Here is a 56423-nt window from a genome sequence, read left to right as displayed (position 1 = left end):
TGTTGGCGATCATCGCACCACGCCGGTTCATGTTGCTCGCTTTGGTGGTGGCCTGCCAATGCGGCCTGCCTCCGAAAAGCCGCCCCAAGAGGTCGCTGTCGCCGAGAGTCGCTATGTGACACAGTTGCTCGTCGCATACGGCGAGCACACAGGGACGAACGTGACCGAACCTTCGGCCTTGTCTGTGCCAAAGCTCAAGGAGCACTTCCGCCGGCAGCGCGAAGCATTCTATGAGGCAGAGTCGCTGCGCGTCTTTGCGCGTGACAGCGTGCCGCCTGGCACCTTCGAGTCTTTGCTGAACGACATTCACGATGGTGTTATCGACACTCACGACGCGACCCATGCCGACGGCTACGAAAAGGTTTGCGCTGTTACCAAAGCGGCTCGTGACATGCAAATCACAGCGAATGCCCTTATCACTTGTACGAAGCCCAAGGACCGCGATGGAATCTGCCACCAACTCGTGAACGAGGAGCGCATTCGGTGGACACGACAATGAGCCAAGAACGTAAGCCGATCACCTTCAATGGCCCACTAGAGGCCGGCATCCGTGCCGTCTCGATTCTCGGCGCCGCATATCCGAAAACCTACGATCTTCAGCGGCTTGTTGCCCTGGATTATCTTCTTGTCCATACAGGCGATATTGATGGCCCGGACAACTTGCACCCACCGACGCCGATGCATTCGACTGAAATGCTCGTGAGGCGCAAACTGGTGGAGAAATCTCTACTTTTGATGATGACCCGTGATCTCGTGCAGCGCGAAATCACGGCCGATGGCATCAAGTATGGCGCAGGCGAAAGTGCCGCCACATTCCTAACATCAGTTTCATCTAGCTACTTGCTGGCTTTGAAGGACCGAGCTGCCTGGCTTATCGAAACCCTTGGCGATCTCACGGACGAACAATTCAAAGGTGTTATGCGCCGGTTCTTCGATAAGTGGGTTGAAGAGTTTCAGCAAGTTGAGCGGAGCCTGGGGGGCGAGGTATGACGGTAGAAATTCCCGGATTCCGTTTGCGCTTCCTAGGCTTCTTCGGCCCTCAGAAGCAGCCCTCAAGCGTCACCTTCGGTCCCGGATTGAACGTTCTCTACGGTGCATCGAATACCGGGAAATCGTTCATTGTTGAAGCCATCGACTTCATGCTCGGAGGCAAGCCGCCTTTGCGCGACATCCCGGAGCGTGTCGGTTATGACCTCGTTCTTCTGGGTATTGAGACACTTGATGGAAGGGCTTTCACGCTTTGGCGCAGCATAGACGGCGGCGGTTTCCGTCTTTATGACGACACGCATGAGACGCCACCTGCAACTGATGTTCCGTACAAGCAGCTCGATGACAAGCATAGCGAGAGAAACGACACCAACCTATCTTCTTTCTTGCTAGGCCTATGCGGACTTGGTGGCAAGCGGGTCCGTAGGAATTCCCGGAACGAAACCAATAGTCTGAGCTTTCGCAACATCGCACGTCTAATGATCGTTAATGAGACGGAAATCACGCAACAAAGCTCCCCACTTTTTGATGGCAACCCCACCGCTAACACGCCTAACCTTGCAACATTCAAGTTACTTTTAACCGGGGCAGACGACTCAGCGTTGGTTGCCAGTGCAAAGGGTGAGCCGGAAGAACTTTCGCGTGAGGCGCAGCTGCATCTTCTTGATCAGCTTCTTGGCGACTACCGCGAGCGACTTAAGGAGCTGACCAAAAGTCCGAAGGAATTGGAGGAGCAGCTAGAGAAGATTGACGCATCGCTGCGCCAACAGACAGCCCAAGTAAATACTACCGAAGCAGAGTTCCAGGAAGCCGCTGGGAAACGGCGTGAACTGCGCAAGAAACTTGAGGAAGGCCGCGAGCGGCGCGCCGAGGTCGGATCGATGCTTGAGCGGTTTAGCCTTCTCGACAAGCACTACGCATCCGACATCGAACGGCTGCGTGCCATCGAAGAAGGTGGAACGCTATTCAATGTGCTTGGTTCCGGGCATTGTCCCCTCTGCGGTGCAGCTCCCGAATCTCATCGCGCCGATGCTGAATGCAATGGAGACATTGATGCTGTTGTTCAAGCGGCTCAGAAGGAAATCGCCAAGATCGGGGTTTTGCGCGCCGAACTCGCGGCGACCATTCAGAGCCTTGAGCATGAGGGTTCCCGTTTCGACCGTAGGATGCCTGCCGTTGTCCAGGAGCTGGGATCAATTTCCGAGGCAGTTGAAGAATTGATCGCGCCGAAGCTTTCGAGTCTTCGCAAGTCCTATTCCGATTTCGCTGACAAACGCGCCGAGGTACGCGAGGCGCTGGGACTCTACGCCACCGTGCAAGACATGGAGCGCCGCCGTGCTGATCTTGAGAAGGGTGCCGAGGACGACAAGGCCGGTGCGCTTGCCAACGCAGACATTCCCACCACCGTGACCCACAGCTTTGCCAAGACTGTTGAGGGAATCCTGGCCGGTTGGCATTTTCCCGAGGCTGGGGACGTGTACTTTGATTCCAAAACGCGCGACCTAGTTATTGCAGGAAAGTCGCGTAGTGCCTTTGGCAAGGGGCTACGTGCCATCACGCATGCTGCTTTCACTCTCGGACTGCTGGCTTTCTGTCGCTCGCGGCAGACGCCACACACTGGATTCGTCGTTCTCGATTCTCCCTTGCTAGCATATCGAGAACCCGATGGAACCGAAGACGACTTGACCGGAACCGACCTTCAGGAACAGTTCTACGCTTACCTGGAAGCGCTGCCCATCGACACACAAGCCATCGTGGTCGAGAACACTGACCCACCGGAGACAATCAGGAAGCGCGAACAATCACTCATGTTCGGCAAGAATCCACATCACGGTCGGTACGGCCTGTTTCCCTTTCTGACGGACACTGTGCAGTAATTGGACATGAGAACGTAAAGGCCACAACAGTCGAAGAATTCAAAGCTGCTTACAAGGACCAGATGGAACTCTACCTTCGCTGGCTTGACAGGCACGAAAGGAGGCCAGAAGAAGCCTCGCCGCTGAGAATCATTCTCTGCACAGGCAAAAAGTCGGACCAGGTTGAATTGCTGGAGTTAGACAAGTCCGGCATCCATGTCGCCGAGTACATCACGACTCTGCCGCCGCGTGTCTTGCTGAGGGAGGGATTGCAGTAGGCGACCCGGCGAGCACAGATTTAAAAAGAACTGGCAATTTAATGGCGAATAATGTTTACAGAAACCTCTATCCTGATAATCCCAGCACCATATGCTTAAACTGCGTTTTGAGGCAGGAATTTGTCAGTCAATGACGATAACTGGATGACCGCGATCACGTGGAGATCCAGGGAAGCTCGAATAACAAACCCTATTGCCGGGCACCGCTGGGCGCCGCGTTCCGTAAACACTTTCCATGCTAAAGAAGGTAGTTACTTCGTCATCACCATCAATAAATCCGCTATAGCCATTTTGTATAAGGTTGGAGACCGCCCCGACTTTTCGGTCAACGCCAATAAAACACAGATCAGAAATTTCCTCGACCAGTTCGTCCGCTGTGGGGCGATCAGCAATGTCGTACTGGAGGCATTTCTCGACAATAGATTGCAGTTGTTCCGCTAAATTCTTGTATTGAGGGTTGACCGTCATGAACGTTGGCCAAGGCTCTCTATTCCGATTTTGCACATTAACCGCGGCTTGCAGATAAACTCCGAAAGGAACCTTTCCAGTTAATATCTGAAACATCAATGCGCCAAGCGACCATATATCAACTGATTTTCCAGGATGCTCTCCTGCCTGTCTAAACATCATCTCGGGAGCCATATAAGGCAGCGCCCCACGAATAGTTCCGGAAGTTGATCTTGTGATATCTCCCTCGCGAGCTGCCTCCTCAAAAACCTCCTCTGTTAAGGTCGCAATTCCAAAATCTGTAATCTTTAATTCATGAAGATTAACGCCATGCTCAACAATGATATTGCTCGGTTTCAGATCACGATGCACAACGCCTGCGTGATGCGAGGCAGCAACTCCTTTTGAAATGTGCAAGAAAATTCTGGCAGCCAGATGTGGATCAATCGCGCCAAATGATCTTAATCTTGTATCAAGGTTTTCACCATCGACATACTCTTCTATGAGAAATAGATTGCCATCTAACTCAAGGTAGTCGAGCGTCTTTGCCACATTATAGTGATTGACTCTGGCAGATATTTTTGCGCTCTTGCTAAATCGCTTATCAGGCTGCCCCGGCTGGGGAGTCTTCAGTGCCACATGCCCTTCGAGTAGAAGGTCGTATGCTAAATACACATCTTGCATGCCGCCCCGGCCTACATGGCGCTCTATCCTATAGCGTCCAGAAATAATATCCCCTGTATTCATGGCATTACCTCTGGGTTCGATACATCAAAAGTCACAAATTTTCGGTTGCCGCCGTTTCCGAAAGTGAGAACACAGCACCCTGGAACTACTCTTCCTGAAGTGGCTGACGTATTGTTGATATATACATCACCCGAAACGCTTGTGACATTAAAGTCCAAGCCATCATATTCTATTGTGAGGCTCCCAACGTTTGCATTTAGTGCAATCTTTCGATTTTTTGAGTCCAAAGTATGGACGACGCCATTCAGGACAACTGTGGCACGATGTTTGTTCTTAAGTAGCTGCTTTGCCAGAAGATCCTGAATCTCTTGCATGGTAGGCCTGTCAGCGCTATTAGCAGAAAGGCAACTGTACAGTACCCCGGAAATTTCGCTTGGAATACCTGCAAAGAGGGCAGAGAACTCGCCCAACGAGGGTTGATTTGGGGGGCGATTGCGCAAGCTGGGAGGTGCGTTGGGCGTCAACAAGGCGAGACAAGTCACGCCAAATGCGTAAACGTCTATAGACGAGTCAAACGCTATTGTTTGATCCCCCCATAGTTCCGGAGCCATGAATATGGGAGTTCCAATGATGCTTCGAGTCTCTGCGTTAGCGTTATTTCTTGATAGACCAAAATCAAGAATTTTTACGACACCCTCACTGTCTATTTTAATGTTTCCTGGCTTAATATCTCGATGGATGATCCCTCCAGAATGTATGTCGGTTAGGCCGCAAGATATCTGCCAAATTACATTTAAATATTCATGGTTGGCCGAGAATCCTCCAGCCTCAAGGGTTTCTCCATCAATGAACTCAAGGACGATGGCTGGATATTGGACTCCATTGCCTTGAATGTTCACTATGTCATAGAGCTGAACTACATGTTTTGATCTTAGTTTCGCGAGGGATTTTTGCTCGTCCAGAAGTCTTCTTGCCTCAACTCCTGGTTGGAGATACTTCAGAACAACCTGGCGTTGCAAATGAAGATCCTCGCAAAACAAGACTTCCCCCATGCCCCCTCTGTCAGATGTGTTGAGAGACTTGTATCTATTTGCTATCAGCATCGACATCTCCTTGTTCGCCAGGATTTCCTATTTCGATGTCTAGCTCGATATTTTCAGGATATGCATCTTCTCGCTTTTTTTTCCTGGGCCTCTTTGTGGAAGACCTCTGTCTCTTGGGCTTCTCTTCTGTAGCTACGACGTTGCCGAGGGGCGCTTTGTCCGGCAGATCATTATTAATGTCACCAGAACTCTCGGGTTGTCGGCCTTGCCTATGATTAAATGCTTGATCTTCTTCGCGCAACCATAGCGTGGTTAAGTCTCCATCAGCATCCCAGAGTCGAATACCACTACCTTCATAAAAAGCTAGCGACTCTGTGACTTTGCTTATGTTAAATACTGCGGATGTGGAGTTATCGTGGCCGCCACACCATCTAGACAGGGCAATCAATCTATCTGACGCCTGCTTTATGTCCGATGAGTTTTCTAGAATTCTACTTAAAGTCTTTTCTTCAATGCTATGGATGCCGTCTGTAGTGATTGCACAAAACGTTTTATTGCTGGGAAGGTCTGCTATTTTGGGCTGCATGGACTCACCCATTCCAACAAACTGGAGAAGCTCTCGGCCGCTGCCACCAACAGCTTCTGCTAGAGAATCATCAGTGGTGTGCCGCTCTACCTTTTCATTAAAGCCGAACGTGTAAATTCTTGTATCGCCCAAATGTACGAAAAGTTGCTTCCCATAAGAATCTATCAAAACGGCGGTCAGTGTTGACCCTCCATTTCCACTATAGATTTCAAATACTTCCTCGTTGGCATGCCTTATTGCTTCCATCGCCCTGTCATGAATGCTCAGGTTGCGATAATGAACCAGGGCATAAAAAAAACTCGATAGGGACAAAGTGGAGCAGAGCCCTCCATCTCGCATACCTCCCATTCCATCTGCAACCGCTACTGCAAATAGAGGATTGATGGACTTTTTCCCAGTGTAGATAGCCGCTACCCGATCTTGATTTTCTTTGCGGACCAGTCCTATATCACTTGACAGCACAAGAGGGATGTCAAAGCATTGATTCTGCGCACGGTCAGGAAATTTCCTAGAGAACCATATCTGTAGATTTTCTTGGAATGGGTGCATGGAATTTTAGAGACTCCTGTTTGTGCAAGTGGAATGCATGTGCCCTTCTCTTAAGTTCACGCTATCCAGACTTAGGAGCACCAAGCGCTAATCAATTGTCGCTTTCTGTCGATTTTATCTGACATGATCTCGGGCGTCACGATTTCAGTCGTGGGCTTGCTGGCTGCGCCGGCTCCTCTGCCAATTGCGCCATCCGGTTTCGATCCTTGACCCTGCCAGCCCTGACGAGCCTGCACACAGCGTTGGCTTCCCTTGTCAAACTGGTAGAGCCGGCTGCGCCAGATCGGCCGGACAACACCGCGGTATGACGTCGATGGCCAGGGTACGGGGTTCAAGTTGCTTGGGCGAATGGGCGTCCCCGGCCAAGAAGCATAGCCGGTCGCGCTGTCGTGCTGCGCATCGAACCCCCTACGGGGTTTCGCCCCTGTCGGGCCTCCATCGTTCCCTCGCTCCGCTCGGCTGACGCCTACGGCCCGGCTTCCAGCTTCGGGCCTGCGCGCTTCGCTTGCGTGCGGTCGGCACAAAGGGATGGCCGTTGCCTTGTCCAGCCGTCTCCCCTGACTTCATCACCTTACCCGCGACCGTAGCCCGCTCCCGTGTGCCGTCAAGGCGCGCAGGGCCGTGTCCTCGGCTGCGCCTGCGGGCCGCACCAACCCTGCGCTTGTCTCCTTGACGGCCCCCGTCCGCGCGCTCCTTTGGCCGCGGGCGATGAACTCAGGAAAGACGGTGGCAACAGGGCCAACCGGGTTCCTCGTGCCGACCGCACCGAACAGCCGAAAGGCTGGGCTCCGAATCTAGGAATCCGGTGTGCGGTTTGAACAGCAAACCCTTTTCGTCAGGAGAAATGCCATGCAACTCGCATCCCGATTCGCTTCCCGTTCCCCCTCGCTGCGCAGCGATTACCCGCTGTCCGACGATCAAATCCGCAGCGTCGCGCCGTCCATCTTCGCGGACGCCCCGCACGAAAGCCGTTCCAAGCGGTACGCCTATATCCCCACCGCCGCCGTGCTGACCGAGCTTCGCAAGGAAGGATTCCAGCCCTTCATGGTGGCTCAGACCCGCGTGCGCAGCGAAGACCGCCGCGACTTCACCAAGCACATGATCCGGCTGCGCCATGCCAACCAGATCAATGATGCAGAAGCCAATGAAATCGTCCTGCTGAACTCGCACGACGGCACCAGCAGCTATCAATTATTGGCTGGCCTGCTGCGCTTTGTCTGCCAGAACGGATTGGTATTCGGCGACACCGTGGCCGATGTGCGCGTACCCCACAAGGGCGACGTGGCCGGGCACGTCATCGAAGGCGCTTACGAAGTGTTGAGCGGCTTCGACCGGGTGAAGGAATCCCGCGATTCCATGCGCGCCATCACCTTGAACGATGGCGAATCCGAAGTGTTCGCCCGCGCCGCGCTGGCCCTCAAGTACGACGACCCCGACAAGCCCGCACCCATCACCGAATCGCAAATCCTGATGCCGCGCCGCTTCGACGACCGCCGCCCGGACTTGTGGAGCGTGTTCAACCGCACGCAAGAGAACCTGACTCAAGGAGGCCTGCGCGGGCGCAGCGCCAACGGACGCCGCCAGCAAACCCGCCCGGTGCAGGGCATCGACCAAAACATCCGCCTCAACCGTGCGCTTTGGCTGCTGGCCGATGGCATGCGCCAGTTGAAAGCCTGAACCCCCCACGCGGCAGGGGCAGGCAGCAGCCCTTGCCGCTTCTCTCGCTGCTGCATCCCAACCGCTAGGAGTTATCACCATGAACGCCGTTACCCAAACCGAAACCCGCGCCATCGAAACCACCGCCGCGCCGCTGGAAGTGGCTGACCCGACCAAGAACCTGATTTTGGTTCCGCTCTCGCAGTTGCTGCCGCGCCGTTCCAAGCGCAACGCACGCAAGACCCCGCGCCTGTCCGTTCCCGAACTGGCTGCGAGCATCGCCCGCATCGGCCTGCTTCAAAACCTTGTCGTTATCCTCGCCGCCGATGGCGAACAATACGAAGTGGTGGCCGGCGACCGCCGCTTGACCGCATTGAAGCTGCTGGCGAAGAAGAAGCGCATCGCCGCCGACTTTGAGGTGCCTTGCCTGCTGGTGCCGGACGCTTCGGCCCGTACCGTCAGCCTCGCGGAAAACCTGCTGCGCGAGCAGATGCACCCGGCCGACCAGTTCGAGGCGTTCGCCGCACTGGTCAAGGAAGGCCGTCCCATCGAAGACATTGCCGCCGACTTCGGCGTGTCCCCGCTGGTAGTGCAGCGCCGCTTGAAGCTGGCCAACGTCTCGCCGCGCCTGCTGGCCGACTACCGGGCTGGAGCCGTCACGCTGGAACAGTTGATGGCCCTGACCATCACCGACGACCACGCCGCGCAGGAAGCCGCGTTCTACTGTGCGCCCGAATGGCAGCGTGGCGCATCCGTGCTGCGCGAACGCCTGACCGAACGCGAAATCGACGCCACGCATCCGCTGGTGCGCTTCGCCGGGCTGGACGCCTACACGGCGGCGGGCGGCGGCCTCCGCCGCGACCTGTTCGCGGAAGGCGATGCCGGAACCTACCTGACCGACGCCGTGCTGCTGGAAACGCTGGTGCGCGGCAAGCTGGATGCACTGGCCGGGGACGTGCGCGCCGAGGGTTGGGCGTGGGTCGAAGCCGTGCCGCACATGAGCTACGCCGAGCGGCAGGCGTTCCAGAACGCACCGCGCCAGCGCCGCGAACCGAGCGCCCGCGAAGCCCGCCGCATCGCATCGCTGCAAACCCGCCTCGATAAGATCGACGCCGAACTGGAAGAAGCCTATGACGCCGAGGACGAGGACAAGACCGAGGCGCTGGAACCGCGCCGCGAACAGGTCGCCGGGGAACTGCAAGCCGTGGAGCAAGCCTTGCAGGGCTATGCCCCGGACGTGCGCGCCGTGGCCGGTGCCATCGTCACCCTTGACCGCAGCGGCGAAGCCGTGATTCATCGCGGGCTGCTGCGCGAAGCCGAAGCCAAGGCGCTGCGCACGCTGGAACGCTTGCGGCAGGGGTTCGGCAGCGCGGAAGGCGAAGCCGGGAACGACGACGAAGGCGAGGACGCCGAGCAGCCCAAAGCCGCGAGCCTGTCCGACCGGCTGGCGCAGCGCCTGAGCGCGCACCGTACCGCCGCGCTGCAAATCGAAGTCGCCCGGCATCCGCAAGTCGCGCTGGCCGCGCTAGTGCATGGCATGGTGCAGTCCGTCTTGCAGGACAGCCACTACGGCCGCGACCTGCCGCTGGGCGTGCGCCTGACCGTGCAAGACCGGCTGGAAGGCATGGCCCCCGACTGGCCCGATTCGCCTGCCGCCGTGGCCCTGCGCGAGTTGCAGCAGGTTGCGGGCGAAGCGCTGCCGCAGGACAGCGCCGAACTGTTCGGCGTGCTGCTGGCGATGGAGCAAGGCGAACTGGTGCGGTTGCTGGCGGTATGCGTGGCGGCGACCGTGGACGTGGTGACGTCCCGCGCCACGGCGCACCAGCCGGGCGCGGAACTGGCGCAGGCCGTGGGACTGGACATGGCGGCATGGTGGCAGCCCACCGCCGAAGGCTACTTCAAGCACGTTTCCAAGGCGGTGATTCTGGAAGCCGTGGGCGAGTTTGCGCCGTCGCACGCTACCCGGTTGGCGAAGTTGAAGAAGGCCGACATTGCCAGCGAGGCGGAACGGCTGGCCGATGGCACGGGCTGGATGCCCGCAGTGTTCAAGAGCGGACACGACACGGAGCCGCAGGAAGATGCGCAGGACGTGGATGCGTCGGAAGATGCCGCCGACGAAGTGGAGGCCCACGCACTCGCCGCGTGAGGGTGCAGCATGGCCCCGGCGTGATGCGCCGGGGCTTCACCAAAACCGGGCGCGGTAGGTCTGCCGCGCCCGGTTTCAACGTCCACAGCAAAATCGCGCCGTGGGCCCCCCGCCCGCCCGGGGGCGGGGGGCCGCGGCGGCGGGGGTGTGGGGGGGGGGGGGGGGGGGGGGGGGGGGGGCGGGGGGGCCCGGGGGGCGCGGGGGGCGCGCGCAAGTGTATTGCGCGCGGTACGGCGATCGGTGCCCGCTGGCGCGGGCAAGGTTTCGATGGCTCCCCGCCGCAATGGGCGGAGCTTGTGGGGCTACGCCCCGGCTTGCTGCGGCAGGTTGTGCCAAGGCGTGCCGTCCTCGACGCTGGCGGTTCGCGCCTCTACGTCACGAAGGGCGGTTCACCGACACGCCGCCCGGCCTTGCCTATGGAACTTCCACGCCACGCCTCAAGTACGTCGCCGCAAGCGGCGGCGGGGGCGTTCTCGCCTGTCGTTGGGAGATTGACCTTGCCCGCGTCAGAGCACAAGCCAGTGCAGCCGTCACGCGGGGATGCCGAGTTGGCGACGTCTCCATTCGGGAGCGGGCGGCCGGTGCGTCCTTGGCTTGTCGTGAATCCTGGCGAGGGAACGGCTGCGCCTTGGGCTTCATGGCCGCAACCTTCCAGCGAAAACAATTTCCCCTGCGCTGCGCGCATTCCTCGCGGCAAAAATTGTTTTCGCTTCCAGGTTCTCCACGGTGTTGCGACCGCTGCGCGGTGCGGCCAGCCCATCCCCCGCCGGCCGGATCACAACAAGGACGCACTGGCGCGACCTTGTTCAACCCGAAAGGAGAAACATCATGGCTAACATCGGCACCTTCACCGCAGAGAAAGACGGCTTCACCGGCACGCTTCGCACCCTGACGCTCAACGTCAAGGTCAAGCTGGTTCCCAACGACAAGGGCGACACCGAGAACGCCCCCGACTTCCACCTTCAGGCGGCCGGCCACGAGATCGGCGCGGCGTGGAAGAAGACCAGCCAGGCCGATCGTCCGTACCTGTCGGTTTCGCTCGATGACCCTTCGTTCCCGGCGACGGTCTATGCCCGCCTGATCGAGAACGAGGACGGCACGCACGACCTGATCTGGTCGCGCAGCAAGCCCAAGGCGGCCTGACGGCCGCCCACCGCGCCCCGCCCATTGCGGCGGGGCGCAACGCTATGCACGCATGACCTTATTCCAGTCGATGCTATGACCGGCAGCTTCAAGCTCACGCGCAAGTGCCTGTTTCCAGCCCCCGCCGCTATCCATCGTCTCCCAAACGACACCGGCGAAATCGCTTGGAATTTCCACCGCCCCGCGTTTGAGAGCACATACCTTGTCTCTGCCCAGGCGACCAATGAAGTACCCCAACTCCAAAAGCACATTCTGACGGGCTCTGGGCTCAGGCGTTCCTCCTTTTACGCAGCCCTCATCGTCTGGCGTAAGCAGAACTACTGCGAAACCAACGTCACTGTGAGCAACCACTTTTTCGATAATCGTTCGTCCTTGGTTAGCCTGTTCGTGCAAGATGATGGCTTCAAGCCCGATTCGCTCAAGAAATCGTGCCACTGTTTCACGAGCACCATCATCGTGACCATGAACAATAAAGACCTTACGCGAAAATTGAGCTTTTAACATGGCATCCGTGCTCCCCTTGGCCTGGATATAACTCTTGTAATCTCGCACAAAGGGAATGATTAGCTGACCAGTAAGTGCGTGGATTCCAGCAATGACCTTTTTTCCGGAATAGAAAAAATGGTGTCCGAAGTTGGTAGCGTAGCCGGGATCTGCCGCCAGCTTTTCGATTAAAAGCAACGTCAACCCCAGCGCCTGTTTGGGCTCATCTGGCCAAGCAAGCTGGGCGCTTCCAACCATGCTGCCCCCGGTCTTTTCACTTTCAGCGATGAACGCCTCAACGTCGAGACCTTCCGTGAGCTCGGCGTTGTATGGCTCAAGGTCGGGATGTCGTAGCAGTTGAGCCAATTTTTTGAGAGGTCTTTCGTACGTTTGAAGCTGTGAGGACTGCAAGTCTAGAACTGCATTGTTTATTTCCGAGAATAAGTCTTTAGCCATCACTCATCCCCGTCCGACTTCAATCTAGCTTCGGCCGCTTTTTCAAGAATACTCTCCCGATACTTTTCCTTCATTTGTTCTGCGAGAGGGCCAACGATAGGGTTCGAAGAATATTCCCCTAAGCGCTCGTCGATCATTCGATTGACCGATTGAATTGCGCCCTCAATGCTGGCGGGATCATTTGGATCAAAGTTTACGACTCCCAGTTCGCCGTCCAACTCGCTCAAGGCGCGCTGCGCATCTTTCAGGTTTTTCTGAAGCTTATCCAGTCCGGTAATTTTGAACACGACTCACCTCCTTTTATTTATTCTGAGGATCGGGAAATGATGAGACTTCCCGAGCAATGTGATCCATTAGTTCGTGGACGCTTTTTGGATCACTACCTGCATACGCAAGGACCAGAAGCGTGAGTGGGTGAACATCCAGCACGGCACAAACATCTTCAATTTTATTCAATGTTGGGCTTTTCAGCCCTCGCTCCAGAGAGCTGAGGTAAGTCCGGCTGGACACATCCGAGAACGCCTCCTGGCTCAGACCACGCGCCTTTCTGATCCGCCGCAGTGCATCGGGCAACGATGGCTTGAACGCTGTCATTCTGAACTTTCCCCAAAATCCAGAATGACAACCTGTTGCGCCCTATAGGGCTACAATCTATAGTGTGCATTTTTATGTCTTTGCTGAAATCCGCAACTGCGGATTTCGCCGGAATCGGGAGTCGCGTCCGTGCCTTTCCTGACCGCCACAATTCCGCTTCTGCGTTTCCGTGCATATACGGATTCGATGGCTTGTGCCTTCGTGCTTTCTCGCCAAAGCACGCATCCGCTTCAGCGGTTCCGCGCTTCGGTGGAAAATCGTATCCGTGCATGCTCGGGTGCGTGGGGATTCGAGTCATGACACAGCCGCTCGTCACCGCTGAACAGCGGGCGCAACTGCTCGCCGTCGGCGAGGCACGCACCGCTGGTCGGAGCATCGACCCGATGCCGACGGTACGGCTGTTCACTCCTGACGCGCACGCCACCTGGCTGCTGGCCGCGCTCGATCCGGTCGATGGCGATACGGCATGGGGGCTGATCGACTTGGGAATAGGCATGCCCTGCCTGGGCCATGTGAAGCTGTCCGATCTGGCGTCCATCGTCGGGCCGCACAAGCAACCTGTGATGCGCGATCGCTACTTCCAGCCGGCGCGGCTGCTGTCGGAGTACCTGCGGCTGGCCGAGGAAAACGGCTCGATCACCGACTGACCAACCCCAGCCAACGACAGCGCATTCTGACTATTTCAGTCTTACCCAAGACCCGGAAGGTCTAAATCCACACTCTTGCACCGAAGCGGTGCGCTTCTGCTGGAAACAGTCATGATCTTTGGCGCGGGCTGCTGCACGGTGCTCCATGCTGCGCACCATTTTCGTGGCGGCGCAGCCGTCGCATTCAGACGATTTCCGCAATGCCCTGGAGCGAATCAGTCTTGACACCAGCAGTTACAGCTTACCCCGATCTCGATGACGACTTGATGGCGACTCGATAGCTCCCGCATGGCGGAATCCGTGGCGACGTTCCTGCTGAATGACAGGAGGTTGCGTCATGGCTGACCCGAGCGCCGAACACTGGTATCCAACCGCCGCGTATCTCTACACGCTGCACCTCGACGGCCCCGCGCTGGCGTGGGAATACCTGCGCCGCCACCCCGACTACCGCCGCGACTGGCTGCGCCGTCGCCGACAGCCAGAGGCCGCCGGACGCTGGGGACTGCGCCTGCTGGAAGATCCTGCCCTGGATGCGCGCGACGCGCACCCGACCTGGTTCCCTGACCATGATGCCGTCGTGCAGCTCTACCCGGACGCCGACCCGCCGCCGGATGCGGCGGCCTTCGCGTTCTGGCGCATTCCCGGCCAGAAGCATCTGATCCACGATGGCAAGCGCTTGGTGGTGCTGGCACGCTGGCCGGGCTGCTGCCTGCGGCTGGTGATCGCTCCCGGCCTGGCCGATGGCATGGCCTACGCCTATGCCATCCGAGCCTGCACCACACCTTGCGTCCGCTATCAGGCGCTGGCGGCCGAGCTGGACAAGCTGGCCACCGCTGGCGACGCCTTACCCGCGGGAATGGCACGGCCACGACCGACACTCGCCACATTGCTGGAGTTGAACACGCTCCAGGCGCTCGACGGCACCCTGGCGGGCGCGTCCTTGCGCGACGTGGCCGAAGGGCTGTTCGGCGCCGATGCGGTCGCGGACGACTGGCACGCGGACAGCGCCTTGCGTGCCCGCGTTCGCCGGCTGGTGCGCCGGGGCGATGCGCTGATGCGCGGCGGCTATCGCCGCCTGGCACAGCTTCCGTCTGTTGCACAGGGACGCGCCGCATCCCCTGCAAAACGTCCCTGAACAGGAAGCCTAGCTTTCTTGAAAGTGCCTCTATCCGGCCGCGTGGTGTGGCTGGGCTTGATGGAGGTACATCCCATGCGACCTGCTCCCTTGCGGTCTGCCGCAGCTGCTGTCGCTGCGCCAGCGCAGCCCCAACGCTACCTGACCAACGACGAGGCCGCCGATTACCTGCGCCTTAGTCCTCGCACGCTGGAGAAGCAGCGCGTGATCGGTGGCGGCCCCAAGTTCCGCAAGTTCGGCCGCCGCGTCATGTACGCGGTGGCCGACCTCGATGCCTGGGCCGACCAGCGCAGCTACGAGGCCACGTCCGACCCGGAATATGCCGAGCGTCACGCGGGCGACTACCGTGATGGCCGCTGATCGTCGGCTCGCCGGTGGCCATCGTCATGTCCAGCCCATCGCTGCCGTCGGGGCAGCGATTGCAGCAGCGCGAACAGCTCGACCTGTTCCGCGCACTGCCCGGCGACATGGCGCCGCGCGACAGTCAAGACCTCATGGCCTTTCCGTTCTTCTCGCTGGCGAAGTCGCGGCGCACAGCGCCGATCGACTTCCGCAGCGGGAACATCACCATCCGCGTGGAAGGCACGGCCGAGCACGGCATCGCCACGATATGGGATGCCGACGTGTTGATATGGGCCGCCTCGCAGATCGTGGAGGCGCGCGACGCGAGCATTCGCCCGTCGCGCTGGATACGCGCCACGCCCTACGAGATCCTGCGCTTCATTGGACGAGGAACATCCCTCAACGACTACCTGCGCCTGAAAGCTGCGCTGGATCGCCTGCAATCGACCAGCGTTGCCACGTCCATCCGCGAAACCACCGGCCGGCGCTTGCACCGCTTTTCCTGGGTGAACGAATGGCGCGAGCTGGCCGACACCAGCGGCGTGCCGCTGGGCATCGAATTAATCCTGCCAGATTGGTTCTACGCGGGCGTGCTCGACGCCGCCCTGGTGTTGACCATCGACCCGGCCTATTTCCGCTTGAAGGGCGGCATCGAGCGGTGGCTGTACCGCCTCGTGCGCAAGCACGGCGGGCGGCAGGAACACGGCTGGCAGTTCGACTTCCGGCACCTGCACCGCAAGTCCGGCAGCGCGGCGCGCTTCTCGGACTTCGCATACGACCTGCGCGTCCTGGTGGCGCGGCAGTCGCTGCCCGGCTACGTCCTCGGCATCGAGGCGATGCCGGAAGAAGGATTGGAACTGCTGACCTTCCGGCCCGTGCTGCATACGGCACGGGGATAACTGCGGTAAAGCCTGTGGACGGCCTCGTGCTATCAGGAGTACCGGGTATCGTGCTATCGGGAGTACGCCTATCGTGCTATCAGGAGTACGAAAACGCCGCAAAGCCAGTAACGGCGCGGGTTTGCGGCCCCTCTAACTTACCTAACTATAAATCTCTAACTTTTAGTAGAAGCGCGCCGTTGCGGTGGACAACCACGAAACGGCACAGCGAACAGCGTTTTGCACGGCAGGCGAAGTCCGGCTTTCCAACATGGGAGGCCGCGTCATGATCGTTGCCTTGCTCAATCAGAAAGGCGGCGTCGGTAAGACCACGCTCGCCACGCACATCGCCGGCGAACTCGCGCTGCGCGGCCAGCATGTCGTCCTGCTGGACGCCGACCCGCAGGGTTCCTCGCTGGACTGGACGCAGCGTAGAAGCCAGCAGGGCTTGCCCCGGTTGTTCAGCGCCGTGGGCCTCGCCCGCGAGACACTGCACCAAGAGGCACCAGAACTCGCCAGGCGGGCCGATCACGTCATCATCGACGGCCCGCCGCGCATCGCCGCTCTGGCGCGCTCCGCGCTACTGGCGGCAGAGCGTGTGCTGATTCCCGTGCAGCCCAGCCCGTATGACCTTTGGGCCAGCGCCGAGATGGTGGCGCTGATCCGCGAGGCACAAGTCTTCCGGCCTGCGCTGCGCGCGGCCTTCGTCATCAACCGGCGCGTCAGCACCACCATCATCGGCCGCGAAGCGCGGCAATCGCTGGCGGAACAGCCGCTGCCAGCGCTGCGCGCCGAGGTTCGGCAAAGGATCGTCTTTGCCGACAGCGTGGCCGCTGGCCGGCTCGCCCGCGAAACCGCGCCAGACAGCGCCGCCGCACGCGAGATCGCTGCGCTGGTCGATGAACTGCTGCGGTGGCCGGCATGAGCAGCGACAGCACCACCCGCAACGGTTCGCGTGCCAGCAAGCGCGTCGGCATCGGTGCGCGTCCACCCGCGAATCCGCACGCCGAGGTGTGGATTCGCCAGGGGGATGCCGATGCGCTCAACAAAGGCGACCTTTACACGGCCCGCCTGACGCTCGACGTGACGCCCGCGCTGCGCGCACGCATCAAGATCGCCGCCTTCGGCCAGGGCGTGACCGTAGCCGAACTGCTGCGCGGCCTGCTGGAGCGGGAGTTTCCCCCGGAGAACACGCCATGAACGCATCCGCTTTGCCTGCGGCGAACGCCCCCACGGCTGCGCTGCTGCACGCGCCTTCGGCACCCGCCGGCTTGGCCGGCAACGTGCCGTTAACGCGCGTTTCGCTGGCCTACATCGAACCGCGCTTCAAGCTCTACCTGCGCTTCGGCGAACCGGCGCGCACGCTCCAGCTTGACCGCTGGCGGCGCTGCGCGGTGTTCTTGCCGAACGCGGTTCTGTGCCGCATCCGCTGGCAGGCCAACGACTACGGCACGATCCGCTGGCAGCTCATGGTTATGCAAGCCGCCACGCCGCTCGATGCCGTACAGCGCATCCCTGGCGTGCAGCCAGGCGCACGCCTGCTGCTTCACGCCGAGGGCGAGAACGCCGTGCGCGCCGTGCTGGAACGCATCGACGGCATCGAGGCGCTGGGCATCGCCCCGTCTGCCGTCTCGCCCGCGTACTGGCGCACGCTGGGCAACCGGCTCGCGGCGCGCTTGCGGCTGCCCGAATACACCGCCGAGCGGCACGCCGCCTGGCTCGCCGGAAAGGTGCTGCCATGACGACCGTTTCCGCTTCGTCCGCCCCGCCGCGTCCTCGCTCGCACCTGCGCGCTCGTATCGTGCTCGCGGGTCTGACCGCCTGCGGCCTCGCTGCGCTGGCCTGGGCGGCTTTCGTGTCGCCGCTTCCGCGCCTGACGTACAACCCATCCGACAGCGTGGCGGTCGGCTGGTATCGCATCGAACCGTTCGACCCGCGCACCGCCTCGCTGCTACGTCCGTTGTCCGTGGACAGCATCGTGCTGGTGCCGCTGCCAGCCGAGGCTGCCGCACTGGCTGCGCAGCGCGGCTACCTGCCGACGCGCATTCCGTTGCTCAAACGTGTGGGCGCAGTCGCGCCGCAACACGTCTGCATCATCGCCGGTCAGGTACGCATCGACGGCGTGCCTACGGCCGCCGCGCTGCCTGCTGACCGGCTGGGCCGGCCGCTGCCATCCTTGCAGCTTTGCCGCCGCCTCGAACCGGGCGAGTTGTTCCTGTTGAGCGTGACGAATCCGGCGTCGTTCGACAGCCGCTATTTCGGGCCGGTCAGCGCATCCGCCGTGATCGGCGCCGCGCATCCGCTCTGGCTAGAGGCACGCCCATGATGGCCGCCGAATCGCTGCACGTTGCCGTGCATCTCATCGTGCCATCGGGCGTGTCGTTCCGGCTGCTGTTGCGGTGTCGTCGCGCGTGCAGTGCGAGCGCATCCGCGCCGCACTTCGCGCAACATCCGGCGCAGTCGTCCAACGTGCAGGCGTCTTGCCTCGAACGCGCCCGGCCTGCGGCCATTGGCGCGTTCGTCGGCGTGCTGGCTGCAAGCAGCACAGCGCCGCCGGGCCGCCGACGCCCGGAGCGACAGCGAAGGGCAAAGGCGGAAGGCAAGACAAAAGGACGCGGCACTAGGCCGCGTCGAAAGCCTGTCTGCACATGGGGGTGGCGCGGCACGGAGCGGCTTCGCCGCCGTGCCGCGTGGGGCGCGAAGGTCGCGCCAATGCAGGCATGTCCGCGTGCTTCGCACGACAGGACACGCCAGAGCTTGCAGGATGCGCGGCCATGAGCGACCGCCGCGACGACGATTTCCGGGTACGCCCCAGCGCCCCGAAGAACCGGGGCAAGGGTCAGGGCCAGAGCTTCGTTTCCAAGGTGCTCAAGCAGGCAGGCAAGGCCAGCAGCGGCAAGTCCTCGATGCGCCATTCCGCAGCCGGCGGCAGCGGCGCACGCGCCGGTCAGCGCCCCGGTTCACGGCTTGGGCGCGGCCACACGGCGGCGCGCTTCGCCGGGGCGAAGCTGACGCCCATGTCGCGGCGCGTGACCATCAAGACCCTGCTGGTCAACCAGCGCAACGCCAGCCCGCAGTCGCTCGCCAGGCACCTGCGCTACATTGAGCGCGACGGCGCCGGCCGCGATGGCGAACCGGGCCGGGCCTACGGGCCGCAGACCGACGAAGCCGACCTCGATGCCTTCAAGGAGCGGGCCGCCGACGACCGGCACCATTTCCGCTTCATCGTCTCCCCGGAGGACGGCGCCGAGCTGGACGACCTGCGCACCTACACCCGGCATCTGGTGAACCGGATGGAAGCCGACCTTGGCACGCGGCTGGATTGGGTGGCGGTGGATCACTGGAACACCGACAACCCGCACGCACACCTGATCGTGCGCGGACGCGACGACACCGGCAAAGACCTCATCATCGCCGGCGACTACATCGCCCACGGCTTCCGCCATCGGGCCGCCGAACTGGCGACCGAATGGCTGGGGCAGCGCACCGAACTGGAGATCCAGCAGACCTTGGGACGCGAGGTGAAACAGGAGCGGTGGACGAGCCTCGACCGCACATTGCAGCGTGAGGCCGGCGTGGATGGCCGGGTGCAGATCGAACGCTTCAATGAACCCCGGCTGCAACGCCAGCGGCTGCTGCTGATCGGCCGACTCCAACGCTTGCAGCGCCTGGGCCTGGCCGACGAGGTGCAGCCCGGCACCTGGGCCGTCCATGCGGACGCGGAGAAGACCTTGCGTGCCCTGGGCGAGCGTGGCGACATCATCCGCACCATGCAGCGCGCCATGAGCGGCCAGCCGCGCGAACTGGCGGTGTTCGAGCCGGGCGACGACGGCCGCACCATCGTCGGCCGCGTGGCCGGCAAGGGGCTGGCCGACGAGCTGCACGACCGCGGCTATCTGGTCATCGACGGGGTGGACGGCAAGGCCCACTACGTCGCGTTGAACGCCGGCGACGAGCTGGCGAACTATCCAACCGGATCGGTGGTGGAGGTGCGTGGTTCCGCGGAGGTACGGGCGGCCGACAAGAACATCGCCGCGCTGGCGAGCGATGGCCTGTACCGCACCGATCATCACCTGGCGATCGAGCAGGGCCGGGCCAAGCCCGACCGCGACCCGCAGCAAGTCGTCGCGGCCCACGTCCGCCGGCTGGAAGCCCTGCGCCGGGCCGGCATCGTGGAGCGCGTGGCCGAGGGGTTATGGAAGGTGCCGGACGACCTGACCGAGCGTGGCCGCCAGTACGACGCGCAACGGCTGGGCGGCGTCGCCGTGGAGCTGAAATCGCACCTGTCCATCGAGCTGCAGGCGCGCGTGATCGGAGCCACCTGGCTCGACCAGCAGTTGATCGGCGGCGGCAAGGGGCTGGGCGACTTGGGCTTTGGTGGCGAGGTCAAGAACACCCTGCAACAGCGCGCCGACTTCCTTGAAGAACAGGGGCTGGCGGAGCGGCGCGGGCAGCGAGTGATCCTGGCGCGCAACCTGCTGGGCACGCTGCGCAATCGGGAACTGGCGCAGGCCGCCAAGGACATTGCCGCCGAAACCGGCCTGGCGCATCGGCCCGCCACGGACGGGCAGCGCGTTGCAGGCATCTACCGGCGCTCCGTCATGCTTGCCAGCGGGCGCTATGCGATGCTCGATGATGGCATGGGGTTCAGCCTGGTGCCGTGGCGGCCTGTGATCGAACAGCGGCGGGGGCAGCAACTCGCAGCGACGATGCACGGTATCGGGGCATCGTGGGAAGTCGGTCGGCCAAAGGGGCCATCGTTGGGCTAGTTCCAGGTACTAGTCCTTTAAAATCTCCGTCGTCATGAAGTCTATGAGTGCTCATAGTTTCGGCGCCATATGCTTGCTGGATGACCAGAGCATGTGGAAGGTGTCCTGACGCTCGGTGCTCTCGTGCTCATGCATACGAACGCAGTGGTCTCAGTGTCGACTATCTGGATATCCAACTCACCAATTCCTTCCAATCGCTCAATCAAGTCGTATCGATCCACGTAAACGTGCGTTGAGCTGATCAACCAGCCACAAGAGACTACCGCGAATGATCCCGTGCAGGCGTGCCTGGTGGCTACGATAGAGCAGCACATGGCTGGCCTGCGCCAGCCTTCCGCGTAGCGTTGTCCCCTTGAGCAGGCCGAACTTGCCCAGCGACGCAAATGCGTCGTACTCGCCTAGTGACACCAGGGATCCAAGGTCGCGGTGCACGAAGTCAGGGGGCGTCAAGCCTCGCTCGATCACGCGCGGAAGTTGGCGGATGAGGTATTGCGCCTGCTGATGTGCAACCTGTGCTGTCGGCGGCAAGGAGCGCTGGTTGCCCGACAAAGTAAGGCTCGCGCAATCGCCCACGGCGTAGATCCGCGGGTCCTGCGTCGTCTGCAGCGAGGGCCGTACCAGTAACTGGTTGATAGCATTCGCTTCCAGCCCCGCTAGATTCGACAGCAAGTTCGCAGCCTTGACCCCGGCCGCCCAGATCTTTAGGGATGCCTCCCGCCGAGTGCCGTCGCTAAACAGGAAGGCATCGGCATCCACTGCGCTGACCCGTGTGTCGGTGTACACACGGACACCCAATTGCTCCAAACGCGCTCGGGTAGCTTCAGAGATGTCTTTGGGAAAGGCGGCCAGTAATCGCGGTCCGCTCTCGATTAAAGCAACTGACATGCGCGACATCAGGTCGTGGGCGCCATACGCCGCCGCTGATTCGGCCAGTTGCACCAATTCGGCAGCCAACTCCACGCCTGTGGCGCCGCCGCCAACTATCCCGATTGAGAGTTGGGCATCCTGCGCCACGCACTGCAGGACACGAAGTCGAATCTCCCGGTTGAATGCATCGGCCTGCTCGCGCGAGTCGATCCGGTAACAGTGGTTTGCGGCACCACGCGTCCTGAAGTCGTTCGCTTGACTGCCGATGGCAATAATCAGAGTGTCATATCCAACTATGCGGCCGGGAATCAGAAGTCGCCCGTCGTCAGCGTAGACTGCGGCGATCTGCAGTTCTCGCCGTTCCCGATTCAGGCCGCACAGCTCGCCAGGCTGGTAGACGAATCCGGTATCGCGCGCCTGCGCCAAGTAGGGTGTTTGCTGCTGCGAAACATCGCGCGTACCTGCCGCGATCATGTGCAGCATAGGCTTCCAGACGTGGGCCGAATCCCGATCGACCAGTGTGACTGTGGGCGTTCCCGGACGTCGCCATCGGCGGGCCAATGCGCTGGCAATCTCCAGCCCCGCCACGCCCCCTCCAACGATCACTAGGCGATGTCTTTGCCGCTGATCAGTCATGATAGAACCCCAAGCAGAAAGGCTGCAGGCGGAACCTGGCAGGCTTGTGAATGTGACGGCGGCAAGGCGCTGACCCACGGCATCGCCTTGGCGGCCGTCACCTTACCGGCGAAGGTATCGACGCGCACTCCCGCACCAACCTCGTTGATGCCGGAGACCTGGCTGCGCACGTGGATGCGGATACCGGCGCGCAGTGCCAGCTGTTTCAGTGAGACGATGAACTTGGCCGGATCAACGATCCACTGCAGGATCCGGGCCGCGCCGAAAGTCTGGGCGCTCGTCACCGCGACCTGCTCTGGCGACACCAAGGCGCAGTCGTAGCCGAGCTCCTGCAGTTCGGCGATTGGGTAACGGCGATGGGCTCGGGTGACCAGTAGCTGTGGACGGACTTGGGCATGGCAGCTTACCTAGTCGAGTGCGACGACTCGGCCGCAGCGGGGGATGGCAGGTCGGCGTGGCGCGCGCGCGCGTCCGAACCGGTGGCGGATGCCGTGGGCTGCTCCAGGACCCAGTCGACGACTTGGGCAGCCAACGCATCCGACGCGGCGCCGAACGCAGCTATCACGTCGGTCTCGCGTTTGCTCGCGGCGGCATGCACCACCTCAAAGCGCCGGCTGACGCCGGCGCCCGCACGGTCGCGCTCGGCCAGTTGCGCGTCGAGCCGGATCGCCACCACCGGCGCGGTGCCGCGCTGTTCGACCTGAAACGCCCGCAGCGCGCCGAGCAGGTCCAGTTCGGCGGCGGGCGCCGCACTGTCCACGTGCACGGTCAGTCGTCCATCCTGGATGAAGGCTTCGGCCAGGCGGTCGCGCAGCAGGACCGGTGCGGTATCGGCCCAGCGCAGTCCCTGCCAGGCCGCAAGGCGTCCATCGGGCTGGGCAATGATGACCCGGTCCGAATCGAGCACCCGATTGCTCGCCGGGGAATGGATGACCAGTATGGGGCCATCGGCGCGCGGCCCATGTACGCCGCTGCGCGCCTGTGCCGGGTGCTGCAACGGCAGTTGGTAGGTGGCGGCTGGCGCCTGCTTGGGCAGGATGCTGCAGGCCGGCAGCGTGGCGGCGAGCAGGAGCGCCGCGAAGGTCGCGGGCAGCTTGCGGGAAGCATGGGTCATGGGGTGGTTTCCTCGATGTTCTCGCTGCCGAGCAGGTAGCCGGCGGGGTTGCGATCCAGACGGCGCAGCACGGTGTTGAGGCTGGCCAGTGACTGCCTCAGTTCGTTCATCGCCGGGCCGGTAGCGGCCATGCCCTGATCCAGCGAGGCCGCATTGCGCTGCAATAGGGCTTCCATCCGCGCCGAACTACGCTCCAGCGAGGCCATGGCCTCACGCGTGCTGGCCAGTGCGGGGCGTCCCTCCTCGTTGAGGATCGCTTGGGCATCGTCGATCACGGCATTGGCCTGGCGCAGTGCCGCGGTTGATTCCCGGCTCGCTTCGGTCAGGTTCTTGACCAGCCCGGCCAGCTCGGTGCGCTGTCCGGCGAGCGTGCCGGTGGTGTCCTCGAGGTTCACCAAGGTCTTATGCACCAGTGCCACGTTCTCTTCGGAGAACAGTTCATGCGTGCGCAGCAAGATGCCGTTGATCGTGGTCATGGTGTTGCCGTCGCCGGAGACCAGCGAAGCCAGAGCCGAGCGCGGCGCCAGGATCAGCGGTTCCTCGCCCTCTTTCCTGGGTAGCAGCGGCACGTCAGGACCACCGTCGCTCAGCTCGATCACCGCAGCGCCGGTGATGCCGGTGATCACCAGTTCGGCCCGGGTGTCCTGGCGAATCGGAATCGAGGTCTCGATGCGCACACGGGCGATGGCCCGGCGCGGGTCCTCGGGCAGCAGTGACAAAGCAGCGACCTCACCGACGGTGATGCCGCTGTACTGGACCGGGCTGCCGATCGAGAGCCCGGTCACCGGCTCGTCGAACATGACGCGGTAGTAGTGGAAGTCACGGTCGGAACGGGCGTCGCCAAGCCACAGCGCGACGCCGAAGCCGAGCGCGGCCAGGAAAAGGACGAAGACGCCGATGGCGACGTGGCGGGCACGGGGCTCCATGATTCAGTGCACCTCTCTGATAGGCATGCGGCTGTTCGGCGCAGGCGCGCGCGACCGCGGTCGGGGGAAGGAGGCGGACCCGCGCATCACGGCGGCGCCGCGCTCGTGGATCCGGCGCGCGCCTGCGCCGCCGCGCGGCCGCGCGGTCCGTGGAAATAGGCCTGGATCCAGGGGTGGTCGAAGCGCTCCACCACCTCGATGCTGTCATTGACAAGCACCTGCCGATTGGCAAGCACCGCCACGCGATCGCAGATCGTGTAGAGCGAGTCCAGGTCATGGGTCACCAGGAACACGGTCAGCCCCAGCGCATTGCGCAAGGTCAGAATCAGCTGGTCGAACGCGGCTGCGCCGATCGGGTCCAGTCCTGCCGTCGGCTCGTCCAAGAATAGGATGCCCGCGTCCAAGGCTAGCGCCCGCGCCAAGGCCGCACGCTTGACCATGCCACCCGACAGGGATGCCGGCGACTTGTCGCCGGCATCCGGTGGCAGGCCAGCCAGCGCCAGCTTGCTGCGCGCCAGGTGCTCGGCCTGGGCACGCGGCAGGCCGGCGTGCTCGATCAGCGGCAGGGCGACGTTCTCGGTCACGCTCAGCGACGAGTACAGGGCACCCTTCTGAAACAGGATGCCGAAGCGCCGTTCCAGATGCGTGCGCGCTGCGCCGTGGAGCTGCAGCAGATCCAGGCCTTCGATGCGGACCACGCCGGCATGCGGGCGCTGAAGACCAACGATGCTACGCAGCAGGACCGATTTGCCGGTGCCCGAACCGCCGACGACACCCAGGATTTCGCCACGCCGAACGTCCAAGTCCAGGTTCTGGTGCACCTGCTGCTCGCCGAAGCGGTTGTCCAGCGCGCGCACCTCGATGGCATGAGTTGCCGTTCCGTTCGAAAGGCCGCTCACCAGCCCATCTCCATGAAGAACAGCGCCGCCAGCGCGTCGAGCAGGATCACGACGAAGATCGACTGCACCACGCTCGAGGTGGTGTGGTCGCCCACCGACTGCGCGCTTCCGGAGACCTTGAAACCCTCGTGGCAGCCGATCGCGGCGATCATGACGGCGAAGAACGGTGCCTTGCTCAGCCCGACCAGAAAATGCCGCACCTCGATCTTGTCCTGCACTATGGCCAGGAACTGCGCCAGCGAGATGTCGAGACTCAGCACGCAGACCGCGGCACCGCCAGCGATGCCCGCCAGAACGCCCACCAAGGTCAGCAGGGGCAGCGAGACCAGCAGTGCCAGCACCCGCGGCAACACCAGCAGCTCGATTGGGTTCAACCCTCCCGAGCGCAGCGCGTCGATCTCCTCGTTCGCTTTCATCGAGCCGATCTGTGCGGTGTAGGCGCTGGCGGTGCGCCCGGCGATCAGGATCGCCGGTAGCAGCACGCCGAACTCGCGCATGAACGAGAACGCGACCAGGTGCACGGCGAAGATGCTGGCGCCGAAGTTGGCCAGCACGGTTGCGCCGAGGAAGGCGACCACGGTACCGACCATGAAACTCAGCAGGGCGACGATGGGCACAGCATCGACAGCGACACGCTGGATCTGCGCGACCACCGCAGTCAGCCGCCAGCGCCGCGGGTACGGCGCAATGCGCAGCCAAGTCTCCAGGATCTGGCCGACGAAGCCGGCCAGATCCAGTAACGAATGCAGCCCCCGCTCGGCCGTTGCGCCGATGCCCGCGATGCCGCGCAGCCATGCAGGCGCGGAATCGAGCGCAGGGTGCCCCGCGACCTGTTGGGCCTCCGCAGCGTCCACCAGCACCTCCAGCAGGGCTCGGCGTTCCGGCTCCAGCCGTGGATCGGCGCGCAGGTGCTCGCGCGCCAGCACTGGGCCGAGCATCTCGACCAGCAGCGCCGCGCCCGCGGTGTCGAGCTGGCGGACCTGCGTCCAGTCTAGGAACGGCACCGCGCGCTGCGCACCGGGGTTTGCGCGCGCGTCGGATACCAACGTGGCCAATCGGCCGTAGTGCTCGATCGTCCAGTCGCCGCCGGCAATCCAGGCCGCGTGTCCGTCAGCGTTGGCCTCGCGGCGTAGCCATGCCTGCGTCATCGCAAAGCCTCCTGGTCGTGGCGCAACGCGGACCGGAGTCGGCGTGCATGCATGGCGGAGGGGAAACTCATGCGGTCGCTTCCCCATTCGTGGACTTGCCGCCGCTGCGCACGCGCAGCGAGAACAGCAGGTCGTACAGGATCGGAATCAGGCCCAGCGTCACCAGTGTTCCCAGCGCTAGGCCGCCGATCATCGTGATCGCCATGCTGGTCCACAGGGGACCGCCGAACAGCATCAGTGGGATCAGGCCGACGATGCAGGTCAGCTTGGTCATCACGATCGGGCGCAGCCGCATCACAGCCGCCGAGATCACCGCCTCGCGCCGCGCCAGGCCCGAGGCCAGTTCAGCCTCGATGCGCTCGAGCAGGAGTACAGCGTTGTTGACGATGATGCCGGCCAGCGCCAGCAGGCCGAAGGTGGCGATGAAGCCGAACGGGTAGCCGGTCAGCAGCAGCGCCAGGGCCGCGCCGATCAGCACGAACGGGATGCTCGCCACCACGATGAACAGCTTGCGGAAAGAATTGAATTGCCACACGAACAACAGCAGGATCATGATCAGCGCATGCGGCATGAACTGCAGCAGCGACTGGTTGGCTTCAGCCGAATCCTCTATCTCGCCGCCAAGTTCGATGCGGTAGCCCGGCGGCAGCTCGATCGCATCGATCTGCGGCGCGATCTCGGCGACGATTCCATTGGCGGTCATGCTGGGATGGCGGCCGGTGACCGTCAGCGTGCGCACCAGGTTGCGGCGCATGATCGTTGAGGGCTCGCTCGCCGTGGAGACCAACGCGATCGCCGATAACGGTAGCGGCGCGCCGCCCGCGCCGGGATAGACCAACGTATCGGCCGGGCTGCCCGCGGCATCGCGCTCGCGCGCATCGCCGCGCAACACGATCGGCGCAGCCACGCCGTTGTCGCGGATCAGCGAGGCCTGCAGGCCGCTGTAGCGCAGTTGCAGTGCTTGGGCCACGTCTTCGCTGCTGATGCCGGCGCGGCGCGCCTTGAGCTGGTCGACCTCGACCACGTAGCGCGGCACGCGCGGCAACCAATCGTCGTAGACGTCCTGAATACCAGGCAACCCGCGCAGCGCCGCGGCGATGCGCTCGCCCGTCTCGCGCAGCACCGCCTCGTCCGGGCCGACCACGCGGTAGATGGCCACGCCGGCCTCGGTCGCACCCAGCGGGAAGCGTTTGGGCTCGGCGCGAGCCTGCGGAAACGCCTCGCGCATGTACCGATGGGTGCGGTCGATCACCTGCTCGATGTCGGTGCCCTGCGCGACGCTGACGGTGAAGTAGGCGATGTTGCTGCCCGGCAGCGGGGGATTCAGGCCCAGCACGATGCGCGGACCGCCGTCGGCGACGTAGCCGATGCTATCGGTCACCTCTGGATTGACCTTGTCGTCGGCGAACCAGCGGCTCATCGCCTCCACCGTGCGCAGGGTTTCGCGCGAGTCGCTACCAGGTTGCAGGGTCACCGGCATCTGGAACTGCAGTCGGTCGGACTTGGGCAGGAAGTCGTAGGGGATCGACGCCAGCACAACGCCGGCGCCGGTCAGTAGCACCAGCATGGTGCCGATGAACAGCGCCTTGTGGTCCAGCACCCGGGTGATGATCCGGCGGTAGCCGCGGTAGAAGCGCGAATCGTACTGGCCAGCACCCTCGCCGTGGGACGGATGCACCTTGGCGAAGTACAGGCACAGCAGCGGCGTCACCGTGATGCTCAGCAGCCAGGAGCCGAGCAGGGTCAGGCCGAGTACGATCGGCAGCGAACGCAGGTATTCGTTGGTGGCGGTCTGGCCGATGAAGAACGGCGAGAACGCCATCACGATCACCAGCGAGGAGGTCAGCAGCGGCACCGCCAGCGTGCGGCCGGCCTCGATACATGCATGGCGGCGCTCTTCGCCGGCGGCCAACCGTCGTTCGATGTCCTCGGCGATGACGATCCCGTTGTCCACCAGCAGGCCGAGAGCCATGATGATGGCCGCGATCGATACCGTCTGCAGTTCCACGCCCAGCGCGCGCATGGCGATCAGTGCGCCGAGGATGGTCAGCGGCACGATCGCGCCGACGATCAGACCGGTGCGCCAACCCAGAAACAGCATCACGACGACCATGACGATCAGGATTGTCTCGCCCATGACCTGGTGCATGCGGCCCATCTCGCGCGCGACCACGTCGGCCTGGAAGGTGACCACGTGCTGCTCGAAGCCGGCCGGCAACTGCCGTGCGGTCTCTTCCAGCTTAGTACGCAGCTGCGCACCGAAGTCGCCGATGTTGTAGCCGGTGGCCATCGACACCGCGACCACCACCGCCGGCATGCCCTCGTAGACCGCGGCGCTCTCGGGCGGATCGGCCGGCATCACCTCGATCCGGGCAAGATGTCCCAGCGGCACCTCGCGCGTACCGCCCGCACCGGATGTGTCCGACACCGAGACCAGAAAGTGGCGCAACTCCTCGGTGCTGCGCAACTCGCCGGAAGTGGCCACCGTCATCGCCAGCCCCGAAGCCGACACCAGCCCACCGGGCGCGACCACGTTCTGCGCCTGCAACTGCTGCATCACCGAGGCCGGGCTCAGCCCGGCCTCGACCAGGCGCCCGCGATCGAACGCCACGTAGACCCGGTCTTCCTGCAGGCCATAGAATGTCACCCGCTCGACGCCAGGCAAGGTATGCAACTGCGCGCGCAGGTCGCGTAGCGGCTCGCGCATCTCGCTCATGCCGAAGCCCGGCGCGGTGACAGCGATCGAGGCCACCGCCACCCGTCCGAAGTCGTCGTCGACGAACGGCCCGAAACTGCCGGCTGGCAGGGCCTGGCCGGCCTCAGCCGACTTGGCGCGGACGCGCTGCCACAGCGCCGGCAGGTCCTTGACGTGGTCGTAGGCGGTGAGCTGGATAGTCGCGGTGCCGGGCCGCACCGTGGTGACGATCCTCTTGAGGCTGCCGATCTCGCGCAGGCGCTCCTCGACCGGCTTGGCCAGCAGGGCCTCGACCTGTTCGCTGGGCATGCCGGGATGCGAAATCGTCACCAATGCATCGCGAATCGTGACCGTAGGTTCTTCCTGTGAAGGAAATCCGAGAAAGGTGACGATGCCGCCGACCAGTACCATCAGCGCGGCGAACAGGGTCAGGCGGCTGGCACCGAGGGCCGAATGGGTCAGCTTCATGGGCGCCCCGCTTCATTCAGGCGCGAAGCGGAGCGGAACGGCAGCACCGCTTGGCCGTCGCTGAGGAAGGCGCCGCCAGCGGTGACCACCTGGTCGCCTGGCTGCAGGCCGGCGGTCACGCGCACGCGCTCGCCTTCGACCGAGCCGAGTTCGACGCGGCGGCGGGTCACGGTGCCCACCTTGGTATCGTAGACGTACACCGCATCCTCGCCCTGTTGTCCGACTACCGCCTGCAGTGGCACCGACAGGTCGACTGCGGACTCATTCGAAAGCGCGAGCAGCAGGCTGTCGCCGCTGCGCAGCGGTACCGAGGCCTCGGTCACGTCGAAGATTGCCTGGACGCTGGCACCGCCTTCCAGCCGTGAGGAGACGCTTCGCAAGCGCAGCTCGAACGTCGCCTGCGGCGCGTCCGAGCGCATCGCCCGCACCAGCGCGCCTGGCGCCAGGCCCTGCGCGACCGAGCTCGGCAGCGTCGCCAGCGCCTGCGGCTGGCCCTGGCCCTCGACCTGCAGCACGGTCTGCCCGACCAAGGTATCGGCCTGGGGCTGCAATTGGCGGGCCACCACGCTGCCGTCGAACGGCGCACGCAGCTCGCTCTGGCGCAGCGCGCGTGCAGCCAACGCGCGGTCGGATTCGGCCACGCGCAATTGCGCCCGTGCCGAGTCGTCGGCGACCTGGGCGCTGGTCAGCGTCGCTTGCGAAATCGCTCCGTCCTCGAACATCGCTTGCTGTTGTTGCAATTGGATCTGCCGTTCCCTGGCCTGCACGGTGGCCGCGCGCAGGTTCGCCTCGGCCTGTGCCAGCCGCAGCCGCGCCGGCTCGGCGTCCAGACGCGCAAGCACCTGGCCCTTGCGCACGCGGTCACCCACGTCCACGGCGATCTCGGCGATGCGCCCACCGTTCTCGAACGCCAATTCCGCGCGCTGCTCCTGGCGCAGGGTGGCGACGAAGCGCGAGGCGGCGGCGGCCGAACCGGCCCCGACGGCCTCCAGCTTGACCGTGCGCAGCGGTTCGGGCGCGGGCGTGTCGGGACTGCAGGCCGACAGCAGTAGTGTCGCGACCAGCAGGCCGGCGGGGACAATGGAGCGCGCAATGGGCATAAGGCTACCTCCGGTCGCCTGCGCGCCGGTCTGAAGGGGGGAAGGGATAGTCGGCGCCGCTGTCCAGGTGGAGCAATCCGGCACGGGCGAAAAGCGAAGCGTCATTGGTCGGGGTCCTCTCTCAAAGCCGGGCGGGCAGTTCGACGCCGTAGAAGGCCCTGAACAGTGCGATGCGGCTTAGCGCCAGATCGCGCTGAGCGTGCAGGTGGTCGAGCGTGGTGCGGGTCGCCTCGATACGGTCGGCCAGCAGGTCCTGGCGATCCGCCAGCCCGCGCGAGACGCGGCGCTCGGCGCGTTCGAGACGCAGCGCCGCGAGCCGATCCTGCTCGCGCAACTGGGCTTCGGACACGGCGAAGGTGGCGCGGGCGTCGAGCGCGTCGGCGACTTCGCGGAATGCGGCCTCGATGCTGCGCTCGTACTCGATCACGCCGGCGTGCCTGCGGGTCCAGGCCAGGTCGAGGTTGGCGCGGTTGCGGCCGAAGTCGAAGATCGGCAGCACCAACTGCGGCATGAACGACCAGCTGCGGCTGCCCGAGCTGAACAGATCGTCCAGCGAGTTGCTGGCGCTACCCAGCGAGGTGCTCAGGCGGATCGAGGGAAAGAAGGCTGCGCGGGCTGCGCCAATGTTCGCATTGGCCGCGCGCAGCTCGGCCTCGGCCTGGCGGATGTCGGGACGCTGCAGCAGCACCTTCGAATCCAGATCGCGCAGTGCCGCCATTGCGTCGGGCGCCTCGGCGAGCGGTGCCAGCGGGCCGGGTGCCACCTCCGCATCGAATCCGGTCAGCAGCTGCAACGCCCGCCGCGCTGCTGCGGCATCGTCGCCGGCGCGCAGTGCGGCCACCTGCGCCTGCTCGGTGGCGGCACGCCGGCGGTCCAGCGCGTCGCGTGCGATCAGCCCGATGTCGTACTGCCCTTGCGCGATCTCCAGCAGCGCCGCGTTGTCCGCATGCACGGCCTGCAGGCGCTGGTGCGCCTGCGTCGCCGCGCAGACCAGCGCATAGGCCCTTAGTACCTCGGCGACCAACGCGCCGCGCGCTGCCTCCTGCCCAGCCTCGCTGGCTAGATAATGTTCGCGAGCGGCATCGGATAGCGACTTCAGTCGTCCGAATACGTCCAGTTCGTAGTCGCTGATGGCGATGCCGGCACGCGACAGATCCTGCTGGTAGCGCTCGCGTAGCGCGGGATCGTCGAAGCTCTGTCGGGTCTGCTGCGCATCGATACCGGCCGTGGGCAGGCGCGCAGAGCGCTCGACGCGGTATTGCGCGCGCGCCTGCTCGACCCGAAGCGCCGCAAGTCGATAGTCGGCGTTGTGCGCCAGAGCGCGCACTACCAGCGGCGCCAGGGCGCCGTCGGGCGTCAGGGCGCCCAGGAACTCACGCTCCTGATCCGTCAGCGCCGCGGGCGCGGCCTGCTCTGCGGCGGTGGCGGCCGCTGCAGCGCGAAGCTGCCCGAACGTCGCCGGTACTGCCTGCGGCGGCCGCTCATAATGCGGTGCCATCGAGCATCCAGCGAGCCACGGCGCGGCCAGCACGGAGGCCATCAACCAGGCCGGGACATCGCCAGACAATTTTGGGAACATGCGAATTCTCCAGCGTGTTACAAGAATCGGTGTAGGTTGCCTTCGGGACTTGAAGGGATGTTTCGGGTTTTTTTTAGATTTGATTAAGAAGCGCCGCTTCGCGCCCAGCGCGATCACGTGGCGCATGCACGAGCGAGTGGAGTCAGCATGTCTCAACAGAAAATACTGGTCGTCGAGGACGATCTGGACAGCGCCAGCATCCTGGAGGCCTACCTGCACAAGGACGGCTTCCAGGTCAGCAAGGCACACGACGGCGCGCAGGCCCTGCAGTTGCACGCACAGTGGCGCCCCGACCTGGTCCTACTGGACGTCATGCTGCCCAAGGTCAGTGGTACCGACGTGCTCTCCGCTATTCGCCGTGTTGGCGACACGCCGGTGATCATGGTCACCGCCATCGGCGACGAGCCGGAGAAACTCGGCGCACTGCGCTACGGCGCCGACGACTACATCGTCAAGCCCTACAGCCCAAAGGAAGTGGTGGTTCGCGTGCACGCAGTGCTGCGCCGCGCACGCCCCTCGCCGCGGCCCGATGGTCTACTGCGCCACGGCAACGTCGTAGTCGATACCGGTGCGGTTTTGGCCAGCGTGGAGGATGCATCGGGACAGCCAATTCCGCTGTCCCTGACGCCTGCCGAGTTCAACCTACTGGCCAAGCTGTTGAAGACGCCGTTCAAGGCCTTCACCCGTCATGAACTGCTCGACGCCTGCTTGCCCGAAAGCGATGCACTGGAGCGGTCCGTCGACGTGCACATGCACAACCTCCGCCGCAAGCTAGAACAGCGTGGTGTGAGCGGCGTACTGATGACAGTACGTGGCGTCGGATACCGTTTCCAATGAAGCTGCGTACGCTGCTGTGGCCGCGCCGGCGTCCGGGCTCGCTATGGTGGTGGTTCGGTCTGCGCATGAGCGCGCTGGCCGTAGGAACCGTGTTGGCGGTGGCGATCGGCATGTGGGCGTACTTCGACATCGCCGATACGCTAACACTGCGCCAGGCACCGCCGGAGACGCGCCAGGAGATCGAGCGGCTGCGTGAGGATCCTCGCGGCAATGAGCCTCGGCTGTGGGAGCTGATGGAGCGCTACCACAACATCGAGCGATTCGGCCCCGGCCTGACCAATCCTGACTGGCTGATGTTGGCCGTCATGGTCGTCGTCGCAATCCCTGTCGTCATCCTGGTCGGGCTGTGGTTGTCGCGACCACTTTCGCGTCAGTTCGTACTGATCGCAGAAGCAGCCCGCAGAGTCAGTGAAGGCCATTTCGGTAATCGCGTCGATGCGGTGACTACCGCACCCGACGAATTGGCGGGCCTTGTGCGCAACTTTAACGACATGACCACGCGGCTACAGCAGTACGAGCGCGAGGTGCGTGACTCCAGTGCGATGCTGGCGCACGAATTGCGCACGCCGCTCAACGCGGCCATAGGCCGTGTCCAAGGCATGATGGATGAGGTCTTCCCGCTGGAGCAGGATCAGCTTGGTGCGATTCTTCGCCAGCTCGAGCAGATCAACCGGCTGGTGGGCGATCTACACCTGGTTTCTCTGGCGCGTGCCGGGCAGCTCCCGCTCGAAATGGACAGCTTCCCGCTGCAGGAACTGATTGCGGAGCGGCTGGAATGGGCCGCAGCTGACCTGGATCGAGCAGGCATTAAGCCGGTTGTGTCGGCTGCGACCCATATCCAACTGTATGCCGACCGAGATCGCATAGGGCAGGTACTGACGATTCTCGTCGAGAATGTCCTGCGTTACGCGGCGCGCGGCAAGACACTGGAGATCGACGCAAATAGTACGCCGTTGGGCACAACGATTACCGTCTCGGACCACGGGCCTGGCGTCGCACCAGAACATCTTCCCGCGATGCTCGACCGCTTCTGGCGCGCCGAAACCTCGCGAGCGCGTCATTCCGGTGGAAGCGGACTTGGCCTGGCGATAGCTGCGGCCGTCTGCCGGGCACACGGGGGCGAGCTGGAATGCGGCAATCGTAGCGCTGGCGGCTTGATCGTAAGCGTGCGCCTGCCGACGCGGACTTTTGTCTCGACCGGTTGACCTGAGACCTGAAGTAAGCGGACGAAAGTCGTGGCGAATACTGAGCTACGAATTGGCGAGCTGGCTATTAGGGAATGCGCCGGCCCAGTCAAGTGCTTCTGGCAACTGCCAGTCTCGTCGAGAGACTTATCCAGCATTGGACAACGGCAGCAAGCGGATCTGAATTCATCTCTCAACTGATCGGCCTTTTTACCGGTGTGCGAAGCCGCGCAGTTCGTCACCAAAGGTGTGCTGGTAGCCAGTCACAACATCGATTGCGGATAGGGCTGCATGTGCTGCGCGTACTGTTTGATGGTGTCCTGACGCAATCCATGCCTAACGAAAGGTCAACCATATCCAAAGAAAATCTTTAAATTCCACGCGCATGCTCGCCACGCTCCGAAAGCAAGCTGCCGTGCAATGCTCATCCCGTCCCTGCTTCTGCCGCCCCGGCAGGCAATCCAGCCCGCACTTCTGGAGCGAGCCGGCAGTTTCCATCGCGCCACCGCGCCCGCTCGGGGGTTGTTCTTACTCTCCGTGCTGTGCTGGGTCTCGACGGCACTGGCCAGCGAGCCATGCCAAGCTCCCGCCACCCCCAGAAGTGCGAGCACGCTCAACCTGCGCATGGACAACGACCTGCTCGGCGGCACCGGCCAGGATCAGGGATATTCCAACGGCATATTGGCGACGCTGGTCTCCCCTAACCTAGCAGATCAAGCGAATTCGACCTGCCTGCCGGGCGTGGCGCGCTGGCTCAGCCAGCAGTTTGCCGAACGACAATCATCGACCATCGATGAATGGCATCTCACTGCCGGATTCGGCCACCTGATGTTCACGCCCACGGAGCGAAAGCGGCGGGGCCTGATTGCCAGCGACCGCCCCTACGCCGGGGCGCTGATGTTCAGCTTGGGATACAGCGCGCGCACGGGTGATGTCCTGCGGACGTCCCAGTTGCGCGTCGGCGTGGTAGGCCCCTCGGCCAAGGCTGGCGAAGTACAGAACGCGCTGCACCGCGTCATCGGTGCTGACAGCTCTCTTGGCTGGGACAATCAATTGCATGACGAGCCCGTGATCCAACTGATTCACGAGCGGCGAGAGCGTCTGCGCAGCAGCTCCTCGTCCCAGGCTTGGCAGTGGGACGCCATCGGGGCGGTGGGTGGCAGCATTGGCAACTTCGCGACTGCCGCCCATGCAGGGATGGAACTGCGCCTGGGCACTGAGTTGTCGGACGACTTCGGCATGGCGCCGCTGCGTCCGGCCGGTGAGAACACCACAGCCTTTCAAACTCTCGCGGATGGCATGTGGCGTAGCCACCTGTTCCTGTCCCTCGATGCCCGCTGGGTGATGCGCGACATCACACTCGATGGCAATACCTTCCGCAACAGCCACAGCGTCGATAAGCGCCCCTTCGTCGCCGACATCGGCTACGGCATCGCGGCCGACCGCGGGCGCTGGCGGATCGCCTTTGCACGTTATCACCGCACCCGCGAGTTCGCAGGGCAGCGACAACGACCGGTCTTTGGTAGCGTCACCTTCACCCGAGGCTTCTAAGGAACAGTTCGAGACATCCAGAGGTTATCGTCCCAGCGCCGCATTCGCGCCGTGCAATGGCAAGCGACTTAACAAAATCCAAAAGAATCCCAAAAGAATTCTTCAAGCAAGCCCGGCAGGCTGCTACGGCGGACAGATGCACAAACGCACAACGTGAGGCGGAAGAAGCTTGGGCACGACCTGGTCGTTTCGTCCGCCGACAAGCGTTTGTCATGGTTGCCGCAAAGCCGACCATAAAGTCGCATCCGATTTGCAGACTCCGGACATACTACCAAGGCGGACACATGAACAAATTTGTAGCCATCATTTTTCCAGATGAAGCGCGGGCCTACGAAGGGGTCCTGGCGCTTCGCGAGCTGCATCGAGAGGGCAGTATCCTCCTTTACGGCGAAACGGTAGTCGTCAAGGACGAAGCCGGCAAGCTCTCGATCAGGGAAGCCAAGTCGGCGGGCGGGCTTGCAACCACGATTGGCGCAGTTACTGGTGGTCTTCTCGGCTTGCTGGCAGGTCCGTTCGGCACAATCGCAGGACTGACCGGCGGCGCGCTTCTCGGCGGGCTTAAAGATATATTCGATGCTGGAATTTCTGGGGATTTTATCAAGGTCATCTCCGAAGAACTTACGCCTGGCAGGAGCGTGGTCATTGCCGAAATCGATGAGGGCTGGACTTCGCCCCTTGATATTCGCATCGCCCCTCTAGGCGGCGTGGTGGTGCGTACGTTCCGTCACGAAGTCGAGGAAGCCCAGATCCGACGCGAGATCAATGACATCACGAACGAATTGACGTACCTACGCGAGCAACTGCTCCAAGAGGGTAAGCATGCTGGCACAGAACTAAAGGTGCGCATCGAACTGTTGGACAAATCCTTGGCCGAAGCCAGCAAGCGAATTCAAGGGAAGGCCAAAGCTCTTCGCGAAGAAACGGAGGCTGTAATCGTCTCATTACAAGCGCAGGCCGAGGGGGCTGTCGAATCGGCTGGAAAGCGGATTGAACAACGCATTGCCGATATCCAGGAAGACTACGATAAGCGCGCTGCCAAACTCGAACAGGCTTGGGAACAAACCAAGGCCGCGCTGAGATAGCGGCAAAGAAAGCGATCGTCTAAATCGTTGCCCATTGCGCTCTAACGACCCGCGCGGTCGTCGTGGTGGAAGTGCTCGCAATTCTCCTTCTCCAGTTGGATGAGGTCGCTGGCAAGCTGGTTTCAATCCCTCCCGATCCGAGGGAAAGGAGGTCGAGCCAGATGTATGGATGAAATGTGTTAATGAAAAAATACGCAATGGACATCAGGTCGATATGCAATTAGTGAACCTAAAGGATCGGTCGTTCATTCTCGCGCTGATCGTAATTACGCTGCTCTTCGGCCTACTGCTATGGCCGTTCTACGCAGCAATCTTTTGGGCGACGGCGCTAGCAGTGCTGTTCTGGCCGCTCTACGAGCGCATCTTGTCATCGATGCCTCGATCCCCGGCACTGGCATCTCTTTTGACCATAGTAGCGTGCGTGCTGCTCGTAGTGGTTCCGCTTGCACTGGTCGCTATATCTGCTGCGCAGGAAGTAGTGCAACTCTACGATCACCTACTGGCTGATGGCGGCAGCGGCATCGAAGCCCGTATACATCAGGCCGTAAAGACGGCTCCTCCTTGGTTGCGGGCGTGGCTGGAACGGATGGGCCTCAACCAGTTGGATGGCATCCGCGGCAACACAGTACAGATCCTCGAACAAGCGCTGCAATTCATCGCCTCGCACGCCGTCGCAGTTGGTCAAGATACGCTGCGGCTTGCAGTGAGCTTCACGTTGATGCTCTACCTTCTTTTCTTTGCTTTCCGTGATGGAACGAAGGTGGTCGAGAATTTACGTGACGCATTACCAATCGAGCGCAGCTACTTGGGTGAGTTGGGGCTTCGGTTCGAGAACATGGTGAAAGCGACGATTAAGGGAAGCCTGATGGTCGCGGGCATCCAGGGTGCGCTTGGAGGCGTGCTGTTCTGGTTGCTCGGAATCCAAGGAGCAGTTTTGTGGGGTGTCGTAATGGCAGTGCTGTCACTAATCCCCGTGCTGGGGGCGTGGTTGGTCTGGGGGCCGGTGGCACTTTATCTTCTAGCAACGGGTGAAGTGGCAAAAGCGGCTCTTATGGCCGCGTTCGGCGCCGGTGTAATCGGATTAATCGACAACATCCTGCGACCGATCCTCGTTGGTAAGGAAGCTCGCATGCCGGATTATATCGTCCTGCTATCCACTCTCGGTGGAATCTCGCTTTTTGGATTGACCGGTCTCGTCGCTGGACCGGTTATCGCGGCCTTTTTTATGGCGGCCTGGTCATTGTTTGTCGCAGGAAACACAAGTGGCGAATCCAGCACTCCGCATGCTTCAGCCGAGCCCGAGAATTCGGGGTAGAGATTAACTCCCGGGTATGGCGAGACCATGACAATGGAACTACGACACCTTCGCTATTTCCTTGCCGTAGCCGAAGAATTGCACTTCGCCCGTGCGGCTGAGCGGCTGCATATTGAGCAATCGCCGCTGTCGCGCGCCATCAAGGAGCTTGAAGAAGAACTGGGCGTGATTCTGCTTGCCCGCACCACTCGCAGCACACGACTTACTCGTGCCGGAAAGTTATTTATGGATCATGTGCCGCGCGTCTTCGCAGCATTGCAGCAGGCTCGCGATAGCGTGCAAGCAGCTGCGAACGGCTTCCACGGGCAGTTGCGCGTGGCTCTTTCCGATGGCATCACCCCGTCGCGTTTGCCGGGGCTCTTGGCGCTGTGCCGCCAAGAAGAGCCAGAGGTTGAGCTTCGGTTCTTCGAGGTGCCTCTATCGCAGCAGATCAAGGGACTGCATGATGACCTCTATGACGTGGGTTTCGCGCAGTCCGACGAAGTGGGCGACAGAGTTGTCGCCATGCCGGCCTGGAGCGATACGCTTATGGTGGCGGTGCCTGCGCGGCACCCTCTGTTGGTCCACAAGCGCATCCCTTTGGATGCGCTGTTGCGTTACCCGCTAGTGCTATGCGATCCACAGGTGTGCGAGGGTCATGCCAAGCACGTCGAACGTGTGCTGCGTCGGACAGGCATGGAGCCGTTGATAGCCGAGCGTGTGGCCTCCTGCGATCTGATGATGGCGCTGGTATCCGCAGGCTTCGCGTTGGGTCTGACGGGCGAGGCGCACATTTCCACCAGTCGCGAAGCGGGCGTTGTGGCACGGCCGCTTGCATCGCGTGTGCCGCCGCTGACGACCTACTTGCTGCGCCTTGAGGGCGATCCATCCGATGAGATCTCGCGCTTCATCGAGCGAGTGAAGGCCATCCAGTCGCCAGAGTCTCCCAAGCATCGACCTGATTCCCCGGGAGCGCTTGCGCCATGAAAAGGATCATCCCGCTTTTGCTGGTGACCGCGATGACTGCCTGCGGCCAGTCCGAAGCGCCTCAGAAGATCAACGCTTCCGAAGCGAATATTCCAACAGTGGAAGAGCTTGCGGCCAATCCTGAACGGCTCAAGGAACTGCGCCAGCACTGCAAGACTGACCGCCCAAAGTTGGGTGGCGTGCTGTGCAACCGGGTGGCCGAAGCTACGCGCAAGCGGTTCTATGGCGACGGCGAAACGCCATACACGCCTCCGAAGGAACCGCCCAAGTTCTGATCGTTGTCGGTTCGACGCATCATCTTCATTCTCCTGTTCGACACGCCGCAATGCGTCTTCGCTTGCGGCGCTTTTCTTTGACTCGCCACTGCACTCATTCTTTCTTTTTTCTTGACTTTTCTGCTCAACACGGTCTTTGACCAGCACTGACTTGACACCGAACCTGACGCCTGCGGCACGCCCCTGTGCCGCGATCTCCATGAGGAATCAGCGCAGGAGAAATCGGAGGCCAGGTCATGCAAGGGACGAACGTGCTGTTTGGTCAGATCGCCGTGGTGCTCGGCATCGTGATCGCCGGAGTGTGGGCCGCCACACAATGGACGGCAGCGGCCCTTGGCTATCAAGTACGCCTTGGCTCGCCCTGGTTCGACTTTCTTGGCACGTCGATCTACCACCCGTGGAAACTGTTTGAGTGGTGGTTCTTCTTCGGCGCCTATGCACCGGAGGTCTTCGACACCGGCGGCGCGATTGCCGGCGCCAGCGGCATGGCCGCCGTGGGCGTCGCCATCGCCATGTCGGTCTGGCGCTCGCGTCAAGCACGCATGGTCACAACCTACGGCTCTGCGCGCTGGGCGAACGCACAGGACATTCGCAAGGCTGGCCTCACACAGCCTGCCGGCGTGTTCCTGGGCCAGCATGATCGCCAATACCTGCGTCATGAAGGCCCGGAACACGTCCTGACCTTCGCACCCACGCGCTCGGGCAAGGGCGTTGGCCTCGTGGTGCCGACGCTGCTGTCATGGCCGGCCTCCGCCGTCATCCACGACATCAAGGGCGAGAACTGGCAGATCACCGCCGGCTGGCGCTCGCGCTTCTCGCACTGCCTGCTGTTCAACCCGACCGATGTGCAGTCGGCGGCCTACAACCCGCTGCTGGAGGTTCGACGCGGCGCGCATGAAGTTCGCGACGTGCAGAACATCGCGGACATTCTCGTTGACCCCGAAGGCGCGCTGGAGAAGCGCAACCATTGGGAGAAAACCAGTCACGCGCTGCTGGTCGGGGCCATCCTGCATGTGCTCTATGCGGGCGAAGACAAGACGCTGCGCGGCGTCGCCAACTTCCTGTCCGACCCGGCCAGCCCGTTCGAGCTGACTTTGCATCGGATGATGACCACGCCCCATCTGGGCAATGGGCCGCATCCTGTCGTCGCTTCGGCGGCGCGCGAAGTACTCAACAAGTCGGACAACGAGCGTTCCGGCGTGTTGAGCACCGCCATGTCGTTTCTCGGCCTGTACCGTGATCCGACCGTGGCCGCAGTCACGTCGCGCTGCGACTGGCGCATCGCTGACCTGATCGCTGCCGAGCATCCGGTGTCGCTGTATCTGGTGGTGCCGCCTTCGGACATTTCTCGGACGAAGCCGCTCATTCGCCTGATCCTCAACCAGATCGGTCGGCGCCTCACCGAATCGCTCGATGGCTCCGACGGCATCGAGCGTCGCCACAAGCTGCTGCTGATGCTTGATGAGTTCCCGGCGCTGGGACGCCTGGACTTCTTTGAGACGGCGCTGGCCTTCATGGCCGGCTACGGCATCCGCAGCTTCCTCATCGCGCAGTCGCTCAACCAGATTGACAAGGCGTATGGGCAAAACCACTCCATCCTCGACAACTGCCATGTGCGCGTGACGTTCGCCACGAACGACGAGCGCACCGCCAAACGGATCTCCGAGACGCTGGGCACGGCCACCGAGCTGCGCGCCCAGCGCAACTACGCGGGCCACCGACTCGCGCCGTGGCTCGGGCATCTGATGGTGTCGCGCCAAGAAACAGCGCGCCCGCTGCTGACGCCGGGCGAGGTGATGCAGCTTCCGCCTGACGAGGCGGTGGTGATGGTGTCCAGCGTCGCGCCGATCAAGGCCAAGAAGCTGCGCTACTACGCGGACAGCAATTTCAAGCGCCGTGTGCTGCTGCCTCCCGCGCTCGCGGACGGGCAGTACGCGGACGTGCCGCCGTTGCGTCTGGACGACTGGAGCGGCCTGGCGATTCCCGCCGTGCCCGTTGCGCCGGCGTCCGATACCGCCGAGGGCTTCGCTGCCTCTGCCGACGACGGCGGCCCGCGCCGTCAGCCCGAACTCTCCGAAACCGTCGCCTACGCCCCTGAGCTGGCCGCGCCTGCGGCCGACCTCGCGCTGCTCGATGACGACGACGACCTGCCGCTTCCCCTTCCTCGCCAGCTTGACCCATCCATGCAGCGCACGGCGCGGCTGGCTTCCCTCGACCCCAACGACGGAATCGAGCTATGAGCCACTACCGCCTCAATCTGTTCATCCAGCCTGAGCACGCCAAGCGGCTCGATGAACTGGCTGCCAAGAAGGGCGTGTCCAAGTCGTCCATCGTCGCGGCGGCGCTCGCATCGTGGCTGTCGCCCGATGCCGGCGACCAGCGCGAAGCGGCCATTTCCAAACGGCTTGATCGCCTCTCGCGCCAGGCCGAGCGCATGGAGCGCGACCAGAACATCGCCATCGAAACGCTGGCGCTGTTCATTCGCTACTACCTGACCGTGAGCACGCCGGTTCCCGAGGCGCATCAAGACGCGGCACGCGCGCAGGGCAAAGTGCGCTTCGAGCAGTTCACCGAGCAGCTTGGCCGCCACCTGCTGCGGGGCCGCAGCCTGGTTCGTGACGTGGTGGAGGAACTGCATCCCGATCCGATGCGGATGGAGGACGCGGCGGCAGCCGCGCAAGCGCAGGAGCGTGCTTCATGAGCGCCGCTCCGCAGTCCATGAGCGCCACGTCGCTCGACCGGCGCATCCAGATGCTGCGCACGGCGATGGGGCCGCTGATCGCCGCCGCGCTGGAAGACCCGGACGTGGTGGAAATCATGCTCAACCCCGATCGCACCCTTTGGGTGGATCGCCTGTCGTCGGGTCGTGCGCCGATCGGTGTGGAGATGCCCGAGGCCGATGGCGAGCGGATCATCCGCCTCGTCGCGGCCCATGTGGGCGCGGAAGTCCATCGCGGCCAGCCGCTGCTATCCGCCGAACTGCCCGAAACCGGCGAACGCTTCGAGGGCATCTTGCCGCCCGCCGCGCCAGGGCCGGCCTTCGCGCTGCGGAAGCGCGCCATCGGCGTGATCCCGCTGGAGCGGTACGTCATCGACCAGATGATGACCGCCGCCCAGGCGGGCTTTCTCGTTCGCGCCGTGCGCGAGCGGCAGAACGTCCTGATCGCCGGCGCCACCAGCAGCGGCAAGACCACGCTCGCCAATGCGCTGCTGGCCGAGATCGCCGCCACGGGCGACCGCGTGCTGGTGCTTGAAGACACGGTGGAGCTGCAATGCGCGGCCCGTGACCACGTTCCGCTGCGCACCCGCGCAGGCGTGGTATCGATGACCGAGCTGGTTCGCTCGTCCATGCGCCTGCGGCCTGATCGCGTCGTCGTTGGCGAAGTGCGCGGCGCCGAGGCACTGGATCTCATCAAGGTGTGGGGCACAGGCCATCCGGGCGGCATCGCCACGATCCATGCCGGCTCCGCGCTCGGCGCGCTGCTGCGCCTGGAGCAACTGATTCTCGAAGTGGCGGTGAATCCGCCCCGTGCGCTGATTGCCGAGGCGGTCAACGTGGTGATCCACATAGCCGGACGCGGGCGCAAGCGCCGCATCGAGAGCATCGCCCGCGTCGTCGGCTTCGACGGCGTGGGCTACCAACTGGCGGACGCGCTGGAAACGCCGTTTCCCGAGCTGCCGCCACGTCCCGATGCCGCACCCGCTGCGGCGACTTCCCGATCCCCTCACTCACTTGGAGAACTGCCATGACGCAGATGACCATTCCTGCTTTCCGTGTTTCCGTAAATCCGCCTTCTCACTTGTCTAACTCTGCACGGCTGCGCTGCCTGGGCCGCCCTGCGGGGCAAGGACTGCTGCTGGCCGCGCTGCTGCTGTTCCTGGCTGGAACAGCACAGGCCGCCGGCTCCTCGATGCCGTGGGAAGGCCCGCTGCAATCCATCCTCGAATCCATCCAGGGGCCGGTAGCTCGCATCGTCGCCGTCATCATCATCATCGCCACGGGCCTCGCGCTCGCGTTCGGCGACACGTCTGGCGGATTCCGCAAGCTGATCCAGATCGTCTTCGGCCTGTCCATCGCTTTCGCGGCTTCCAGCTTCTTCCTGTCGTTCTTCAGCTTCTCCGGCGGGGCCGTCGTATGAGCGCCCCGGACGCCTTCACGGAAGGCTTCGAGGTGCCGCTGCATCGCTCGCTGACCGAGCCGATTCTGCTGGGCGGTGCGCCGCGCACCGTGGCGATCGCCAACGGCACGCTGGCTGCCGCGGTCGGCCTGGGCCTGCAACTGTGGATTCCCGGCGTGGTGCTCTGGATCGTCGGCCATTCGCTGGCGGTGTGGGGTGCGCGCGTCGATCCGCAGTTCATGCAGGTCTTTGCGCGGCACATCAAGCACCGCCCGCTGCTGGACGTGTGAGGGGAGGACGCCGCGATGCTGAACCTCGCCGAATACCGCCAGCGCCCGGCCTTGCTTGCTGACTGGCTGCCCTGGGCCGGACTGGTCGCACCGGGCGTCGTCTTGAACAAGGACGGCAGTTTCCAGCGCACAGCCCGGTTTCGTGGGCCCGACCTCGACAGTGCGACGCAAGGCGAACTGATCGCCACGTCGGCGCGCTTGAACAACGCCCTGCGCCGCATGGGATCGGGCTGGGCGCTGTTCATCGAAGCCGACCGCCGGGCCGCTGCCGACTATCCGCGCTCGGAGTTTCCCGAACCGCTTTCGTGGCTGGTGGAGGAAGAACGCCGGGCCGCCTTCGAGGAATCGGGCCATCACTTCGAGAGCGGCTATCACCTAACGCTGCTTTACCTGCCGCCGGAAGAATCCCGCGCCCGCGCAGCCAGGATGCTCTACGAGAACACGCCGACGAATGGTGTGGACTGGCGCGAGCGGCTGCAAGCCTTCGTCGCGGAAACGGATCGCGTCTTTGACCTGCTCGACGGCGTGATGCCGGAAATTGACTGGCTCGATGACGCGCAGACGCTGACCTACCTGCACGCGACCATCTCGACGCGGCGCTATCGCGTGGGCGTGCCCGAAGTGCCGTTCCACATCGACGCGCTGCTGACCGATTCCGCGCTGGTCGGCGGCCTGGCGCCCATGCTGGGCGACCAGCACCTGCGCGTGGTGTCGGTGCGCGGCTTCCCGACCTCGACCTGGCCAGGGATTCTGGACGACCTCAACCGCCTCGGTTTTGCGTACCGCTGGAGCACGCGCTTTCTCTGCCTCGACAAATCCGAGGCGGAACGGGAGTTGGGACGCCTGCGCCGCCAATGGTTCGCCAAGCGCAAGAACGTCATCGCGCTGCTGCGCGAAACGATCTTCCAGCAGGAAAGCCCGCTGGTCGATACCGACGCCAACAACAAGGCCGCCGATGCCGACGCTGCCTTGCAGGAGCTAGGCAGCGATCAAGTCGCCTTCGGCTATCTGACGGCGACCGTCACCGTCATGGACGAGGACGCTGCCGTCGCAGACGAGAAGCTGCGCATGGTGGAGCGCGTCATCCAGGGTCGGGGCTTCGTCACCATCCCTGAAACGCTCAATGCCGTGGATGCCTGGCTGTCTTCGATCCCCGGCAACGCCCACGCGAACGTGCGCCAGCCCATCGTTTCGACGCTGAACCTGGCGCACATGATGCCGGTGTCGGCGGTGTGGGCCGGGCCAGAGAAGAACGACCACCTCGACGGCCCGCCGCTGATCGTCACACGCACCGATGGCGCCACGCCGTTTCGCCTCGTGACGCACATCGGCGATGTGGGCCACACGCTGGTCGCGGGGCCGACTGGCATGGGCAAGTCGGTCTTGCTCGCCACGCTGGGGATGCAATTTCGCCGCTATCGCGGCTCGCGCATCGTCGCCTTCGACATGGGCCGCTCCATGCGGGCTGCGATCCTCGGCCTGGGCGGCGAACACTACGACCTGGGCACGGATGGCGAAATCGCTTTCCAACCACTCGCGCGTATCGACCGTGAGGGCTATCGCACGTGGGCCGCCGAATGGATCGAAGGCCGCTTGGTGCACGAAGGCGTGGCGGTCGGCCCCGACGAGAAGACAGCTATCTGGTCGGCGCTGGGAAGTCTCGCCGGTGCGCCGGTGGAGCAGCGCACGATGACGGGGGTCTCCGTGCTGTTGCAATCGAACACGCTGCGCCAGGCGCTGTCGCCTTATGTGCTAGGCGGTGCCCACGGCAAGCTGCTGGACGCCGACCATGACCGCCTCGGCATGGCCGACGTGCAGTGCTTCGAGATGGAGGAGCTGATGCACAGCAAGGCCGCCGTCATGGCCGTGCTGCATTACCTCTTTGCGCGCTTCGATGAACGCTTCGACGGTGCGCCCACGCTGCTGATCCTCGATGAAGCGTGGTTGTTCCTCGATGACCCGGTGTTTGCCGCGCGTATCCGCCAGTGGCTCAAGACGCTGCGCAAGAAGAACGTCAGCGTCATCTTCGCCACGCAGAGCCTTGCCGACATCAAGGATTCGAGCATCGCGCCCGCGATCATCGAAAGCTGCGCCAGTCGCATCTTCCTGCCGAACCCGCAGGCGACCGAACCGCAGATTCGCACGATCTACGAGGGCTTCGGCCTCAACAGGCGACAGATCGAAATCGTCGCAACCGCGCAGCCCAAGCGCGACTACTACTACCAATCCCGCCTCGGCAACCGCCTGTTCGACCTCGACCTGGGGCCGGCGGCGCTGGCGTTTGTGGGCGCTTCCACGCCGCAAGACCAGCGCGACATAGACCGCGTGCTGCTGGACGCCGGCGTGCCCGGCTTCGCGGGCGCCTGGCTGCGCCATCGCGGCCTCGATTGGGCGGCCGACCTGCTGCCCTCGTTCCCCGGCCTCGCGCCGGGTTCCCTCGCTGACCAACCCCTGGAGAATCTGCCATGAAGAAGCGTCTTATCGCCGCCGCCATCGCGGCCATGCTTTGCACCGCCACCGCCCATGCGCAATGGGTCGTGGTCGATCCCACCAACCTCGTGCAGAACACGCTGACCGCGATCCGCACGCTGGAGCAGATCAACAACCAGATCCAGCAGCTTCAGAACGAAGCGCAGATGCTGATGAACCAGGCGCGCAACCTCGCCAGCCTGCCGTCCAGCGTAGTGAACCAGTTGCGCGCCAATCTGGCGACGACCGAGCGGCTGATCGCGCAGGCCCGCGGCCTGGCCTACGACGTGACGAATCTGGATCGGGAGTTTGCGCGCCTGTATCCCGAGCAGTACGCCGCCACCGTCAGCGGCGACCAGATGTACCGCGATGCGCAGGAGCGTTGGCGGAACACGCTCAACGGCTTGCAGACCACGATGCAGATGCAGGCACAGGTGTCGCAGAACCTGGGCGAAGACGAAAGCGTGCTGGCTGACCTCGTGGGCAAGAGCCAGTCGGCCGAAGGCGCGCTCCAAGCCATGCAGGCCATGAACCAGTTGCTGGCCTTGCAGGCCAAGCAGTCGATCCAGTCGCAACGGCTCCAGATCACGCAGGATCGTGCGGCCTCGCTGGAACTGGCGCGGCAGGCGGCCGCCACCGAGCGAGCGCGCGAAGTGCGGCGGCGTTTCATCGGCGATGGCACGCCGTACACGCCGCAGCGCGTGGATTTCTACGGCAATTGACAGGAGGCCGCCATGCGATGCGTCCTTGTCCTGTGTGTCGCGCTGGTGGCCGCTTGCGGCGAGCAGCCGGCCGACCACCTTGCCGATGCCTTGGCCGCTGATCCCGTGCGGCTCAAGGCATTGCGCGCGCAATGCGCGGCCGACCGGCAGGCCACGGGCGAGGACGCTTGCCGCGCCGCTGCCGAAGCCTTCCGGCGGCGCTTCTTCTCCGGCCAGGCTGAGCCGGATGAATACCAGACCTTGGCCGACCTGCCGCCGATCCCGCCGAGCTTCGAGGAGCCGGCCGATGGCGTGGCTCCCGCAATGCCACCCGAACCGGAGGACACGCCATGAATGACGTGACCATCATCGACCAGTTCCTCAACACCTTCGCCGCCTATATCGACTCGGGTTTCGGGCTGCTGCGGGGCGAAGTGGCGTTCCTCACGGCTACGCTGATCGTCATCGACATGACGATCGCTGGACTGTATTGGGCCATGAGCCACGCCACCGGCCAAGGCGAGGACGTGATCGCCAAGCTGCTGCGCAAAGTGCTGTACGTCGGCGCCTTCGCCTACATCATCAACAACTTCAACTGGCTGGCGAGCATCGTCTTCCGCTCGTTCGCGGGATTGGGCATCACCGCCACCGGCTCTGCCATCACGATGGAGAACTTCTTGCAGCCTGGCCGGTTGGCGAAAACCGGCCTTGACGCGGGCGGGCCGATCTTCCTCCAGCTCGACGACATGATGGGATTTCCCGAGGTGTTCTTGAACCTCGATGCCATCTTGGTGCTGTTCCTCGCCTGGCTGGTCGTGGTGCTGTGCTTCTTCGTGCTGGCGATCCAGCTTTTCATCACGCTCATCGAGTTCAAGCTGACAACCCTCGCGGGCTTCGTGCTGGTGCCGTTCGCGCTTTGGAACAAGACCTCGTTCCTGGCCGAAAAGGTCTTGGGCAACGTGGTGGCCTCCGGCGTCAAGGTGTTGGTGCTGGCCGTGATCGTCGGTATCGGCTCGGGCCTGTTCACTCAGTTCCAAGTCCACCCCGATGAGCCGTCGCTCGACCACGCACTGGTCATCATGCTGGCCTCGCTCACTTTGCTGGCGCTGGGGATCTTCGGCCCTGGTATCGCCACGGGCCTAGTGTCCGGTGCGCCGCAGCTCGGCGCGGGCGCGATGGCAGGCGCTGCCATCGGTGCGGCCGGGACGGCGGTAGCTGTCGGTGCTGCCGCGACGGGTGTAGGCGGTGCCGTAGCCGCTGGCGCACGTATGGCACCGGCTGCCGCCAAGCTGGCCGGCGCTGGTGCGCGTGCGGCCACGTCGGCGGCTGGCAGTGCGAAATCGGCGTTCCAGGCCGGCTCCGCCGCCGCAGGCGGTGGTGCGAAAGGCGCAATGGCGGGCCTGGGCAACGTCGCCAAGACCGGCGCGCAGGCAGCCGAACGAGGCGCGGCATCCCGCGCCTCCGCTGCCGGGCAACGCATGGCCGCTCCCTTCCGCGCTGGCTGGAATGGCGCTGCTGCCGATGGCGGCGCGGCATCCGGTCAGGGTGGCGCAGGCGAGGCCACAGCCGGCGCGGCTACCGCCCAGAAGCAGGAACAGCCCGCTTGGGCCAAACGCCTGCACCGCCGCCAGCAACTCACCCATGCCGCGACCACCACCGCCCACACGCTACGCGGTGGCGATGGCGGCGGCTCCGGCCAGGGGCCGAGCCTGCGCGATTCCGATTCATAAGGAGAACTGACCATGCGATTCAAGAAACCGCAGGTGCGCTATGCCGACACGCCGCAGCCTGCCACGCCGTACCAAGCTGCCGGCCAGGTGTGGGACGAGCGCATCGGCTTGCCGCGCGTGCAGGCGAAGAACTGGCGCCTGATGGCCTTCGGCTGCCTAACGCTTGCGCTGCTGATGGCCGGCGGCCTGGTGTGGCGCTCGGCGCAATCCATCGTGACGCCCTACGTCGTGGAGGTGGACAACGCGGGCCAGGTACGCGCCGTGGGCGAAGCCGCCACGCCATACCGGCCCAACGATGCGCAGACCGCGCACCACATCGCGCGCTTCGTGACGCTGGTGCGCTCGCTGTCCATCGACCCCATCGTCGTCCGCCAGAACTGGCTCGACGCCTACGACTACACAACCGACAAGGGCGCGGCCGTGCTCAACGACTACGCACGGGTCAACGACCCGTTCGCGCGTATCGGCAAGGAGTCGGTAACGGTGCAGATCACCAGCGTCGTGCGCGCCAGCGACACGTCTTTCAACGTGCGCTGGACGGAACGCCGCTACGTCAACGGCGCCGCGGCGGGCTTGGAGCGGTGGACGGCCGTGGTGTCCATCGTGCTCCAGCCGCCGCGCACCGAAGAACGCTTGCGCAAGAACCCCCTGGGCATCTACGTCAACGGCCTGTCGTGGAGCCGCGAACTGGATTCTTCCGAAGGAGCCAAGCCATGAATGATCTTCTCCGTAAATCCGCCTTGCCGGTGATCCTGCTTGCCCTGGCGGGCTGCGCTACGCAGGGCAAGCCACCGCCGACCATCTCGCTCGATGAGCCGGTGCAGGCCCAGCCGCTACCCGAGCCATCCGCGCCGGTGGAGGTGGTGGCCGTGCCCGAGGTTCTGCCGATGCCGGCGCAGTTGAAGCCATTGCCCGAAGCCGAGGACGCCAAGCCCACGCCGGAGCCAGCCGACGAGAAGGTGCGCGTCTCACGGGCCAATGCCGAGGCGCGCGTCGCACCCACGCGCGAGGGATACGTCAACGCGATTCAGGTGTGGCCGTTCACCGATGGCGCGCTCTACCAAGTCTATGCAGCCGTGGGCCGCGTGACCGTGATTTCGCTCCAGCCGGGCGAGGAGCTGGTGACGGTGGCCGCTGGTGATACTGTGCGCTGGATCGTGGGCGATACGTCCAGCGGCAGCGGTGCCGACCTGCGCGTCAATGTGCTGGTCAAGCCGATCCGCTCGGGCCTCAAGACAAATCTCGTCATCACCACCAACCGCAGGACGTACCTGCTGGAGTTGGCTTCGACGGAAAAGACGTGGATGGCGTCGGCGTCCTGGGAGTATCCGCGCGACCGGATGCTGGCCTTGCAGCGCCGGGCGCAGGCGGCCAGCGCAGCCGCGCCGGTGGATTCCGGCTTGTCCTTGGAGAACCTGCGCTTCCGCTACGCGGTCAGCGGCAGTAATCCGTCGTGGAAGCCGCTGCGCGCCTTCGACGACGGTGCGAAGGTCTATATCCAGTTCCCCGTCGGCATCGCGCAAGGCGAGCTGCCGCCGCTGTTCGTGATCGGGCCGGAAGGCGACGGGCAACTGGTCAACTACCGTTTCCGCTCGCCGTATTACATCGTGGATCGGCTGTTCGGCGCGGCCGAACTTCGCCTGGGCGGAGACAAGGGCGACGTGGTGCGGATTGAGCGCACGGACGGCGTTGCGCGGAGGAACTGACCATGAGCCAGGACGACACCCCCGACCTTGCCACGCCGCAGGCGGGCAAGGTCGCGCCCGAAGCGGTGGCGCTGCGCGCCCAGCCGCGCCCGGTCACGCGCCTGAACCGGCGCACGCTGGCCATCCTTGTCGGCGGCCTGTCGGTCGCCGTGCTCGCGGCCACGATCTGGTCGCTGCAACCGCAGCGGCGCGGCACCAACGAGCAGACCGAGCTTTACAACGTCGATCGCGTCTCGAAGTCCGAAGGGCTGGATGCGCTGCCGACGGACTACTCGAAGCTGCCACCAGCCTTGCCGCCCGGTGTGCCCGAGCTGGGGCCGCCGTTGCCCGGCGACCTTGGCCCGGCCATCGTCGCTTCGCAGCAGCCGGTGACGCCGGGCTATTCGCCGCCAGGCCATGATCCCGAAGATGCCTTGCGTAAGGAGGCGGACGCGGCTGCGGCCTCGTCGGTGTTCTTCCGCTCGGGCGGCCAAGGGCAGACCGCCGCCACGGTCGCGCAGGCAGCGCCGGGGGCTGCAAGCACGCTTGCGGCCTTCGATCCGCTCGCTGCTGGGCCTGCCTCAACGGCGGCCCAGCCCGCCGACCCGACCGCCGTGCAGAACCGGCAAGACCAGAAAGAGGCGTTCCTGAAAGCCGGTTCTACGGAAACCCGCAATTCCGGGAATCTGGCGCTGCCCGCGTCGCCGTATCAGGTGATGGCCGGAACGGTGATCGCCGGTGCGCTAGTGACAGGCATCAAGTCGGACTTGCCGGGCGACGTGATCGGCACTGTGACGGAGCCGGTCTATGACACAGCCACCGGCAAGTTCCTGCTGATTCCGCAGGGGGCGCGCATCCTCGGGCGCTACAACAGCCAGGTCGGCTACGGACAGAGCCGCGTACAGGTGGTGTGGAACCGGATCATCCTGCCCGACACGTCCTCGCTGACGCTGGACAACCTTGTCGGCACCGACCCGGCCGGCTACGCGGGCTTGGAGGATGACGTGGACTGGCACTGGAACCGCATCTTTGCCGGTGCGGTGCTGACGACGCTGCTGGGCGTCGGCGCAGAACTGGCCGCGCCAGAGAACCGCCAGGACGGCAACCGCATCGTCATCGCCGGACGTGACAGCGCCCAGGACAGCATCAATCAGGTCGGCCAGGAAATCACCCGGCGCAACATGAACATCCAACCGACGCTGACCGAGCGGCCGGGCCTGCCGGTGCGGATCATCGTTAACCGGGATCTAGTGCTGCGGCCCTACCAGCCGCTGTTCTTCAATCGGGGAGCTTCGCAATGAACGCGACCAAGAAACTGCGGCTTGGGCCGCTGCCCAAGACCGAGAACGTCAAGCTTACCTTCGCGTGCCCGGCCAGCCTGAAAGCCGACCTCGACCGCTACGCCGCACTGCACGCGCAGGCGTATGGCGAGGCGGTCGATGCAGAGAAGTTGATCCCGCACATGCTGGAGGCGTTCATTGCCGGCGACCGGGGATTCAGGAAGGGAGGCGCGAGCAGGCCCGCACCGCCGAAGCCGAGCTGACAATGCACGGATACTTTGCCGACGCACCCTCGAACGCGCAGCCCAACGCTGCGCGTTCTTCGTTCTGGAGCGCCGCGACCGATTGGGCTATGATGGCCGAGCAAGCCTGCCGTCTGCTGGCAATCGCCCCGACGCAGTACGCTCCGGCTTTCTACCGCGACGCTCTTATGTGGCTCCTAGCCCACAAAGCCGCAGCCCCGCAAAGCGGCCCGAAGTAGAGCTAAACCCGTGTCCTGTATAAGCTTTCAAGCCCCCAGCGATTTTCACTGAGGGCTTGACACAGGCACTTTTTTGTTGTCCTGCAAAGGCCCTGCAAAAGAAACGCCGGCTCTTCGGCGGTTGATGCCGAGACCATTCCAGCGCGCGGACGGGCCTTGTGTCCGTGTAGTAGTCTCGGTCTGAAATTCGCCAAGGCACTCATGGATGAAAAGCACGACGACAATTCGTGGTGAGCACGGTGAACATAATGGCCGATCCTATGAAGTTCGCGTGCTGAATTGGGATGGAGCCGCGTTCACGGTCGACGTACTCGTGGACGGTCTGCCTCCCAAGGAGGACAGCGACCACAGTTGGCCTACGTACGATGAGGCAGTGCGTCGTGGACACGAACTTGCCAGATCAATGATCGGCTACTGATCGTAGGCATCGCACTGCCAAATGGTGATGCAGCTTATGGACAGCCATCGGACTCATAATCCAGTCCAGTAGGCTTTCCGCCAGTTGTCAATAAATAGAAAATCCCCTTATTTCAGGGGCTCTTGTGCATCTGGAGCAAGCCCTGTGGTTCCTGCTTTGCCAGTGTAACGCCGGGTTTTTCCGGAATGGTTACACAGGAGTTACACGGAGTAGGTGCCTGTTGGGGCACGCTGAATTTTTCTAGCAGCCAATCAAGCCTAGTTTCCGAGACTCCGCGCCAGCTATCATCCTCAAAGGACGTCTAGGAAGTTGGGCGGGGGGGCCATGGATCCGGAAGTTCAGAAAGAACAGTTCCAGCGAGCGTTCGTGGGGGCATTGGCTGCTCATGCGGGGCTTAACTCTGGGCAAGACGTGGTAGATGACGACAGCGTTGATCTTCGATTGAAAGCTCGAGGAATTGTGGGAGGAAAGATCCGCAATCCGCAGATCGAATTTCAGCTCAAGTGCACGTTCAGGGATTTGGTCACGGGTGACTCGCTTGCGTTCCCGCTAGGGATCAAGAACTACGATGATCTACGTGCAGAAGATTTGCTGTCCCCTCGCTATCTGGCCGTCTTGGTCGTTCCTCGAGACACAGGCAAGTGGCTAGATCATTCTGGCGATTGCATGACGTTGTCTCATGAGTGCTATTGGATGTCGCTAAGGGGTTATCCGAAGAGTCCCAATACGACGTCTGTAACGGTTCATGTGCCGCTCAAGAATCGGCTGCGAACGTCCACTCTAGAGGACATGATTAAAGCGGCCTCCAGGAGCGAATCTCTATGAGCCAGTCGCAAACCGACAAGCTAGGCTTCGGGGCGGATGAGTTGGCTACATATCTGACTCAGAAGGGATGGGTCAAGGATGTGGTTCTGGATGGTCGCGCTTCCATTTGGCACCGGGTCGATGATGCGCTTGCTGAGATCAGCGTTCCGTCTCTCACCCTGCGTGACTACTACGCACGGATGCTGGATGCTTTGTTTGATCTCCAAGAGTTCGAGGGGCGTGATCGCGAGAGCATTCGAAGGGATATCGTAAACGCGGGTGCGGGCTTGCTGACGGTTCGGGTGAAAGGGGAAGATACCTCGGAAGGGCTGATACCCCTGCGGGATGGAATTGTCTTAATACAAAAGGCAAAAGACCTACTGGTGGCAGCAGCTATGTCACTGACTGCGAAGAAGAGACACTTCCAAGGCAGGTTGGCTGACGAGATGCGTGAGTACATCGACTCCGTGCAACTGGGGCAGACCGAGTTTGGTAGTTATGTCATCAACGTCGTCGCGCCAGCCAAGGAGTTCGATCTTTCAGAAGTAGCCAGTGATGAAGGTATCGCAAGCGTGCTCTTTCAGAACCTGGTCGCGGGAGTGGAGGCGCTGCATACGGCTACAGGGGCATCTCAAGGAGAGGTTTCGCGTAATGCGATTCTGCTGGAGCAGGCTGTGAAAGCTGGTGCCAGCATAAATATGTGTGATTCCTTACTTGGATTTAGCGGGCAATCAAGGTCTCGTAGCTTTGAGTTGTCGCTGTCTGTGCCACAGGGAGGGCTTTTCCCTAGGCGGACATGTTCTTTCTCATTTGATCAAGATCGGATTGCCGGGCTTCAGGCTGCGATCGAATACTTCAGGGACGATTATGTGTTGAGAAATCGAGTCGTTGAAGGTTTTGTGAAGCACCTTTCGCGTCCTACTCAGGACGAGCATGGAAAGATCACTTTGGAGGCGTTTGTTGAAGGTGTAGAGCGATCTGTAAATATCGAATTGGGACCCCATGATTATCATCTTGGCATCTCAGCTCATGACAACAAGCGCATGGTTCGCTGCTCCGGTGACCTCCATGTAAAACCAAGAGGATCTGTGCTGCTGAATCCATCAAATTTCGGATTCGTCAATCCCGACGAAGCACTTCTTTAAGCGGCGCACCACAGTTCGCCCTGTTGCCCCCTGCTTGATGTGGGCGGGTCGGCCCGGGCTGATGATCGGCGGCTTGGCCTACCTCTGGTGTGCCAACAGTGCGTCGTCTTCATCGTAGCTCTTGATGCGGATATCGCCGCCATCTGGTGCGTCCAGCACCGTGGTGCCGTTGTCGAATACGAACGCGGTCTTGCTCCGCCCAAAGCCTGCCGGCCTGGTCAGCATGATGCCGTCAGTTGGCGAGGGCAGGACAGGGGCCCAGCCTGCGTTGAGCAGCATCACCAAGCGGCGAAAGCCAGCGGTGGAAATCTGATGATCCTGCACAAATCCTCCGGGTTGCTCAATGAATGGCCCCGGCTTGCCTGGCTAGGTTCGGGGTAGGCGCGCGCCGAGTTCTGGGAGATGACTGGAACGAATCGCAGGGCTGCGTGATGTCAACGAAGGAGCTTATGCATTCCACTAAGCGCGATCTGAGTCTCCCTGACCACTCGATCTATGGATCCAGCAAAAGCAGGGAGTTTGTCGCGCCAAATGTAGTAGTTGTGATCGGCCTGGTCGTTCGCAATCGAGTTGTAATAAATAGCCTTGAGAAGGCTCGTGCCAGGCTCGCCCAAATTGTGAAGTTCCGGCTGGAACTCAATCAACTTTGCTGGAACTTGGAACACGTAGCGCACACCGTCGGAGTGGCTTGATTCGAAGTTCCTAATAGCTTGTTGGAGCGTCTCTCCTTCATCCAAGAGCAGTTTTGTCGCCCCCAAGAGAGAGGATGCGAGGCTGAGGGCTTTGCGTTCGGCTGCCCGTTGTTCGTCAGCGCGTTGATGTGCCCGTTGCCAGGCCGGAATGGCGATAGCCACCAGTATGGCCAAGACACTGCCGACTGCTTGCACCCAGGCGGGAGCATCGAATGGCTTGGATTGAGGCGCGCTTCCCCAGTGGTAGAAGAGTCCCCAAGCAAAGAGCACGCCGAATCCTGTACAAAGCATGCTGATGACGAACAAGTCACGGCCGGTGATTGGTTCCTTCATGAACTCCATAGCTCCGCTGGTGTTGTGAGTTGGAGTTTAGGCCGAGGCCCCACGGAAATGGGCTGCACAGTTGTTTGGACCCGGTCACCGGCATGAGGTCTCTGGATCTGTGTGGCAGCTGGCTCGGGTTGCAGGTGTTGTTGGGGACACCGTCTGCTGCTCCCTTCTGGCGAAACATTCGGTCAGCGTGATCGCGGAGTTGGCATCACTGCGGCGGGGATGTTCTTGCCGTCGGGGAAAACAGGCGGGAAAACAGGGGGAAAAGGGGTCAGAGTCAGGTTTTTGCTAGCTGAGACTTCTGTATTGAGGTCTGATGGAGACTTGTTTCATTCTGGGATGTGCATTTGTGAAGACTCCCGGCCAACTGATGGCCATTTCAATCAAGAAGGTTCTGCTGCCAGAGATACGCCGGCTTGGGTTTGGCGGTAGTGGGGTAGCAAACTTCGTCCGTTCCAGTGAAGTCCACCGTGACTTCCTGTCGATTCAATACTGGACGTATGGCGGCAGTTTCATCCTGGAGTTCAGCCGCGTTCCGGCGACTTGGGTTGACCCTGACTCGGGAGAAGTCCCGAAAAGGGTGTTTGAGACAGATCCGCTGCTTAGAAAGCGCTTGATCGATACGGAGCAGCACAAGGACTTCCATGGGTTCTCTTTCAAGGGGTTCGGCAGCGAGCAGAGCCAGTACGACCAGTTAGCGGCTTCGGTTGTTGCGTTGTTGCCGCAGGTTGAGGCGTGGCTGGAGAGTGGGATTAAGGGGCCGAATATTCACTGATATACGGTTGCGTGTGCATCTTCTGCTGGCGGGCTGTACTGCTTGAAATCTAATGGTTGCTTCAGCTCGTCTGGAGTTCCCAGGATTTAGTGGACACCTGACCGAGGGTGGCGATGCGCTGCCTCGAACTCGTCAGGACTGACCCCGCCTAGATGGCTGTGGCGGCGTGTTGGATTGTAAA

56 protein-coding genes (1 of these 56 running past the window's edge) are annotated in these 56423 nt (G+C 62.8%); 39 read left to right on the top strand and 17 right to left on the bottom strand.

All coding sequences use genetic code 11. The features are described 5' to 3' along the window. The 4 genes in view from ACVOLS_RS12000 to ACVOLS_RS11985 are tightly spaced (each overlapping or abutting the next) and all read left to right on the top strand, a layout consistent with a single transcriptional unit that may run on beyond the window. Nucleotides 1-499, top strand: the final stretch of a protein-coding gene (locus ACVOLS_RS12000; protein ID WP_021221511.1) for an ABC-three component system protein. It extends 590 nt beyond the left edge of the window; only the last 499 of its 1089 coding nucleotides appear in the window; the start codon falls outside the window, past its left edge; its stop codon occupies nt 497-499. Continuing rightward, complete coding sequence (locus ACVOLS_RS11995) at nt 496-990, top strand: ABC-three component system middle component 2 (RefSeq protein ID WP_021221512.1); 495 nt, start codon at nt 496-498, stop codon at nt 988-990. The genes ACVOLS_RS12000 and ACVOLS_RS11995 overlap by 4 nt, the downstream gene beginning before the upstream one ends. Further along, nucleotides 987-2864 (top strand): AAA family ATPase, encoded by a 1878-nt coding sequence (locus ACVOLS_RS11990; RefSeq protein ID WP_021221513.1) that lies wholly within the window; start codon nt 987-989, stop codon nt 2862-2864. Before ACVOLS_RS11995 ends, ACVOLS_RS11990 begins: the two co-directional genes overlap by 4 nt. After that, nucleotides 2789-3121 (top strand): PDDEXK nuclease domain-containing protein, encoded by a 333-nt coding sequence (locus ACVOLS_RS11985; RefSeq protein ID WP_434785084.1) that lies wholly within the window; start codon nt 2789-2791, stop codon nt 3119-3121. Before ACVOLS_RS11990 ends, ACVOLS_RS11985 begins: the two co-directional genes overlap by 76 nt. Before the next feature lie 123 nt (nt 3122-3244). On the opposite strand, the gene ACVOLS_RS11980 is transcribed toward ACVOLS_RS11985, so the two are convergent. Genes ACVOLS_RS11980 through ACVOLS_RS11970 form a run of 3 tightly spaced genes read right to left on the bottom strand, consistent with a single transcriptional unit; the run spans nt 3245 to nt 6433 of the window. Continuing rightward, complete coding sequence (locus ACVOLS_RS11980) at nt 3245-4315, bottom strand: serine/threonine-protein kinase (RefSeq protein WP_081672341.1); 1071 nt, start codon at nt 4313-4315, stop codon at nt 3245-3247. Beyond that, entirely contained in the window at nt 4312-5358 is a 1047-nt protein-coding gene (locus tag ACVOLS_RS11975; RefSeq protein ID WP_037022134.1) for a serine/threonine protein kinase, read from the bottom strand. Before ACVOLS_RS11975 ends, ACVOLS_RS11980 begins: the two co-directional genes overlap by 4 nt. After that, entirely contained in the window at nt 5342-6433 is a 1092-nt protein-coding gene (locus tag ACVOLS_RS11970) for a PP2C family protein-serine/threonine phosphatase (RefSeq protein ID WP_169708472.1), read from the bottom strand. Before ACVOLS_RS11970 ends, ACVOLS_RS11975 begins: the two co-directional genes overlap by 17 nt. 849 nt (nt 6434-7282) lie before the next feature. Between ACVOLS_RS11970 and ACVOLS_RS11965 the strand changes: the two genes are divergently transcribed. From ACVOLS_RS11965 to ACVOLS_RS11955, 3 genes are all read left to right on the top strand, one after another. Continuing rightward, entirely contained in the window at nt 7283-8110 is an 828-nt protein-coding gene (locus ACVOLS_RS11965; protein WP_021221518.1) for a DUF932 domain-containing protein, read from the top strand. A 79-nt stretch (nt 8111-8189) separates the two neighbouring features. After that, nucleotides 8190-10235, top strand: coding sequence for a ParB/RepB/Spo0J family partition protein (locus ACVOLS_RS11960; protein WP_021221519.1), 2046 nt, complete (start codon nt 8190-8192; stop codon nt 10233-10235). Between the two features lie 828 nt (nt 10236-11063). After that, nucleotides 11064-11378 carry a DUF736 domain-containing protein gene (locus ACVOLS_RS11955; protein WP_014859397.1) on the top strand — a complete coding sequence of 105 codons (315 nt, stop codon included), beginning with the start codon at nt 11064-11066 and terminating at the stop codon, nt 11376-11378. Nucleotides 11379-11420: 42 nt separating this feature from the next. Here the strand turns inward: ACVOLS_RS11955 and ACVOLS_RS11950 are convergent, their stop codons facing one another. The 3 genes from ACVOLS_RS11950 to ACVOLS_RS11940 are packed head-to-tail and all read right to left on the bottom strand — an operon-like array spanning nt 11421 to nt 12911. Beyond that, nucleotides 11421-12317: a TIR domain-containing protein gene (locus ACVOLS_RS11950; protein WP_062166963.1), complete on the bottom strand. Its 897-nt coding sequence runs from the start codon at nt 12315-12317 to the stop codon at nt 11421-11423. Beyond that, the gene (locus ACVOLS_RS11945; RefSeq protein ID WP_014859395.1) at nt 12317-12604 is read right to left on the bottom strand and encodes a hypothetical protein; all 288 of its coding nucleotides are present in this window, start codon (nt 12602-12604) and stop codon (nt 12317-12319) included. The genes ACVOLS_RS11950 and ACVOLS_RS11945 overlap by 1 nt, the downstream gene beginning before the upstream one ends. A 13-nt stretch (nt 12605-12617) precedes the next feature. Beyond that, a complete protein-coding gene (locus ACVOLS_RS11940) occupies nt 12618-12911 on the bottom strand; it encodes a helix-turn-helix domain-containing protein (RefSeq protein ID WP_081672349.1) in 294 nt (97 codons plus the stop codon). A gap of 296 nt (nt 12912-13207) precedes the next feature. Between ACVOLS_RS11940 and ACVOLS_RS11935 the strand changes: the two genes are divergently transcribed. The 9 genes from ACVOLS_RS11935 (at nt 13208) to ACVOLS_RS11895 (ending at nt 20682) form a co-directional block, all read left to right on the top strand. Next, on the top strand, nt 13208-13558 hold the full coding sequence (locus ACVOLS_RS11935; RefSeq protein ID WP_014859394.1) for a DUF2958 domain-containing protein: 351 nt from the start codon (nt 13208-13210) through the stop codon (nt 13556-13558). Between the two features lie 337 nt (nt 13559-13895). After that, nucleotides 13896-14693 (top strand): DUF2285 domain-containing protein, encoded by a 798-nt coding sequence (locus tag ACVOLS_RS11930; RefSeq protein WP_021221522.1) that lies wholly within the window; start codon nt 13896-13898, stop codon nt 14691-14693. Nucleotides 14694-14768: 75 nt separating this feature from the next. Then, on the top strand, nt 14769-15053 hold the full coding sequence (locus tag ACVOLS_RS11925) for a helix-turn-helix domain-containing protein (protein WP_031288493.1): 285 nt from the start codon (nt 14769-14771) through the stop codon (nt 15051-15053). 26 nt (nt 15054-15079) lie between these two features. After that, nucleotides 15080-15934: a replication initiator protein A gene (locus ACVOLS_RS11920; protein ID WP_037022138.1), complete on the top strand. Its 855-nt coding sequence runs from the start codon at nt 15080-15082 to the stop codon at nt 15932-15934. A gap of 265 nt (nt 15935-16199) precedes the next feature. Then, complete coding sequence (parA, locus tag ACVOLS_RS11915) at nt 16200-16838, top strand: ParA family partition ATPase (RefSeq protein ID WP_021221525.1); 639 nt, start codon at nt 16200-16202, stop codon at nt 16836-16838. After that, entirely contained in the window at nt 16835-17113 is a 279-nt protein-coding gene (locus tag ACVOLS_RS11910; RefSeq protein WP_031288498.1) for a hypothetical protein, read from the top strand. The genes parA and ACVOLS_RS11910 overlap by 4 nt, the downstream gene beginning before the upstream one ends. After that, nucleotides 17110-17655: a DUF2840 domain-containing protein gene (locus ACVOLS_RS11905; protein ID WP_021221527.1), complete on the top strand. Its 546-nt coding sequence runs from the start codon at nt 17110-17112 to the stop codon at nt 17653-17655. Before ACVOLS_RS11910 ends, ACVOLS_RS11905 begins: the two co-directional genes overlap by 4 nt. Then, nucleotides 17652-18239 (top strand): S26 family signal peptidase, encoded by a 588-nt coding sequence (locus ACVOLS_RS11900; protein ID WP_021221528.1) that lies wholly within the window; start codon nt 17652-17654, stop codon nt 18237-18239. The genes ACVOLS_RS11905 and ACVOLS_RS11900 overlap by 4 nt, the downstream gene beginning before the upstream one ends. 448 nt (nt 18240-18687) lie before the next feature. Beyond that, on the top strand, nt 18688-20682 hold the full coding sequence (locus tag ACVOLS_RS11895) for a relaxase/mobilization nuclease domain-containing protein (RefSeq protein WP_023093942.1): 1995 nt from the start codon (nt 18688-18690) through the stop codon (nt 20680-20682). 198 nt (nt 20683-20880) lie between these two features. Here the strand turns inward: ACVOLS_RS11895 and ACVOLS_RS11890 are convergent, their stop codons facing one another. The 9 genes from ACVOLS_RS11890 to ACVOLS_RS11850 form a co-directional block, all read right to left on the bottom strand. Continuing rightward, nucleotides 20881-22185 (bottom strand): NAD(P)/FAD-dependent oxidoreductase, encoded by a 1305-nt coding sequence (locus ACVOLS_RS11890; RefSeq protein WP_031687786.1) that lies wholly within the window; start codon nt 22183-22185, stop codon nt 20881-20883. Then, entirely contained in the window at nt 22182-22520 is a 339-nt protein-coding gene (locus ACVOLS_RS11885; RefSeq protein WP_332880349.1) for an FAD-dependent oxidoreductase, read from the bottom strand. Before ACVOLS_RS11885 ends, ACVOLS_RS11890 begins: the two co-directional genes overlap by 4 nt. 68 nt (nt 22521-22588) lie before the next feature. Next, the gene (locus ACVOLS_RS11880; protein WP_023093945.1) at nt 22589-23299 is read right to left on the bottom strand and encodes an ABC-type transport auxiliary lipoprotein family protein; all 711 of its coding nucleotides are present in this window, start codon (nt 23297-23299) and stop codon (nt 22589-22591) included. Beyond that, nucleotides 23296-24225: an MlaD family protein gene (locus tag ACVOLS_RS11875; RefSeq protein WP_023093946.1), complete on the bottom strand. Its 930-nt coding sequence runs from the start codon at nt 24223-24225 to the stop codon at nt 23296-23298. Before ACVOLS_RS11875 ends, ACVOLS_RS11880 begins: the two co-directional genes overlap by 4 nt. A gap of 86 nt (nt 24226-24311) precedes the next feature. Next, nucleotides 24312-25127, bottom strand: a complete 816-nt coding sequence (locus tag ACVOLS_RS11870) for an ABC transporter ATP-binding protein (protein ID WP_198427873.1) — start codon at nt 25125-25127, stop codon at nt 24312-24314. Then, complete coding sequence (locus tag ACVOLS_RS11865; protein ID WP_023093948.1) at nt 25121-26272, bottom strand: MlaE family ABC transporter permease; 1152 nt, start codon at nt 26270-26272, stop codon at nt 25121-25123. The genes ACVOLS_RS11870 and ACVOLS_RS11865 overlap by 7 nt, the downstream gene beginning before the upstream one ends. A gap of 67 nt (nt 26273-26339) precedes the next feature. Next, nucleotides 26340-29435: an efflux RND transporter permease subunit gene (locus ACVOLS_RS11860; protein WP_023093949.1), complete on the bottom strand. Its 3096-nt coding sequence runs from the start codon at nt 29433-29435 to the stop codon at nt 26340-26342. After that, nucleotides 29432-30535, bottom strand: coding sequence for an efflux RND transporter periplasmic adaptor subunit (locus ACVOLS_RS11855; RefSeq protein ID WP_023093950.1), 1104 nt, complete (start codon nt 30533-30535; stop codon nt 29432-29434). The genes ACVOLS_RS11860 and ACVOLS_RS11855 overlap by 4 nt, the downstream gene beginning before the upstream one ends. A gap of 121 nt (nt 30536-30656) precedes the next feature. Continuing rightward, nucleotides 30657-32114 (bottom strand): efflux transporter outer membrane subunit, encoded by a 1458-nt coding sequence (locus tag ACVOLS_RS11850; RefSeq protein WP_023093951.1) that lies wholly within the window; start codon nt 32112-32114, stop codon nt 30657-30659. Nucleotides 32115-32261: 147 nt separating this feature from the next. Between ACVOLS_RS11850 and ACVOLS_RS11845 the strand changes: the two genes are divergently transcribed. The 22 genes from ACVOLS_RS11845 to ACVOLS_RS11740 all read left to right on the top strand — a co-directional run bounded on the left by ACVOLS_RS11845 (nt 32262) and on the right by ACVOLS_RS11740 (nt 54445). Further along, entirely contained in the window at nt 32262-32951 is a 690-nt protein-coding gene (locus tag ACVOLS_RS11845; protein WP_023093952.1) for a response regulator, read from the top strand. Beyond that, complete coding sequence (locus tag ACVOLS_RS11840; RefSeq protein WP_237502483.1) at nt 32948-34156, top strand: sensor histidine kinase; 1209 nt, start codon at nt 32948-32950, stop codon at nt 34154-34156. The genes ACVOLS_RS11845 and ACVOLS_RS11840 overlap by 4 nt, the downstream gene beginning before the upstream one ends. A 501-nt stretch (nt 34157-34657) precedes the next feature. Next, nucleotides 34658-35686 (top strand): lipid A deacylase LpxR family protein, encoded by a 1029-nt coding sequence (locus ACVOLS_RS11835; protein WP_414715478.1) that lies wholly within the window; start codon nt 34658-34660, stop codon nt 35684-35686. Nucleotides 35687-35970: 284 nt separating this feature from the next. Further along, entirely contained in the window at nt 35971-36768 is a 798-nt protein-coding gene (locus ACVOLS_RS11830; protein WP_023093955.1) for a DUF1269 domain-containing protein, read from the top strand. Nucleotides 36769-36937: 169 nt separating this feature from the next. Then, the gene (locus tag ACVOLS_RS11825) at nt 36938-38083 is read left to right on the top strand and encodes an AI-2E family transporter (protein WP_055312169.1); all 1146 of its coding nucleotides are present in this window, start codon (nt 36938-36940) and stop codon (nt 38081-38083) included. Between the two features lie 33 nt (nt 38084-38116). Beyond that, nucleotides 38117-39049, top strand: a complete 933-nt coding sequence (locus ACVOLS_RS11820; RefSeq protein ID WP_023093957.1) for a LysR family transcriptional regulator — start codon at nt 38117-38119, stop codon at nt 39047-39049. Next, a complete protein-coding gene (locus ACVOLS_RS11815) occupies nt 39046-39324 on the top strand; it encodes an EexN family lipoprotein (protein ID WP_023093958.1) in 279 nt (92 codons plus the stop codon). The genes ACVOLS_RS11820 and ACVOLS_RS11815 overlap by 4 nt, the downstream gene beginning before the upstream one ends. A 236-nt stretch (nt 39325-39560) precedes the next feature. After that, nucleotides 39561-41564 carry a conjugal transfer protein TraG gene (locus tag ACVOLS_RS11810; protein ID WP_023093959.1) on the top strand — a complete coding sequence of 668 codons (2004 nt, stop codon included), beginning with the start codon at nt 39561-39563 and terminating at the stop codon, nt 41562-41564. Then, complete coding sequence (locus tag ACVOLS_RS11805) at nt 41561-42025, top strand: ribbon-helix-helix protein, CopG family (RefSeq protein ID WP_023093960.1); 465 nt, start codon at nt 41561-41563, stop codon at nt 42023-42025. Before ACVOLS_RS11810 ends, ACVOLS_RS11805 begins: the two co-directional genes overlap by 4 nt. Then, the gene (gene trbB / locus ACVOLS_RS11800; protein ID WP_023093961.1) at nt 42022-43074 is read left to right on the top strand and encodes a P-type conjugative transfer ATPase TrbB; all 1053 of its coding nucleotides are present in this window, start codon (nt 42022-42024) and stop codon (nt 43072-43074) included. Before ACVOLS_RS11805 ends, trbB begins: the two co-directional genes overlap by 4 nt. Next, nucleotides 43071-43463, top strand: coding sequence for a TrbC/VirB2 family type IV secretion system protein (locus ACVOLS_RS11795; protein WP_023093962.1), 393 nt, complete (start codon nt 43071-43073; stop codon nt 43461-43463). The genes trbB and ACVOLS_RS11795 overlap by 4 nt, the downstream gene beginning before the upstream one ends. Continuing rightward, complete coding sequence (locus ACVOLS_RS11790; RefSeq protein ID WP_023093963.1) at nt 43460-43732, top strand: VirB3 family type IV secretion system protein; 273 nt, start codon at nt 43460-43462, stop codon at nt 43730-43732. Before ACVOLS_RS11795 ends, ACVOLS_RS11790 begins: the two co-directional genes overlap by 4 nt. 15 nt (nt 43733-43747) lie before the next feature. After that, nucleotides 43748-46201: a conjugal transfer protein TrbE gene (gene trbE, locus ACVOLS_RS11785; RefSeq protein WP_023093964.1), complete on the top strand. Its 2454-nt coding sequence runs from the start codon at nt 43748-43750 to the stop codon at nt 46199-46201. Next, nucleotides 46198-46923, top strand: a complete 726-nt coding sequence (gene trbJ, locus ACVOLS_RS11780) for a P-type conjugative transfer protein TrbJ (protein WP_023093965.1) — start codon at nt 46198-46200, stop codon at nt 46921-46923. Before trbE ends, trbJ begins: the two co-directional genes overlap by 4 nt. A 12-nt stretch (nt 46924-46935) precedes the next feature. Next, entirely contained in the window at nt 46936-47256 is a 321-nt protein-coding gene (locus tag ACVOLS_RS11775) for a hypothetical protein (protein ID WP_023093966.1), read from the top strand. Beyond that, complete coding sequence (trbL, locus tag ACVOLS_RS11770) at nt 47253-48632, top strand: P-type conjugative transfer protein TrbL (RefSeq protein ID WP_023093967.1); 1380 nt, start codon at nt 47253-47255, stop codon at nt 48630-48632. Before ACVOLS_RS11775 ends, trbL begins: the two co-directional genes overlap by 4 nt. Nucleotides 48633-48644: 12 nt before the next feature. Continuing rightward, a complete protein-coding gene (trbF, locus tag ACVOLS_RS11765) occupies nt 48645-49349 on the top strand; it encodes a conjugal transfer protein TrbF (protein WP_023093968.1) in 705 nt (234 codons plus the stop codon). Continuing rightward, the gene (trbG, locus tag ACVOLS_RS11760) at nt 49346-50338 is read left to right on the top strand and encodes a P-type conjugative transfer protein TrbG (RefSeq protein ID WP_023093969.1); all 993 of its coding nucleotides are present in this window, start codon (nt 49346-49348) and stop codon (nt 50336-50338) included. The genes trbF and trbG overlap by 4 nt, the downstream gene beginning before the upstream one ends. Nucleotides 50339-50340: 2 nt before the next feature. Then, a complete protein-coding gene (locus tag ACVOLS_RS11755) occupies nt 50341-51618 on the top strand; it encodes a TraB/TrbI/VirB10 family type IV secretion system protein (protein ID WP_023093970.1) in 1278 nt (425 codons plus the stop codon). Next, nucleotides 51615-51860 (top strand): DUF2274 domain-containing protein, encoded by a 246-nt coding sequence (locus tag ACVOLS_RS11750; protein WP_023093971.1) that lies wholly within the window; start codon nt 51615-51617, stop codon nt 51858-51860. The genes ACVOLS_RS11755 and ACVOLS_RS11750 overlap by 4 nt, the downstream gene beginning before the upstream one ends. A 960-nt stretch (nt 51861-52820) precedes the next feature. Next, entirely contained in the window at nt 52821-53321 is a 501-nt protein-coding gene (locus tag ACVOLS_RS11745) for a DUF4365 domain-containing protein (RefSeq protein ID WP_282268535.1), read from the top strand. Then, the gene (locus ACVOLS_RS11740; RefSeq protein ID WP_481545761.1) at nt 53318-54445 is read left to right on the top strand and encodes a hypothetical protein; all 1128 of its coding nucleotides are present in this window, start codon (nt 53318-53320) and stop codon (nt 54443-54445) included. Before ACVOLS_RS11745 ends, ACVOLS_RS11740 begins: the two co-directional genes overlap by 4 nt. A gap of 78 nt (nt 54446-54523) precedes the next feature. On the opposite strand, the gene ACVOLS_RS11735 is transcribed toward ACVOLS_RS11740, so the two are convergent. Then, entirely contained in the window at nt 54524-54769 is a 246-nt protein-coding gene (locus tag ACVOLS_RS11735; protein ID WP_481545760.1) for a hypothetical protein, read from the bottom strand. 110 nt (nt 54770-54879) lie between these two features. After that, on the bottom strand, nt 54880-55470 hold the full coding sequence (locus ACVOLS_RS11730; protein WP_481545759.1) for a hypothetical protein: 591 nt from the start codon (nt 55468-55470) through the stop codon (nt 54880-54882). A gap of 367 nt (nt 55471-55837) precedes the next feature. On the opposite strand from ACVOLS_RS11730, the gene ACVOLS_RS11725 reads away from it, so the two are divergent. Continuing rightward, entirely contained in the window at nt 55838-56242 is a 405-nt protein-coding gene (locus ACVOLS_RS11725; protein WP_481545758.1) for a hypothetical protein, read from the top strand. The last annotated feature ends 181 nt before the right edge of the window (nt 56243-56423 follow it).

Source organism: Stenotrophomonas sp. STEN038 (genome assembly GCF_056759895.1).
Note: the sequence above shows the minus strand (reverse complement) of the source record. Positions and strands in the feature narration are given on the sequence as shown.

Coding starts and splice junctions, on each gene's coding strand:
- ACVOLS_RS11795 (WP_023093962.1), top strand. CDS start 43,071: ATGACGCAGATGACCATTCCTGCTTTCCGTGTTTCCGTAAATCCGCCT.
- ACVOLS_RS11930 (WP_021221522.1), top strand. CDS start 13,896: ATGGCTGACCCGAGCGCCGAACACTGGTATCCAACCGCCGCGTATCTC.
- ACVOLS_RS11965 (WP_021221518.1), top strand. CDS start 7,283: ATGCAACTCGCATCCCGATTCGCTTCCCGTTCCCCCTCGCTGCGCAGC.
- ACVOLS_RS11815 (WP_023093958.1), top strand. CDS start 39,046: ATGAAAAGGATCATCCCGCTTTTGCTGGTGACCGCGATGACTGCCTGC.
- ACVOLS_RS11955 (WP_014859397.1), top strand. CDS start 11,064: ATGGCTAACATCGGCACCTTCACCGCAGAGAAAGACGGCTTCACCGGC.
- trbB (WP_023093961.1), top strand. CDS start 42,022: ATGAGCGCCGCTCCGCAGTCCATGAGCGCCACGTCGCTCGACCGGCGC.
- ACVOLS_RS11975 (WP_037022134.1), bottom strand. CDS start 5,358: ATGCTGATAGCAAATAGATACAAGTCTCTCAACACATCTGACAGAGGG.
- ACVOLS_RS11935 (WP_014859394.1), top strand. CDS start 13,208: ATGACACAGCCGCTCGTCACCGCTGAACAGCGGGCGCAACTGCTCGCC.
- ACVOLS_RS11950 (WP_062166963.1), bottom strand. CDS start 12,317: ATGGCTAAAGACTTATTCTCGGAAATAAACAATGCAGTTCTAGACTTG.
- ACVOLS_RS11910 (WP_031288498.1), top strand. CDS start 16,835: ATGAGCAGCGACAGCACCACCCGCAACGGTTCGCGTGCCAGCAAGCGC.
- ACVOLS_RS11860 (WP_023093949.1), bottom strand. CDS start 29,435: ATGAAGCTGACCCATTCGGCCCTCGGTGCCAGCCGCCTGACCCTGTTC.
- ACVOLS_RS11890 (WP_031687786.1), bottom strand. CDS start 22,185: ATGACTGATCAGCGGCAAAGACATCGCCTAGTGATCGTTGGAGGGGGC.
- ACVOLS_RS11940 (WP_081672349.1), bottom strand. CDS start 12,911: ATGACAGCGTTCAAGCCATCGTTGCCCGATGCACTGCGGCGGATCAGA.
- ACVOLS_RS11895 (WP_023093942.1), top strand. CDS start 18,688: ATGAGCGACCGCCGCGACGACGATTTCCGGGTACGCCCCAGCGCCCCG.
- ACVOLS_RS11740 (WP_481545761.1), top strand. CDS start 53,318: ATGAGCCAGTCGCAAACCGACAAGCTAGGCTTCGGGGCGGATGAGTTG.
- ACVOLS_RS11995 (WP_021221512.1), top strand. CDS start 496: ATGAGCCAAGAACGTAAGCCGATCACCTTCAATGGCCCACTAGAGGCC.
- ACVOLS_RS11775 (WP_023093966.1), top strand. CDS start 46,936: ATGCGATGCGTCCTTGTCCTGTGTGTCGCGCTGGTGGCCGCTTGCGGC.
- ACVOLS_RS11880 (WP_023093945.1), bottom strand. CDS start 23,299: ATGACCCATGCTTCCCGCAAGCTGCCCGCGACCTTCGCGGCGCTCCTG.
- ACVOLS_RS11730 (WP_481545759.1), bottom strand. CDS start 55,470: ATGAAGGAACCAATCACCGGCCGTGACTTGTTCGTCATCAGCATGCTT.
- ACVOLS_RS11790 (WP_023093963.1), top strand. CDS start 43,460: ATGAGCGCCCCGGACGCCTTCACGGAAGGCTTCGAGGTGCCGCTGCAT.
- ACVOLS_RS11865 (WP_023093948.1), bottom strand. CDS start 26,272: ATGACGCAGGCATGGCTACGCCGCGAGGCCAACGCTGACGGACACGCG.
- ACVOLS_RS11745 (WP_282268535.1), top strand. CDS start 52,821: ATGGATCCGGAAGTTCAGAAAGAACAGTTCCAGCGAGCGTTCGTGGGG.
- trbJ (WP_023093965.1), top strand. CDS start 46,198: ATGAAGAAGCGTCTTATCGCCGCCGCCATCGCGGCCATGCTTTGCACC.
- ACVOLS_RS11960 (WP_021221519.1), top strand. CDS start 8,190: ATGAACGCCGTTACCCAAACCGAAACCCGCGCCATCGAAACCACCGCC.
- ACVOLS_RS11980 (WP_081672341.1), bottom strand. CDS start 4,315: ATGAATACAGGGGATATTATTTCTGGACGCTATAGGATAGAGCGCCAT.
- ACVOLS_RS11755 (WP_023093970.1), top strand. CDS start 50,341: ATGAGCCAGGACGACACCCCCGACCTTGCCACGCCGCAGGCGGGCAAG.
- ACVOLS_RS11825 (WP_055312169.1), top strand. CDS start 36,938: ATGAAATGTGTTAATGAAAAAATACGCAATGGACATCAGGTCGATATG.
- trbL (WP_023093967.1), top strand. CDS start 47,253: ATGAATGACGTGACCATCATCGACCAGTTCCTCAACACCTTCGCCGCC.
- ACVOLS_RS11750 (WP_023093971.1), top strand. CDS start 51,615: ATGAACGCGACCAAGAAACTGCGGCTTGGGCCGCTGCCCAAGACCGAG.
- trbG (WP_023093969.1), top strand. CDS start 49,346: ATGAATGATCTTCTCCGTAAATCCGCCTTGCCGGTGATCCTGCTTGCC.
- trbE (WP_023093964.1), top strand. CDS start 43,748: ATGCTGAACCTCGCCGAATACCGCCAGCGCCCGGCCTTGCTTGCTGAC.
- ACVOLS_RS11900 (WP_021221528.1), top strand. CDS start 17,652: ATGACGACCGTTTCCGCTTCGTCCGCCCCGCCGCGTCCTCGCTCGCAC.
- ACVOLS_RS11850 (WP_023093951.1), bottom strand. CDS start 32,114: ATGTTCCCAAAATTGTCTGGCGATGTCCCGGCCTGGTTGATGGCCTCC.
- ACVOLS_RS11855 (WP_023093950.1), bottom strand. CDS start 30,535: ATGCCCATTGCGCGCTCCATTGTCCCCGCCGGCCTGCTGGTCGCGACA.
- ACVOLS_RS11805 (WP_023093960.1), top strand. CDS start 41,561: ATGAGCCACTACCGCCTCAATCTGTTCATCCAGCCTGAGCACGCCAAG.
- ACVOLS_RS11990 (WP_021221513.1), top strand. CDS start 987: ATGACGGTAGAAATTCCCGGATTCCGTTTGCGCTTCCTAGGCTTCTTC.
- ACVOLS_RS11925 (WP_031288493.1), top strand. CDS start 14,769: ATGCGACCTGCTCCCTTGCGGTCTGCCGCAGCTGCTGTCGCTGCGCCA.
- ACVOLS_RS11840 (WP_237502483.1), top strand. CDS start 32,948: ATGAAGCTGCGTACGCTGCTGTGGCCGCGCCGGCGTCCGGGCTCGCTA.
- ACVOLS_RS11845 (WP_023093952.1), top strand. CDS start 32,262: ATGTCTCAACAGAAAATACTGGTCGTCGAGGACGATCTGGACAGCGCC.
- ACVOLS_RS11920 (WP_037022138.1), top strand. CDS start 15,080: ATGTCCAGCCCATCGCTGCCGTCGGGGCAGCGATTGCAGCAGCGCGAA.
- ACVOLS_RS11810 (WP_023093959.1), top strand. CDS start 39,561: ATGCAAGGGACGAACGTGCTGTTTGGTCAGATCGCCGTGGTGCTCGGC.
- trbF (WP_023093968.1), top strand. CDS start 48,645: ATGCGATTCAAGAAACCGCAGGTGCGCTATGCCGACACGCCGCAGCCT.
- ACVOLS_RS11905 (WP_021221527.1), top strand. CDS start 17,110: ATGAACGCATCCGCTTTGCCTGCGGCGAACGCCCCCACGGCTGCGCTG.
- ACVOLS_RS11970 (WP_169708472.1), bottom strand. CDS start 6,433: ATGCACCCATTCCAAGAAAATCTACAGATATGGTTCTCTAGGAAATTT.
- parA (WP_021221525.1), top strand. CDS start 16,200: ATGATCGTTGCCTTGCTCAATCAGAAAGGCGGCGTCGGTAAGACCACG.
- ACVOLS_RS11830 (WP_023093955.1), top strand. CDS start 35,971: ATGAACAAATTTGTAGCCATCATTTTTCCAGATGAAGCGCGGGCCTAC.
- ACVOLS_RS11820 (WP_023093957.1), top strand. CDS start 38,117: ATGGAACTACGACACCTTCGCTATTTCCTTGCCGTAGCCGAAGAATTG.
- ACVOLS_RS11725 (WP_481545758.1), top strand. CDS start 55,838: ATGGCCATTTCAATCAAGAAGGTTCTGCTGCCAGAGATACGCCGGCTT.
- ACVOLS_RS11875 (WP_023093946.1), bottom strand. CDS start 24,225: ATGGAGCCCCGTGCCCGCCACGTCGCCATCGGCGTCTTCGTCCTTTTC.